Raw genomic sequence first — 57,671 nt, 5'->3', positions numbered from 1 at the left:
CCTATCGCCTCTTTGCCCGTGCCGATGCCGAGCATGCCGATGCCCTCCCCGGTCTTGCCGCACCGGCCCTGTTCATGACCGGGTCGCAGGACAGCAATTCGACCCCGGCCATGTCGGCGGCGATGGCGAGGCTTGCGCCGCACAGCCAATGCCTCGTGCTCAATGGAGAAAGGCACATGATGGCAATGGCTTCACCTGAAAAAGTGACCAAACACATCATGGAATTTCTCGACACGGCAGGAGACGCTGGCGTGAGGCCGGAGACGGATGCAGTCTTTGACAGCGGCGAATTCCGGCGCGCACTCGGCTCCTTCCTGACCGGTGTCACCATCGTCACAACGATCGGAGCGGAAGGCGAACCGCGCGGCTTCACCGCCAACTCCTTCACCTCGGTCTCACTCGAGCCGCCGCTGGTGCTTGTCTGCATCGCCAAGAGGGCGCTGGGGCACAGTGCTTTTTCGACGTCGAGAGGTTTCGCCATCAACATCCTGTCAGAGGACCAGAAGGCCCATTCCGGCATCTTCGCTTCCAAAGCAGCGGACAAGTTCGCGGCCGTGAGCTGGCAACCGGGCCGGACCGGCAATCCGCTGATCGACGGCTCCGTTGCGGTGTTCGATTGCGGCATGGAGCAGCTGGTCGATGCTGGCGATCACTCGATCCTCATCGGCCGCGTCCGCGACTTCAGCCACAACGGAGCCCAGCCCCTCGGTTATTGCAGAGGCACCTACGTCACGCCTGGCCTCAGCCAGGAGGCGCTGGCGGCGGCGCCCCCCGATACGGAGGTCGGCGCCATTCTCGAGAACGAGGGCCGTGTGCTGTTCGTCGAAACAGCCGACGGGATTTATGAATTGCCTGCGGGGCGCGGACTGGGCACGCCCAACGATGCGCGCAGCCTCAAAGGGCGCCTTGCCGCCAGGGCCATAGACGCCCAGCTCGGCTTCCTGTTCGCGGTGTGGGACGATGCCGCCGAACCCTGGCGCACGCATGTTTATTATCGCGGAACGGTCGAGGGATCCTATTCCGACGATCGCCAGATGCGGCTTGTCGACCTCGAGAAGATCGCGGATCTGAAGATCGCCGATCCCGCAGTGCGTTCGATGCTTGCCCGCTATGCGCGCGAACGTACGGAAGATGCATTCGGCGTCTATGTCGGCAACGAGGTCGAAGGCGAAGTCCGGCCGCTCGCCAAGCCCGCGCCTTCTCAAATTCCTCTTTCCGGCCGCGGGTGAAACCGATGAAGTTTTCGCTTTTCGTGCACATGGAGCGATCGGATCTGGCAAAGCCGCATTCCGAGCTTGTCGGCGAGCTGGAGGAGCTGGTTTTGCAGGCGGAAGAGGCAGGATTCGAGACTGCCTGGATCGGCGAGCATCACGGAATGGAATTCACCATCTCGCCGAACCCGTTCATCAACATCGCCTGGCTCGCCGCCAAAACCAGGCGCATCCGGCTCGGAACAGGAACCATCGTCGCGCCGTTCTGGCACCCGATCAAGCTTGCCGGCGAAGCAGCGATGGCCGACGTCGTCACCGGCGGCCGTCTCGACATCGGCATTGCGCGCGGCGCCTACGCTTACGAATACCAGCGACTTTTCCCGGGCCTCGAGGCCTGGGGTGCCGGCCAGCGTATGCGCGAGATGGTGCCGGCGATCCGCGGCCTTTGGGATGGTGATTTCGAACTCGCCGGCGAGTTCTGGTCGTTTCCGTCGACCACCTCGTCGCCCAAGCCGCTGCAAAAGCCTTATCCGCCGATCTGGGTGGCCGCACGCGATCCGAACTCGCACGACTTTGCGGTTTCCAGCAAATGCAACGTCCAGGTGACGCCGCTTGCCTCCGGCGATGGCGAAGTGGCCAGCCTGATGGAGCGTTTCAACGCGGCGTGTAATGCCCACCCCGACGTACCAAGGCCGGAGATCATGCTGCTGATGCATACTTTCGTCGCCGAGGATGCCGCGGAGGCTGACCGGCTCGCGCAGGATCTGTCGCAGTTCTACTGCCAGTTCGGCGCCTGGTTCCAGAACAAGAAGCCGGTGCACCAGGGCATAATGGAAGCGCTGACCGAAGACGAGATCGCGGCCATGCCGCAATATGCGCCTGACAAGATCAAGCAGAACCTGGTCATTGGCGAAGCCGACGAGGTGATCGCCAGGCTGAAGGCCTACGAAGCGCTCGGCTACGATCAGTATTCGATCTGGATCGACAGCGGCCTTTCCCATCGGCGCAAGAAGAAATCGCTGCAGCTCTTCATCGACAGGGTGATGCCGGCCTTTTCCGAGCCGAAAGCTGGATTGCGATGAGCACCACTCAATTCAGGAACTATATTGACGGCAGCTTCGTCGAAGTGGCGGCGACCTTCGACAGCATCGATCCCTCGACGGGCGCGCCATGGGCGAAGATGCCCGCTGCATCGTCTGATGACGTCGACCGCGCCGTCGAAGCTGCTCACCGGGCGCTTGGCTCCGGCACGTGGCCGGCAATGACGGCAACGGCACGCGGCAAGCTTCTGGTGCGGCTCGGCGATCTGGTGGTCGCCAATGCCGACCGGCTGGCGGAACTCGAGACGCGCGATACCGGCAAGATCATCCGCGAGACCCGCGCCCAGATCGCCTATGTCGGCGACTATTACCGCTATTATGGCGGGCTGGCCGACAAGCACGAGGGCTCGTTTGTCCCCATCGACAAGGCCGACATGGAAGTGACCATCCGGCCGGAGCCAATTGGCGTCGTAGCCGCCATTGTGCCGTGGAACTCGCAGCTCTTCCTGTCCGCCGTCAAGCTCGGGCCGGCGCTGGCGGCCGGCTGCACCATCGTTCTGAAAGCATCGGAAGACGGCCCTGCCCCGTTGCTGGCCTTCGCCGAACTCGTCCATGAGGCGGGATTTCCCGCCGGGACCGTGAACATCCTGACCGGCTTCGGCCACGATTGCGGTCACCGGCTGACCAGTCATCGGCTCGTCGCCCGCGTCGCCTTCACCGGCGGTCCCTCGACCGCTCGGCAGATCGTCAGGAATACGGCGGAAAACCTCGCTTTCACGACGCTCGAGCTCGGCGGCAAAAGCCCGGTCGTGGTGTTTGCCGATGCCGATCTGGACAGCGCCGCCAACGCGGTCGTTGCCGGCATCTTCGCTGCCACCGGCCAGAGCTGCGTCGCCGGCTCTCGGCTGCTGGTCCAGCGCTCCGTGAAGGACGAATTCCTCGCCCGGCTCAAGCGCAAAGCCGAGGCGATCAGGATTGGCGATCCGCAGGATCCCGCGATCGAAATGGGACCGCTCGCCACCTCGCGCCAGCGCGAATGGATAGAGAAGATCATTGCTGAAAGCCTGGCCGCGGGCGGGCAACTGGTCACCGGCGGCATTCGCCCCGCGGGCATGGCGGACGGCTTCTATTACGCGCCGACGATTATCGACGCGCCTGATCAGACCCTTGCCTGCGTGCGCGAAGAGCTCTTCGGCCCGGTGCTCTGTGTGCTAGCCTTCGACGGCGAAGCTGAAGCGCTTTCGCTCGCCAACGACACGAAATTCGGCCTGGCGTCCGGCGTGTTCACCACCAATCTGGCAAAAGCCCACCGCATGGCGCGCGGCATCCATGCCGGCGTGGTCTGGATCAACACCTATCGGGCGGTCTCGCCGCTGGTTCCGTTTGGCGGCTACGGCCAATCCGGGCTCGGCCGCGAGGGCGGCCTCGATGCGATCCGCGACTACACGCGTTCGAAATCGGTGTGGATACGCACCTCCGACGACCCGATTCCCGATCCTTTTGTCATGCGGTAGCCGCCGCTGGCCGGAGATGCGCGATCAAGGCGAAAACGACCGATCGCGAACAGACAACAACGAAAACAACAGAGGAGAACGACAATGAAACTGATCATCACCGGCTTCCTTGCCGGATTTATTGCAACGACAGTTCCGGCAACGACGGCCGCAAAGGCCGAGGACATGGTGTTCACCAGCTGGGGCGGGACGACCCAGGAAGCGCAGACCAAATCCTGGGCCGAGCCGTTCACCGCTGCATCCGGCATCAAGGTCATGCAGGACGGCCCGACCGACTACGGCAAGCTGAAGGCGATGATCGACAGCGGCAGTGTCAACTGGGACGTCGTCGACGTCGAGATGGATTTCGCCATCAAGGCGGCCAAGGACGGTCTGCTCGAGCCGATCGACTTCAAGACCGTGCCGAAGGCCGACCTCGATCCGCGCTTCACCACCGATCACGCCGTCGGCAGTTTCTACTATTCCTTCGTGCTCGCCTGGAACAAGGGCGCCGTTTCGGGTGAACCGGCCGGCTGGGCCGACATGTTCGACCTGACGAAGTTCCCGGGCAAGCGGACCTTCTACAAATGGTCGGCGCCCGGTGTCATCGAGATCGCGCTGCTGGCCGATGGTGTTCCGGCGGACAAGCTCTATCCGCTGGATCTCGATCGCGCCTTCAAGAAACTCGACACCATCAAGTCGGACATCGTCTGGTGGAGCGGCGGGGCGGAGTCGCAGCAATTGATCGCATCCGGCGAAGCAACGTTCGGCCAGCTGTGGAACGGCCGCGTCTTCGCACTGGACAAGGATGGCGCCGATGTCGGCGTCTCCTGGAACCAGAACCTGACCGCAGCCGACGTTCTGGTGGTACCGAAGGGTGCCAAGAACAAGGATACGGCGATGAAATTCCTCGCCGCGGCGAGCAGCCCCGCCGGCCAGGCCAAATTTGCCGAAGCCAGCGGTTATGCGCCGATCAATACCAAGGCCAAGGCAGAGATGCCGGCCGATGCCGTGAAATCGCTGCCGGACGCTCATGTCGGCGGGCAGATCAATCTCGACATGAACTACTGGGCCGCCAATCGCGACACCATCGCCGCGCGCTGGTATGCCTGGCAGGCGAAATAAGCCCGCCCTTGAACCGCAATGGACGAGACGGTTCGCGCCGTCTCGTCCCGTAGCCGGGTCGCTGTCATGTCGGTCGAAACACGCCGGAACTTTGGAACGGTGCGGGTGCCGGCAGGTCTCAATGGCCTGCTGCCGGCCCTGATTCTGATTATGCTGTTCTTCGTCATCCCCGTGCTGGCGCTGCTTTTGCGCAGTGTCACGGAGCCCGAGCCAGGCTTGCAGAACTATGCTGCCCTGCTTGGTGACGGCACCTATGCGCGGGTGTTCTTCAACACATTCCTGGTCGCGGCGTTGGTCACCGTCGCCACGGTCCTTGTCGCCTTTCCGGTCGCCTGGATGCTGGCGATCATGCCTTCGGGACTGGCCTCGATCATCTTCGGCATCATCATTCTGTCGATGTGGACGAACCTGCTCACCCGCACCTATGCCTGGATGGTGCTCCTGCAGCGTACCGGCGTGATCAACCGGACGCTGATGACCATCGGCGTCATCGACCACCCGCTGCCGCTCATCAACAATCTCACCGGCGTCACCATCGGCATGGTCTATATCATGCTGCCCTTCATGATCCTGCCGCTGGTCGGCACGTTACGGGCGATCGATCCGATGACGCTGCGTGCGGCGTCGCTGTGCGGCGCAAGCCCCTTCCAGGCGTTCCGCCGCATCCTCGTGCCGCTGTCGCTGCCCGGCGTCGCGGCCGGCGGCCTGATGGTCTTCGTCATGTCGCTCGGCTACTTCGTAACGCCGGCACTGCTCGGCGGCACGTCGAACATGATGCTTGCCGAAATGATCGCGCAAATGGTCCAGTCGCTGCTCAACTGGGGGCTCGGCAGCGCCGCTGCCTTCATCCTGCTTGTCGTCACCATGGTTCTCTACGCACTGCAGCTGCGCCTTGTCGGTGCCAGGCGCACGAGCGGAGGCATCTGAGATGCTGCTCGACTATGACCGCATGGGTTGGCTACGGGTTGCCCTGCTCGGCTTCACCGCGCTGGTCGCCGGCTTTCTTCTGTTGCCGGTGGTTTTCATCGTCCTGCTCTCCTTCGGCTCGTCGCGCTGGCTGGCTTTTCCGCCGCCCGGCTGGACGCTCAAATGGTACCAGGAGCTTTTTGCCGATCCGGCTTGGCTCAACGCCGCGCTGACCAGCGCCCGAATCGCCACCATGACGGCGATCCTGGCAGTAGCGATCGGCCTGCTCGCCTCCTTTGCCCTGGTTCGCGGACGGTTTGCCGGACGTGAGATCCTGCGCGGCCTGCTGCTGACGCCGATGGTGCTGCCCGTCGTTGTCTTCGCCATCGCCATCTACGCCTTCTTCCTTCGCCTTGGCCTCGGCGGCACCACCATCGGCTTCGTCATCGCCCACACCGTGCTGGCGCTGCCCTTCGCCATCATTCCGATCGCCACCGCGCTCGAAGGGTTCGACAAGTCGATCGAGGACGCGGCAATCGTCTGCGGGGCAAGCCCGCTCGAGGCCAGGCTCAGGATCACCTTGCCGTCGATCCGGATCGGCATCTTCTCCGCCGCGATCTTTTCCTTCCTCGCCTCGTGGGACGAAGTCGTGGTGGCGATCTTCATGGCCAGCCCCAGCTTGCAAACCTTGCCCGTCAAGATCTGGGGCAGTCTGCGGTCGGACCTCAGTCCGGTGATCGCCGCTGCCTCCAGCCTGCTGGTCGGGCTGACGCTTGCCCTGATGGTGATGACGGCGCTGCTGCACCGAAAGTTCCGGACATGACCCACCCTTTCCTCTCCATCCGCAATCTGCGCAAGGCGTTCGGGGCGATCGTCGCCGTGCACGACGTCACGCTGGACATTCCCAGGGGCGAGTTCCTGACCTTCCTCGGGCCCTCCGGTTCGGGAAAATCGACGACGCTCTACGCGATCGCCGGCTTTCAGGACCCGACTTCCGGCGATGTCTTGCTGGAAGGAAAATCACTGCTTGCAGTGCCTTCGCATAAGCGCAACATCGGCATGGTCTTCCAGCGCTACACGCTGTTTCCGCATCTGACGGTGGCCGAAAACGTCGCTTTTCCGCTGCGGGTTCGCCGCCGGCCGGACGCCGACGTGAAGAAAAAGGTCGCCGACATGCTGGCCCTGGTGCGGCTCGAAAGCTTTGCCGGACGCTTACCCGGTGCGCTGTCGGGCGGCCAGCAGCAGCGCGTCGCGCTGGCCCGGGCGCTGGCCTACGATCCTCCGATCCTTTTGATGGACGAGCCATTGTCGGCGCTCGACAAGAAGCTGCGCGAGGAAATCCAGGGCGAAATCCGCCGCATCCATCGCCAGACCGGCGTCACCATTCTCTACGTCACCCACGATCAGGAAGAGGCGCTGCATCTGTCGGACCGAATCGCCCTGTTCAAGGATGGCCGCATCGAGCAGACCGGCACCGGCGAGGATCTCTATCTCAGGCCGGCGACCGATTTCGTCGCCGGCTTCATCGGCAATTCGAATTTCCTCGCCGCCGAACATCTCGGCACCACCAACGGCACGACAACGATCCGCATGACAGACGGTTCGGTGATATCCGGAGTCAGGGCCAACGGCACGTTCGGCAAAGGCCAGAAGACCAGGCTGATGATCCGGCCCGAAGCCTTTAGCATGGAGCGGAGCCCGGCGAGCGCGGAACTGAATGTCGAGATCGTCGACATCGCATTTTACGGCGAGCGCCGGCGGATCGTCGCGCGCATCGCCGCTGGACAGGAGGTTGACATCAGGCCGACCTCCGCCATGCAATCGCAGGATGTGTGGCCCTGCAGCCGGCAGGTCTTTTTCGATCCCGCTGCTGCATTCCTGTTTCCGGCCTGACTAAGCCGCGGTGGATCGCCGCCCTTCAACGCTTCGCAGCGATGGAAGCGTGCTTGGGGACAAGCTGTGGTTAGGTCCATCATCAGCTTCGGTCAGCAACGCGCAACGTGATCGACGCTGCAGTCGGCTGATTGGATGGCGGGCGCAACTCCCGTATCCATTGACAGTCGTCATGCTCGGTTGGAAGATGAAGAAGGTCAGCGGCGATAGCCATACGGGAAGGCAATGGTCCAACCGCCAGATACCGGACACCATCCTGGCAGCGTCGTCGCGGTCATCGTCATTTGTTTGATCATCGTTGCTTTGTTCTTCATAGGCTTCAGATACTCAAGGCCAGGCCAGGGTACCCTCGTTATTCCCGGCGGTACGCTGCAGCAACCGTAAATCCGACCCCTTGGCGCTGACGCGAAGCCGTTCTCAGGCTGCCAAACGTGCCCGGCGGGACTGGGGGACGCCGCAGAATGGGCCGGCGATTCGCAGCCGGTCTTTTGCTTCCCGCCGCGGCATTCCTTTCCCACCTAAACAACGAGCCTGACCGGTGTGAGGTCGACGATACTAGGAGACGACGAGCGCTCAGTCACTAGGCACTAGACGGCCCTGATCAGCCGGAGCAGAGAAAGCGCTTCGAAAAAGGTCCCCTTGCGAAAGGCAAGATAGGTCGGCTCTTCGACACCATGGAACCGGCGCTTGAAGGCCGCCTGCCCCTGCAGATTGAAGCGGGTGCGATTGACCCAGGGAGAGTCATAGGCACGCTGGAAGGCGTGCCGCCAGAAATCGCTTTCGGCAAACCCGCTAGGTCCGATTTCGACAAGCGGCGACAGGCCTAGGGTGACGACGGAAACACCTTCATCGCGAAAGCGGTCGACCGCGAATTTGGTCAGGCCGATCTCGGCATGCGCCGAGCCATCGATATGCTTGCGCTTGAACGAGGTGGTGTAGCCGATGACCTTGCCGTCGCTGAACAGCGGATCGAAATCCAGCAAGGCCACGAGCTCCCCATCCGGACCGTGCAGGACGAAACGGCGCATATCGACGCCAAGGTGATCGGCAAAGGGCCTGTTGAGAAATCTCATCTCCCAGCGCTTGACGATGCGGTCGGCCCGCCAATTCTGGGAGAGCCTGGCAATCTCGTCGAGGAAGACAGTCCCGTTGTCCTCTGCGAAGGAAAAACCCTTCTTCAAGAGCCAGCGTTCGGAATAGCGCACTGTCTCATTGCGCTTTCCGGAAAAGTCGTGTCTGGGCAGGACAAGCCTGGTGTCGACGCCGAGGCGGTTGACCTGATAGCCAAGCCCGGCAAGCACGCGCGCCGTCTGGTCGCCGATCTGCACGAACCACGGGCTGCCGGCAACCTCGATGAAACGTCTGATATAGTCGCGCCGATCGGCCGGGGCAGCCACTGGATCACCGAGCGCGAAATGATGTCGCGTTTTGCTGCCGTAAGCGATGTAGCCCTGGGCATCGCCGAAGTAGTGAAGCCCCTTCTGCACGGCGGTCGAATAGGCAAGGGAAAAATCACCGTGGCGACGGACCAGCGCCAGGCGCTCGACATGGTTCAGCTGCAGCCGCGGTATTTTAGGCCCGCGGTTCTCCAGGAAACGATCGAGGCGTCTTCGCAGTGACGGCATGGTCGACTTTCGCGTGCCGGCTAGGCCGATGAAAGAGCTGACGGACCCCAAACCGATCATGTTGCCGCGAGCTGATCCTTATCTCAGCGCGGCATGTTTACCCGGCCGGAGCCGCCAGATTCGTAGGCGCAATCTGCCCCGGTCCCGCCCCCAGGCGGCAACACGCATTGTTGTCGACGCCCAGCGCCTGACGGCTGGTTGCTGCGCCCTTGGCGACACGAAAATCAATGCCACTTTCGGAAGCGCCCAGGTCACCTGCCAAACACGATGTTCTTAGCGAACGGCGCTCTGAGAAGATTCCGCTTGTTCGGAAGCCAGGAACTCGTCGCGTTCTGCTATCCACAAATCGGCGTAGTCGACATTCTGCCATTCGGCAAACCACGGGCCGCCGCTGGTATAGTGGACCGCCTTAGGTGTGCCGACCGCAGGCTTTTCGTTCCAGCCTTCGAGCCAATTCCACTCTACCGGCAATGAGCCCAAATCTTTGTCGGCAACCCACTGCATTCGGTGAAGATAGGCGCCACTTTCCTGATTCACGACCTCTGGCGTGAGCGATCTGACCGAAGGATGCGCGCAATTGAACAGCATCAGCGACGACCAGTTTTTCCGAGGATAGGACGTCTGGACCACACCATCCATCTTGGTTGTGGCCTTCGGCGTATAGTCATGCTGGACGCAATAGACCGCCTTGTCCGAGTCCGTATATTTCAGCAGGCCTGCGACGTCACCAAGCCACAGGAAATCGCAATCGCAAAACAGGGCCCAACCCGTGTAGTCGGCGAGAAAGGGCGTGAGGAAGCGCGTGTAGGTGAACTCCGTTGAGGCGAGCGGATCTTTTTCCCGCCAATATAGCCCGCGGGCACGCATCTCGTCCTGTTTGATCGGAATGACGGAGACAGGCGCCGACGCATGTTTGAGCAGGGAGTGTCGCGCGACGTCGTACGCGATCGGCTCACGGCTGTCCCATCCGATAAATACCCTAAACGCATCAGTCATATTCACTACCCTGGCTTTCGATTTTTACGGTCGTACACTAACTAGTTGGCGATGGCTCGGCAACAATTGCGGTCAACCAAGCCGGTTTCTCACAGATTTGTCCTGGCCTCAGCGTTGCTTTTTTGGGTGGACTGGGCCTCGCATTCCCAATGCGACACGGGCCCATTTCTGATAGGTGTAGCTGGCCGAATACGCGGCCACCATCGCACCAATGGAACCGTCCAGAAATCCCAGCCGGAAAATATAGCTGCGCACATAGGCCCAGACCGAGCGCAAAACCGCCTTGCCTATCGAGCTTTTTTTGCCCTCGGCAAGCAGTTGCGCGGCGGACGCTTCTGCGTACCGGCCGATCTTGTCGTGGGCATCTGCCAAGTCGGTAATGGAATCGTGCTCGATCGGCCGGGACAATCGGCTGACCTTCCCGTTCACCAATACCTTCTCGTGCACGGTGTCGTCGCTGAACCGCCCGGAGCGGCGACGGAAGAGCCTGAGCACCAGATCGGGCGACCAGCCGCTATGGCGGACAATGTGCCCGCAAAAGCGCGATCTTCTCGGTATTTCGAAGCCGTCATTGGCTTTTGGGTCGGCGATTGCGGCCCTTATTTCCGCGCCGAGCGGCGCCTCCACCCACTCATCGGCATCCAGCGAGAGGATCCAATCCCCCGTTGCCGCGGCCAGCGCACGGTTTTTTTGCGCACCAAAACCGGGCCAATCAACGGTCATCAGAACCTTTGCTCCCAGAGCACCGGCAATCTCCCTGGTTCTGTCGCTGCTGTTGTTGTCGAGAACGACGATCTCATCGGCAAAATGGACCGACCGAAGGCATTGCGCGATGGATGCCTCCTCGTTGCGGGTGATGATAATGACCGAGAGCGCCGGCACGGTCAGAATGCTCCGGCATCAAAGCTGCCACTGTCATTCGAATGCATCTGCAGCATCGGCTCCCGGCCCGTTAGCACACTGAGGGTACTAACCTAATTCAACAAAGTCGAAAATCATTTCAGATCAAGGCCTTCATACAGCGCCATCATTCGCTTGATCATGACATTGAAATCATAGTGTTCGGCCGCCGCTCTCACCCGGGCTGCGGTCTCAGGTCGTGACGACAACTGCAGCGCGTGCGCGAGCGCTGCAGCGAGGTCGCTTTCGCTGGCCGCATCGCAAACGAGCGTCGGCTCGAACCGCTCGACAAGCTCGCGCGCTCCACAGCCGGTGCTTACCACGGCGGGCAAGCCGCTGGCCATCGCTTCGATGACCACTGTGCCGAAAGGATCATAGATGGAAGGCAGCACGGCAATATCGGCCGCGCCGTACCACGGCAGCATGTCTTTCTGCGGCCCCAGCATCTTGAGCCGTGCGCCGAGACCGAGCCTGTCACCGGCCTGCCTGAAGGCGTTGGCGCGCGAATCATGGCCGATGACCCACAATTCAGGCTCGCCATCGAGCCTAGCGACCGCCTTCATCAGTGCAAGAAGTCCTTTTCGCGCAAAGCCCGAGCCGACAAACAGGACGACCGGCCTGTTTTCGTCGACGTCGAGCCGCGCGCGGATTGTCGCCCGATGCTGCTGGCGCAGCTGCGGGTTGAAGCGGTCGAGATCCACCCCGTTGGGAATATGGTGCACATTTTCCGCCGGATAATCGTAGTGACGGACAATGTCCTCTGCCACCATCTTCGAAATGGCAATGACAGCTTTGAGCCTCGGGCTGGCGTAGGTTGCACGTTCAAGGCGCAGCGTCTGGCGGTGAAAGGGGCTCAGCGCCATTGCCGCCCTGCCAAGCCGCGTCTCGAAACGCCGCCGCTCGGCAAGATAGGCGGCATGAACGCCCTCCCCGGCCCGGAAGACATCGCAGCACGGGAGGCGATCGTTGCTCTGCACCAGCGCCGGCGGCATCTCGGCGATCTTGCGGCAGGCAGCTTGAGCAAAGGACGTCGCCCGCAGCGAACGCGGAAACCGGCGGCCGGCACAATGGATGAACTCGATGCCTTCATAACGCGGCCAGTCGCCGGACAGCACGGCCACCCGCCGCTGACGCGCGGCGAATGCGGCCATGATGTTTTCCAACATGATCTCGCCGCCACCGAAAGGCGCATAACGCTGGCGCACGAACAGGAGCGGCCTGTCGAATTGAATTTCGGTGCCACGAATGCCGGCGTACATGGGGTCTGGGCTCCGGCCTTGTTGCCATCTGACGATGTCTATAGAGGCCAGCTCGCATCGGCAACACTTGGAAAGCTCACCCGCCGGAACTCAGAACAGGCCTGTGTCCATTGTCCGCAACTGCTTGCGATTTGCCTAACGGTGCTGCATGTAGAAATTAACTGCAAACAGCGGATCAGCGCCAGCTCCAGCCGGGCGGTGACCGCCATGAGGGGAATCGATGGCTTGAGCAAAGCAACCTGGCCCGCCATTGTCCGCCGGACGATTACCGACACCGCCATATATCGGCTGAGACACACCTTCGGAAGACGGGCAGAAGTGTCATCGCTGCGGCCGATAACGCCCCTTAAAGCGAATGACCTGCCTTTGATCCTCGTCATCCGCAACGAGGCGGACAGGCTACGCCCGTTCCTGAAGCACTATCGCGAACTCGGCGTCACCAGATTCGCCGTCCTCGATGACCGCTCGACAGACGGAACAGCTGAGCTTCTGGCCGAGCAGCCAGATGTCGATCTATTCAGCTCGCCGATCACCTATTCGCAGTCGGACCTGGGAAACCTTTGGCGTCAGCGGATTGTGCAGATCTATGGTCAGCCTCGCTGGTATCTGACCGTGGATGCGGACGAATATCTTGTCTATGACGGTATGGATCAGCATCCGCTCGGTGCGATGGCCGACTGGCTCAAGCGGCGCGGAATGACACGCCTGCTGGCGCCGATGATCGACATGTATCCGAGCGGAAACATCTGGGACGTACCCTTCGATCCCATCGTGCCGCCATGGCAAGTTGCGGACCATTTCGACGGCAGCGGCTATGAGGTGACGAGGAGCCCCCGGCATCTCAAGATCACAGGCGGCCCGAGAACCCGGCTTTTCGCCAGGCAGCACAAGTTGACCAAGTTTCCTCTGATATATGTTGATCGCCAGACGATTTTTACGTCGATTCACTCACCGCTGCCCTACTGGCGAAACTATATAAAGGGATTGGCTGGCCTGCTTCATTTCAAGTTCTTCGCCGATTTCAACGACAAGGCGCAGGTCGCGGTGGCGGAAGGTCAGTATTGGAACGGCGCTTCCAAATATCGCCAGTATCATGAGGTATCGAGCGGTAAAGCCGCTCTCAGCGCGATGAGCGAACAGTCAATGCTGTACGAAGGAGCTCACAGCCTGTTCAAAACGGGTTTGATCGACAAAATTGATTGGTAGACGGCATTTCAAGCAGATGCCGAACCGACATCATGCATAACCGAATGCTTTCATAAGCTGGGCACCTCGTCCTTGGACCAGGTCCTGTAGCTCGGCGTTTCCAAGTTCGGAGCGCCATCTTCCGCTCCCGTCATAGATCGGCTGATTGACCTGTTGGTTCCGGAGCACCGCATGCGGCGTCTCGCCGCTGGCGTCGGTCGGCTTGAACCACTGCTGCGGGTTCTTGTGATAGTCGAGGAGATCCGGGCTGAAGGTTACATCGAGAAAGCCGCATATCTGCTCGACGACTTTGGCCGGATTCTCGACCAGGTCCTCATAGCGATAGATCAGCACATCCGGCTTTCCCCGTTCCGCAAGAACCAGCGCATTGTCGTTGATCCAGCGGTCGAGAGCCTCCGTTGGGTCGCCAAGTCGTTTGATCAGGGACGCTACGACGTCGCGCCCATCTCGCACCGGCATGACGAAACGCGCGCCGGGCACGAGCCGGCGAATGCGGGCGACACGGCGGATATGCCGCGGTGTCTTTTCAAGCAGCACGTTCTTTCCAGCATCGAGCGCCGCCCGCTTCAGTTTCCAGAAGCGGAACATGGCCAGTGGCGTCCACTTGAAGAAAATGTTGGTTTCCTGGAGCGGCAGGTAGACGTTGGGATGCGACGCAAGGATCGTCGCAATCAACGTCGTCCCGCTATGGCCGCAGCCGCAAATGAATCCGGTCCGCATCACCATGTCGGCAATGCTCCCTAACCCAAGGCGACCCGGACGCGGTTATCGACGCGAGCGTAGCACAAGCCGTTCGTGCTAAAAACCTTGTCCAGCTTCTCCCAATATTCGAACTTAGCCAACTGCTCGTCACAATAGGCCACGTCGTCCTCGGAAAGATATTCGCCGTAACCGCCTATCTTGCCCTTGCGCACCTTGAAGCTTTCGGGATCATTCGCATCGCGCGGCTGTAATATCTTGCCGTATCGATCGGACAGATCACCGGTCGATTCACTCACTTTCATCTTGTCGAACGTTCGGTTGTTCGCCACCTCGACAAGCGTCCGATCGTCAGCCTGCTGGTTCAGGAATCCAAGGATGGCGCGAAGGACACCAGCCGTATCCCGATGCATATCTTCATATTGAAGATACCGGATTTCGCGCATCCGGGGCATGGCCGCGAACCAATGCAGATTAAATCTGATGATCTTTTCAATCCCATGATTGTCGCTTCTGATAAAATCGCTGAACGATCCCGCTGGAAGCATGTGGCGCTTCTGAACCTGAAAGTACCCTGAGACCACCGTATCTCTTGGATCGCGAACAAGCATTATTGTTCTTCTCTTCTTGTATCGAGATTTATTCTCCTTGAGGCCCGATATCGGTCGAAGTAACTTGTGGTCGGTTCCGTCGTGAATGTATTGAACTTCAACTCCGAGATCGTCCAGCATGACACGTAGCCACGTGCGCCCCGATTTTGGAAAGGATACGATAAGAGGAAGAGGCGGCGCTTTGGCCTGGAAAAATTTTAGAAAGGACATGTTTAGAAAGGACATGGAGAGACCTCCTTTAGATTATCAGAGCTGGCGCCCGAACCGCTGCCGGCCAGACCAACCCCATTACTGGGCGCCTAAGCCTACGGCTAATTCGAACACAAGGCAGAAATGCCAGCAAGAATTGCGATCCTCTGCGGGGCGAATTGGCCTTTACTATATCCCGGTTCGGAATGCCTTATGTTTTTTGGCCTGTTGCGACGACTGTTCGACACGGGCGCTCCATTCCGCGGTCCGTCGGCCGAACTCCTTAATGCGCATCGCGTCGAAGCGTATTCAGTGACGCGCTTTTGGACGACATGCATTAGCCACTCACTTTTGTGAGCCATGGCGCCAGAATGGACTCGGCCTCGCCCATCACCACGGACCAGGGGCGTTCCCGTTTCGAGACCAGCACGGCCGATGGATAGTAGGGCGTGCGGTCGCCCTCGACCGGCCAGGAGCGCTTGAAGCCGTCGCCCAGAATGAAAACCGAGGGGATGCCGAGCGCGCCGGCCAGATGCGCTCCGGTATTGCTGATGGTCACCACGGCGTCCATCGCGGCAACCTGCGCGGCGAAAAGATCCATGTCGACGAGCTGATCGACCGATCTGTCATGAAGAATGCGCTCCGGCTCACCGTCGGTCAGGATCTTCAGATCGGTCTCGATCTGGCCGTACTGCAGCGAGACGAACCGGAGGTCCGGTCGGCCGATCAGGTTTCGCCAGGCGGCAAGCGGCGGCAGGTCTTTGCCGGGATTGGAGCTGCCCCATGCGATACCGACCAACGGCCGTCCTTCCTTCCGGTAGCGGGCGCGAAGTTCAGCGACCCGGGCCGGATCCGGCTTAAGGGGCACGAAATGCTCGCGGATCGTCGCCTCGTCGGTTTCGAAAACGGCTGTCAGATGCTGGACGCCGGCGAAGGCCTGCGCCTCGGCATAGGTGGCCTTGCCGCCAGCGCCGACCGGCCGCACATCGGCGGTCGGAAAAGTGCGCTGAAAGAGCGGTACCAGGCGGCGCTCGACCAGCACGATCGAGCGGGCGGCGCGCGCCAGGGCACAGCCGACGGAACTCGCATGATGGATCGCGGTGGCCAGACCCTGCTTTTCGGTTTCCATCAGATCAATCAGCAGTGTCTGGCCAGAAATATCCTGGCCCAGCCACTCGCCATCGACGCGGCCGTTGACGATGTGGCGTCGGGCGATCCTGAGTTCGGCGGCTGCGCCATAAGCGCCCATCCGCATCAGCGCCTTGCTGAGCTCGTCGATCAGGTGGACCTCGCCCCTCGACTTCGCAATGGATCCAAGAGCCATGGCTTTCGGCAGGGCCGCCGGCCAATCGCGGGACTCGACGCTTCGCCGATAATCCGCCATCTGATCGGCAATGTCGCCGTCGCGCCAGCGAAGGAAGAGCTGTCGGCGGTGACGTCGGAACCAGACCTTGTATTTGTAGCCTGCAAGCGCGACAGCGCGGCGCAACCGGCCGAGAAGTAGGCTACCTTCCATCGCCAGCTCCGCTGATGATTTGCATGACCCGTCCGCCTGCTTCCTGCACTGCCGACGCCCAGGCTCGGCCGCCTTTTCGGGCCAGTCGAACGCTCGGATATGCGGCGACGGTCTCGCCGAAGGCAGGCCAGGACAGTCGAAACCCGTCGTCGAGTATGACAATCGTCGGCACGCCGAGCGCTCCGGCCAGGTTGGCGCCGGTATTGCTGATCGTCACCACCGCGTCGAGCGCCGCAATTTGGGCGGCAAAGCGGTCCATGTCCGTCAACTGATCGACGGAAGCGTCATGGATGATGCGCCCCGGCGCGTGGCGCTCGAACTCGGAGAGGGCCGGCCCGACATCGCCATATTGCAAGCTGACGAGGCGCCCCGGCAGACTGCTGAACAGCGTCCGCCAATCGTCCAGGGCCGGCAGATCCTTGCTCTTGTTGAGGCTTCCCCAAGCAAATCCGATCAGGGGACCTGGGCCGCCATCGAGATAGGTGCCGCGCAGCTCGGCAACCAGTCGCCGGTCCGGCTCCAGCGGAACGAAGGGCGCGCGTGCCGCCGGGTCGTCCGGCCAGAAATGCTTTGCGAGTGTCTCGAAACCGGCAACGACATCGGCGTCCACCGCCGCCATGTCCTCTTCCCCTTCAATCCTGACATCGAGCGCAGGATATGTTCTGCGATAAAGCGGTGCCAGTCGCGGCTCGACGAAGACGATGCATCGACCGGCAGCCGCAGCTGCTGGACCAAGCAAAGACGCGAACTGGAAAAAGATCGCCAGGTCGCCTTCGCGACGATCGACGAGAAGCGTGCGACCCGCAAGATCACTGCCGTCCCAATCGGGTCTGCCGCGCTGCTTGCTCGCCGCCATCAACTGCCAGATGCGATTTCCTCCGTCGAGACGCCTCAGTCCGCGCCCCGCTTTCTTGATCAGGCCGATATCGCCAAGCTGCTCACCAAGCGCGCCAAGCGCCAGTGCATGGTCGCGAGCAGTTTGCCAGTCACCACGCTGCACGCTTTCCTCCATCAGCCTCATATGCCTTTCGGCGCTTTCGTCGGCGTGGCGCGAGGGACGTCTAAGAAGTTCCTTTGCCCGCTCGAGAACCTTCTGCAGCCGCTTGCCGACGGCGCCTTGCGGGCGCAGATCGGCGGTTTTTGCCTTCTGAAGGATGGTTCGTCTGTTCTGCACGGCGATGTTCTATCGTCCTCGGGGAGCGTCGGAAAGCGTCGTCAGGATCGACGAGAGCCGCCGGCCGGCCTCGTCGAGCACCAGCGACCAAGGGCGTCCCTCCTTGCGAATGACAATGCCCTTCGGATACCAGGGTGTCCGGTCGCCGGTCACCGGCCATGCCGTCTGAAAATTATCGTCGATGAGGAAAACAGTCGGCACGCCAATGGCTCCGGCAAGATGGGCCGCCGTATTGCTGATCGTCACGACAGCATCGAGTGCGGCGACCTGTGCGGCGAAACGGTCCATGTCGACCATTTGGTCGACGCTGTCGTCAAAGATCAGACGCGCGTCGTTGCCGTTGCGAAGGCGCCGCAACGCCGGCTTGATCTGTCCGTACTGGAGCGAAACGAATGTCGCTTGTGTCTGGGCGATGAACCGTGCCCATTCAGGAAAATCAGGCACGTCCTTGGTGTGGGACTTGCTGCCCCAGGAGAGACCGACCAGCGGCAGATCCGTCATCGAGCGATAGCGCTTGCGGAATGCCTCGACGAGTTCAGGATCTGCCCGCAGCGGTACGAAGTCGGCAGCAAGCTTTTCGGCGTCGCGTCCGAACACCCAGGCGAGATCTTCGAAAGTCGCGTGTTTGTCGCCGACCACATCCCGCTGCGCCGGGACCACGGTCGCCTTCGGGAACGTTCGCTGCAGAATTGATACCAGGCGCGGCTCGACCCGAATTGTTGCGCTTTGGGCATAGGCAGCGGCAGCGCCGGCCAGTCGCGCGTGGCGGATAACCCGGCCAAGGCTGCGCGGGTCATCCTCCACAAGATCGATCAGCAGTGTATCCGATCCGAGATTCTCGCCGGTCCACTCGTTGGCGCTCTTCCCTTTCCGCAGCCGGCGAGCGGAAAGCCGAAGCTCAGCTGCCCGCGCAAAGTTGCCAAGGCGTTCGAACGCCTGGCCCGCCTTCTGCATCAGCTCCGGGTCGCGATTATGATCGGCCGTGACAGCCATCTCATTGGTACCTGCTTCAAGGCCTTTCCAGTCCCTGCGCACGATCAGGGCCTCAACCTTGGCCTGCAGCTCAAGAATGGAACGAGGCTGCTTGGGACCGGAAAACAACCTGCGCACCGCCTTTTTGTACCGGCGCACCTGAAGGCCCAGTCCACCAATCACATACCGGACATAGGAACCGTGATAAAAGCTGGTCATCGGCCGTCAGCGCAATACGCTCTGCCGCAGCTTTTTGCCGCTTTCGACCATCGGATCGGGCGTCTCCAGGTGGAATATCGAACGATAGATCTCGCTGTGCTTGGCAAGCTGGTCATGCGTTCCAGCATCGACAAGCTGTCCGGCGTCAAACACGAGAATACGATCGGCCGCCTTGATTGTAGACAGCCTGTGCGCAATGCAGATCACCGTGCGCTGAAATGTGTTGTCGAAGGCTGCCTCCATAACCGCCCGTTCGTTTTCACCGTCAAGCGCGGATGTCGCTTCGTCATAGACGATTACCGCAGCATTCTTGAGCAGGGCGCGCGCGATGGCAACGCGTTGTTTCTGGCCGCCGGACAGGTTGGTGCCGCTTGGCCCGACAAGCGTGTCGAGCCCGTTTTCGAGCGCCGAAGCAAAGCTGGTGACCCGGGCGAGGTTCGCAGCAGACTCGATTTCCTGATCCGTGGCATTCGGGCGGCCGTCGCGAATGTTGTCGCGGATCGAGCCTTCGAACAGGAAGACGTCCTGGGATACCAGTGCGATGTTATCGCGAACGTCGGCCAGGCTGATCTTCGAAATGTCCTTTCCGTCGATCAGGATCCTGCCCTTGTCCGGCTCCATCAGGCGCAGGATCAGATTGACGATGGTGGTCTTGCCGGCGCCGGAGCGGCCGACGATCGCCAGCTTCTCACGAGGTCGCACGTCGAAGGAAACACCCTCGAGCGCGGGGCTGTTGCCGTCATAGGAAAAGGCCACATCTTCAAAGCGGATACCACCATCGACGTCGGTCAGACGCTCGCCCGCAATCGCGAGTCGCCGTTGCTCGGGCGTGTCGATCAAATCATACATCTGCTCGACGGCGACCATTTGCTTCTGGATGTCGACATTGACCCGGGCCAACCGCTTGGCAGGCTCATAGGCAAGCAGGAACGCGGTAATGAAGGCCATGAATTCGCCGGGCGTCTTGCCGTTGCCGAGGGTCTGCCAGCTGGCGTACATAACGAAAAGCCCGATGATCACGCCGCCGCCGGTCTCCATCAATGGGCTCATCAATGCTGACGTCCGGTTGATCTGGATGCCACGTCTTTCCATCTTGCGGACGGCCTTTGCAAAGCTGGCAACGGCCTTGTCCTCGAGCTGGAAGGACTTGATGGTGCGGATGCCTTCGACGGCTTCCGTGCCGATCGACTGGACTTGTGCCGCCAATTCCGTCTCGCCCCTCGCCAGCGCCTTGAGCTTCCTTGTTATCGCGCCGACTGACAGGAACAGCATCGGCAGAACCGCCACGGATATCAGCGACATCACCGGGTCCTGCTTGACCATGACGCTGGCCAAGGCAATCAGGGTCAGCAGATCAGAGACGGCGCTGCTCGTGAGGGTGAGAATAACGGTCGCCCCGGCGCGCGCGTTGAACATGATTTTGGAGATGAATTTTGCCGGATGCTGGTTCGCGAAACGGCTGATGTCGAAATACACCATTCGGGAAAATTGCCGGTTTTGCAGGTCCGAAACGATAGCCCGGCGAATCTTTCCCGTCGTGATGGTCTGGCAGTAGGCAGCTATGCCCTTGACCAAGAAAATGCCGATGATGACGGCGCTGATACCCGATACAGCGGCGGCGTCTCGCTCGACATAGATGGTGTTGATCATGACTTTCATGATCCAGGCCGCCGCGCCGGTCGCCGCAGCAGCGGCGATCGAGCACAGCAAACCTGTCACATACAGCATCTTGTGCGGCGGCAGATTTTCGCCAATCAGACGCTTGATCAGCGGATATGCTGGGGCCGTTGACACTCGTTTCTTTGTAATCATCTCGTCGCCGCCCGTTGCGATCCCGTCCGGTCTTCGCGTTATCTTGAAGCGCGAGACGGTTTCGATCACCTGTCTGTGGCTTCGTTCCCGACCGCAGTCAATGCCGAACCGGATCCTTGCACGTCATCGGCCTATGACCGTCGGTTCCTCGCATCCGAGCATAGCGGACCCCAGCCGCGCGGCTCTTGCGCCATTCGTCGTCGGCCGCGCTATGCCTGGTCAGTGTTTCGCGAGGACCATGAGATGGCTTCCAAGAGGCGATGTGTGATTGCTTTTGATTGAAAAGCCCACATCCGAAAGCACCGCGATCATCTCCTTATCCTTGCCAGGAGGGACGCGGGCAACGATCGTTTGAGCACGCCCGGCGATATCGCACAGCACGCTTCGCGCCTTGTCCGCGCCGAGGCTCCACTGCATGTGGTGGTAGACTGCCAGCAGCATGACGATGTCGTATTGCGGTTGGAGAACATTTTGCAGCTTCCGGCTGCCAAGATCGAGACAATCGAACCGGCTTTGGACCGGACAACCCAGGAAGATCATCCTGGCCGTCTCGATATGCGGCTTGAGAATGTCGATCCCATGGATCGAACTCGGTCCTAGCTTGGATATCTCATAGGCGACAACACCCATGTTGCAGCCAACATCGAGAATGGATTTCCCGGCGTAGTCGACCTCTGCTGAGAATAGGCCGTCCAGTCGGTCGTCCCACGTTCCCTTGAATCTCTTTTGCTTATTTGACCACCACAAATCATTGTTCTCCAAAAACGGCGCCGGACTGGTTTCCTTGACGGAGGGGGACTGTGCGCCCGGCCTAACTCGGTCCAGTTGCTGGCGCGCAAACGACACTGTCCTGAGCGTCCTGTAAACGCAACCGCGGGAGAAAGGAACTCCTGATCACAGCATCCTGCGAAGACGTTTCGGTAAGTTGACGAACACCCGGCCCGACAAATCGACATATGGGTTGGAAATGGCAACGTCGCTTGGCGCCCCTACCCGTGCCTGCCCTCGAGTTCCTGAAACGCACGATAGCCCGGGCCGGCACCACGCAGGGACATAAGTAATGCCCCCGTCGGCAAGGCAAGCCATATTTGTTCTTGCTTTGTGCCGGCAGCTATGCTACTAATTTGCCTATGGTGCTGATTTGCACCAACGACCGTCTTGCCGCGACATGCGGTTTTTCAGCCAGGCTCGATCAAAGCTCGCCCGCATCGCGGGGCCTTCGGCGAATCACGGCCGAGTGCCAGCCTTTTCGGCAGCTTCCGAGAATGGAAATCGGAAAAGCAGGTTCCGGTTCTCGTCGCAGATTTCGAAGGAAAGACCTGTCAGGACCGGGCTGCCGCTGAGCAGACCCTCGGCCAGGATTTCCTTGGCCGAAGCCATGGCGTTGTCCTGGGCGGCAGACAGGCCATCCAGCTCCTGCCCCTCGAAATCTTCCGTCAAGCGGCCGTCATTGTTTCGGAAATGAAAAAAATATCTCGGCATGCCTGCTCCGGTTGGTTGGTTTATCTAGTCGCAAGCGGTCTCAGGAACAGCGTCGGATTTGTGCACGACAGCACCGTGCGATTTTGGCGTTGGGATTCATGGCGTTTAGGCCTTCATGCGTCAGGTCGATCGAACAGTACCCCCAGCCCGTGTTCGAACGCACATGCCGCAATCATGTCGTCCAGGGCTTTTCCGGAGGCCGGGCAATTCGGCATGACGGCCCTGATCGCGATCTCAGCCGCTGCGGTGGAAACCGCATCGTGGCGCCTCTTGCTGGTCTCCATGTACTGCTCGAGCAGAATTTTCAGGCGCCGCGCGGCAATCTCGTCAACGACCATCGTTCTCCCTCGATTCGGCACAATGTCCGTCTTCCGGGTCTGTCCTCCGGATGAAGGTCCGCTGCCATTGGGTAGCAGCGGACCACTCGGCTGGGTGAGCCAATGACCCGAGGCGGGGGTGTCTCGGACCGCCACCACAATAGCTTCGGCAGGCCACTCGTTCCACAGAACGCTGTCGTTGGTAATTTTCGTACACTGAGCATTGCCACAGACAGTCTGCGACCGTGGGATTTTTGCGCTATGCCCGTAGCCTGATAACCGGATCAGCTTCGGCTTCGATCGACATAGGTGTAGATGCCCGCGCCGATCGCGACCGCTCCTACAGTGATCAGAATCGATGGCACACCCATTAACGTGGCGATGATCCCCCAGACAATGGCGACGGCAATCGCGCCGGCCGTTCCCAGCACCAGTCTAAGCCGTTTCGACATTATCCATTCCCCCAAAAGTGCATCTTTGGCCTTTTCCGGTCGAAATACCGCAATGCGGCACCATTGTCTGCGCTTCGTCCAACTTTTTATGCCGCCCCTGAGCCCCAATCGCTGAGGCGTAAGCGATCCGTGTGCGGCCTTGTTGCAAACACCCACTCGACAATCAGGAAGCTTGGGCGCGGGCCCGAGAAGCGAGGCGTCAGAAAGCGAGGTATCTATGCAAAATTTTCGGAATTTACTCCGGTTCTCGATCATGGCCATGGCGGCCACGACAACCGCAATAGTCATCACCGGGCTTACCCCCGAGACAACCGAAGCGACTTTGATTTGCCATGGGTTGGTCTGCCAGAAGGCGAGCAATGAAGGCAGTGCCTTCGGCGCCAAATATCAGCGCAAATGCACCTGCGAAAATGTAAGCGAGGGCGCTAACAACCATCCCTCCCCGCACAATGTCAACAAGGGGCCCATCGGCGGCTCAAGCAGCAGCAGCGGATCGAGCGGCGCCAGCAGCTCAAGCGGCACCACCAGTTCGAGCGGCAGCAGCGGTTCGAGCGGCAGCAGCGGATCCAGTGGCGGCAACGACGGAACAAGCAGCGGCGGGTCTAACGGCAGCGGCGGAGTGTAGCGGCTGCTCAAGCGGCTCCGGTGGCGGCGCCACTCGAGTTGAACCGTGGCGGCGACCACGCGGCCGGCAACGACGATCGATCCTCACGACAACGGGAGTAGTAGTATGACGCTCCGACCGAAATCGGCGACCGCGCCCCTCACCGGCCTTGCAGGATTGCTTGGTCTTGCGCTCACCGTCGCGATGCTCGCCGACAGAAGCTGGCCTGTGCATTTGCAGGCCATGACTGTCATTGCAGCTACTACTGCAGCAATGATCGCGGTCGACACGGCTTATTTCCAGACGTTTCGAAGGCGTTCAACGGGATTGCAGGCGAAGCCGATGCGAGCGCTTGAAGTCGAGCGTGTCGTGCGCAAGCTCATCGGCTTCATCGTTACGCTCACGACCATTGCCGCAGTCTACTGGATAGTGCCGGAATACCGGCGTGAGTTTTACGCCCCCTACTGGGCAGCGCTCTACGACACCTTGCCGGCGCTGCTCGTCGGTCGCCGATCGGGCGCTCCGGCTGAATGCCACCCTTGCTCGGACCATCTGCGGCAGTCGGCGCTATCGCCTCAAGGCGTGATCGCGATGCCGATCCTCGCCGCTCATCGGCAACGGCCGATCGCCCTCGAGCAGGCGGGTGATCCGGGCGAAGCCGGCAAAAGCCTTTCTCGCTTCCTCGGCCGACATCCGGCCGGCCATGGCCGCAGCGCAGCAATTCACGGCGCACTGGTAAACCGGCCCGCGCCGCCCCGCCGGCCATTTTCGCAAGAATGCCATTGCTTCGGCAACGCTGTCGATCTCCTCCACAGGCTGTCCCTGTCCGCGCAAAACCCGCACGGGCGAAAAGAATTGCAAGCGGTCCATCATTTCCTCCCCGTCGACCGGATGCGTGCGATCGAACCCCACTAAACTCGCGAACCCGACTTTGGTTCCCGGCAAAAGAGGGCTTGGCCTGAAAAATGTTGGCTGCACGAGACGAGCAGCGGTGGACGCGCCCGGCAGCTCCAATTGGGTGACATCTTGCCCCAATTGGGTGACATCTTGCCATTGTACGGGAACGTTAGCGCGGCTGATGCATTTCGATGCCACGAGCAGTCTTTTTGAGGGAAATGCCAAAACATGAGAATAGCCCATGTGGCGCCGCTCCATGAATCCGTGCCACCCCGGTTCTATGGAGGGACGGAGCGCATCGTCTCCTATCTGACCGAAGGATTGGTCGAGCTTGGCCATGACGTGACCCTGTTCGCCAGCGGCGATACCAAGACGTCGGCGAAATTGGTGGCGTGTCGCGAGCGCGCGCTCCGTCTCGATCCGCGCCCGCACAAATCCGAAACCGCGGCGCATCTCTCGATGCTCGCCGAGGTGAGGAGCCGTGCGCAACAGTTCGACATCATCCATTTCCATCTCAGCCACTTCCTGCATTTTCCTTTCTTCGAACACATGCCCGACCGGACGGTGACGACACCGCATGGCAGGCTCGACTATGTCGACCTAGCCCCGGCCTACGAACATTTTCCGCGCTTTCCGATGATCTCCATTTCCCGCAGCCAGAGAACCGGGCTACCCAGGGCCAATTGGCTGGCGACCATCCATCACGGGCTGCCGATCAATATGTACGAGCCGACTTTCGAGACGAATGCGGACGAGCCGTATCTGGCCTTTCTCGGCCGGCTGTCGCGCGACAAGCGCCCGGAGCGTGCCATTGAGATCGCCTTGCGCTCCGGGCTGAAACTGAAGCTTGCAGCAAAGATCGGCGACGACGACCGCCCTTTTTTCCACGACACGGTCGAGCCGCTGATCGACGGCGACCGTGTCGACTATATCGGCGAGATCGAAGAGGACAGAAAAGCGGAATTCCTCGGCAAGGCGGCCGGCCTGCTGTTTCCGATCGATTGGCCGGAGCCGTTCGGTCTTGCCGCGATAGAGGCTATGGCCTGTGGCACGCCGGTAATCGCCTGGAAATGCGGTGCCCTGCCGGAGATCATCGACTACGGCGTGACCGGTTTCCTTGTCGATACGGTCGATGCCGCAGTCACCTCGATACCGGAATTGCTGCGCCTCGACAGGCGACAGGTGAGAGCCGTGTTCGAAAACCGTTTTTCTGCCACGAGAATGGCCCACGACTATGTGGCTGCCTATGCGCGCCTGATCGGTACTCCCGGTGAAGCGAGAGCGTCCTGATCGGCGTCATTGTGGACGTTGGAACGAAACGACAGAGCTTGTGACGTATGAATCAACTCGACGAGCGTAAGCTTGATCCCGCCGTAGCCCTTGCCTCCCTCGACGAGGTTGCGCCCCGGGAGCCGCACCGGCTGTTCGCCCTCAAGCAAGCCGACTGCTTCGCGGTGGCCGACGCCTATGGCGACATCCGCGGCGCCGGCGATGGCTTTTTCCGAGACGACACGCGTGTGCTTTCGGAATTCCGGCTGACGGTCGGTGGCCGGCAAATGTCGTTGCTCGGCGCCTCGCTCAGCCAGGACAATGTGCTTTTCACCTCGAACCTGACCAATCTGCCGATCCAGAGTGTCGGTGGTCGCGACATTCCGCAGGGCGCGATCCACATAGAACGCGTCAGGCTGCTTTGGCAGGACCGGCTGTTCGAGCGCATCACCCTTTCCAACTACAGCCAGGAATCGTCGGCCATTCGGGTTTCCTTGCATTTCGCAGCAGATTTCCGCGACATGTTCGAGGTGCGCGGTTCGACCCGGCTCAAGCGCGGAATAGCCCACGCCGCCGAGACCAGTCCGACATCCGTGGTGCTTCGATATGACGGGCTGGACCAGCTCGTGCGCCTGTCGGCGATCTCGTTCTCGCAGGCGCCGGACAATTTGACCGCCAGCCGCGCGGATTTCCTGGTTGCGGTGACGAAGCGCAGCAGCGAGGTCCTCTATATCGAGGTCGGCCCGGAAGTGGCGGAGACACCCGACCGCGACCGTTTTCGGGCTGCTGCCGCCCGCGCTCGCTTCGGCATGCGCGCCAAACGCCGCCACGGCGCGACGGTGCACAGCTCCGGCCGCGTCTTCAACGACTGGATCGAACGCGCGCGCGCGGACGTGGCGTTGCTGACCACCGAGCTTTCAACCGGACCTTACCCTTATGCCGGCATACCCTGGTTCTCGACGGCATTTGGCCGTGACGGGGTGATTTCCGCACTGCAGATGCTGTGGTTGAATCCTGGGCTGGCGCGCGGCGTACTCGCCTTTCTCGCCCAGCATCAGGCGACCGAAACGTCGCCGTTCAGCGATTCGCAGCCGGGCAAGATCATGCACGAGACCCGCAAGGGCGAGATGGCGGCACTGCGGGAGCTCCCGTTCGGCCGCTATTACGGCGGCGTCGATACCACGCCGCTCTACATTCATCTCGCTTGCGCCTATGCGGATCGTACCGGCGACATGGCGTTCGTCGACAGCCTGTGGCCATCGCTCTGTGCAGCGGCCGAATGGACGGAGGAGACAAGCCGCGCGACCGGCTTCGTTACCTACCAGCGCGGCGCCGAGACCGGCCTTGCCAACCAGGGCTGGAAGGACAGTTTCGATTCCGTCTTCCATGCCGATGGCCGCATGCCCAAGGGGCCGATCGCCCTGGTCGAGGTGCAAGGCTACGTCTTTGCCGCGTTCCGTGGGCTGGCGGCGCTCGCCCGCCGCCGCGGCGAGGACGACAAGGCCGATCATTGGGAGGAACGCGCCGAAACCATGCGCGCCGCGGTGGAACGCCATTTCTGGATGGACGATCTCAATTTCTATGCACTGGCGATCGATGGTGCAGGCGAGCTCTGCAAGGTACGGACGTCGAATGCCGGCCATCTTCTCTTTGTCGGGCTGCCCGAGCCGGAACGGGCGCAGATGGTCGCCGATCAGCTGCTCTCTGCGTCGTTCCACTCTGGTTGGGGAGTGAGGACGCTGGCCGACGATGCGATATTCTTCAATCCGATGTCCTACCACAATGGTTCGATCTGGCCGCACGACACCGCCATGTGCGGTGCCGGCCTGGCACGTTATGGCGTGCGCGACAGCGTGGTCAGGCTGATGAGCGGCACGTTCGAATCGGCTGTCCATTTCAACATGCGGCTGCCGGAACTGTTCTGCGGCTTTACCCGGTCGCCGGGCGAAGCGCCCATCGCCTATCCCGTCGCGTGCCTGCCGCAGGCCTGGTCGGCGGGATCGGCCTTCATGCTGATGCAGGCCTGCCTTGGGCTCGAAATCGACGGCTGGAACAGCGAAATCCGGGTCACCCGCCCAAGGCTGCCGATCGGCATCGACACGCTGACATTGCGGCATCTAGGTGTCGGCTCGACAGTGGTCGACCTCACATTCCAGCGTGTCGGCGACCGGGTCGTCGCCTTTCTCGCCGATCGGTATGAGGGGATGGTGCCGCTCATCGTGCGCACTTGATGCCGCCGCACTGCGGCGCGTCGAAAATGACGCGCGGCATTGCAATCGTCCGGAACCGATAGCCTCTTTGTGCGTTGCAAAAATGGGCGGCGCGGGAACGCTGCCGTTGTTATACGGCGGCGAACCAGAAAACAAATAAAAAAACGGCTATCGGCCGGCCGGAGGCGAGATCACATTCCATGTCAGATTATACTGTAAACCTGCTCTGGGTTTTGCTGATTGCAAGTTTTGGCTTTTCCGCTTTTGCCATTCTCCTGTCGATATCCCGCCAGCGTCGCGGCCGCGCAACGGCGGCCGCATACACGCCGAGCGAGGATGTCGCGTCGGAAGCGGCACGCAAGGTGCTGCGCGAGTTCGAAAAGAACGGCCAGTCGGCCGATGCGGCACTGGTCACATGGTCGCCCGACACTTTGCGCAAGATCCTGGCCGACGACCTGCCGGACGCACAGGTTATCGTGGTGTCCAACCGCGAACCCTACATCCACAACATCAAGGATGACGGGGTCCAACTTTTGGTGCCGGCCAGCGGCCTGGTTTCGGCACTCGAGCCCATCACCCGCGCCTGTGCCGGCACCTGGATCGCCTATGGCGGCGGCACGGCAGACCGCCTCACCGTCGACAAGGACGACCGGGTGCAGGTGCCGCCGGGCAATCCGTCCTACACGCTGCGCAGGGTCTGGCTGACGGAGGAGGAATATCAGGGCTATTATCTGGGCTTCGCTAATGAGGGCCTATGGCCGCTTTGCCATATCGCCTTCACCCGCCCCGTGTTTCGCGCCTCGGACTGGGACGCCTACGAGGCCGTCAACCGCAAATTCGCCGATACGGTGGTTGCCGAAGCCCGCAACGAACGGCCGATCGTGCTGGTGCAGGACTACCATTTCGCGCTGCTGCCGCGCATGATCCGCCAGCGCCTGCCGGACGCGATAGTCATCACCTTCTGGCATATCCCGTGGCCTAATTCGGAAGTATTCAGCATCTGTCCGTGGCGTGAGCGGATCCTGGAAGGACTGCTCGGCAGTTCGATCATCGGCTTTCATACCCAATTCCATGCCAACAACTTCACCGAAAGTGTCGACCGCTTTCTGGAGAGCCGGATCGAACGGGCAGACGCGGCAATCTCCTATGGTGGGCAGACCACATTGGTCCACGCCTATCCCATTTCCATAGAATGGCCGGCCCAATTGCTGGCAAAACTGCCGTCTGTGGAGGAGTGCCGCGCCAGCGTGCGCGACAGATTCGGCCTGTCTGCGGATACCAAACTATGCGTTGGCGTCGAGCGCCTCGACTACACGAAAGGCATTCTCGATCGCTTCCATGCCTTGGACGAATTGTTCACGAGATATCCCGAATGGATAGGCAAGGTGGTTTTCCTGCAGATCGCCGCGCCGAGCCGGGGGACATTGCCCGCCTACCAGCAACTCCACGACGAATGCCGCCGCTGTGCCGAGGAGCTCAACCGGCGCTATGGCAGCGAGACATACAGCCCTATCCTGATGGTCGCCGAACATCATCGGCAGGAGCAGGTCTACGAGGTCTATCGCGCCGCCGACATCTGTATGGTCACCAGTCTGCATGACGGCATGAACCTTGTCGCCAAGGAATTCGTCGCAGCACGCGACGACGAACAGGGCGTGCTTTTGCTCAGCACCTTTGCCGGTGCCTCGCGCGAATTGCTGGAAGCACTGATCGTCAACCCCTACGATGCGGCCATGATGAGCGAGGCGCTGTTGCAGGCGCTGACGATGACGCCGGAAGAGCAGCGCGAACGTTTGCGGCCGATGCGCGAGATGGTCCGCGACAACAATGTCTACCGCTGGGCCGGCAGTATGCTGCTGGACGCCGCGCGCCTGCGCAAACGCGGCGATCTCGACAGGGTGACCGGAACCGGCGAGCGCCCGCCATCGAACACCAACAACGTCATCTCGATGTTCGAGCGGGCTCGGAAGGCAGCGTCGTGAAAAGCTTTGAACAACCGCCGGCGTTGAACCTGTCGGAAGGGCAATGGNGGGCTCGGAAGGCAGCGTCGTGAAAAGCTTTGAACAACCGCCGGCGTTGAACCTGTCGGAAGGGCAATGGGCGCTCTTCCTCGACATCGACGGAACCCTGCTGGAACACGCTGCCCATCCCGACGCGGTGTTCGTCGGCGAGGAATTGCGCAATCTGCTGGAACGCATCGAGCGGCGGCTGGATGGTGCGGTCGCCTTCATCACCGGCCGATCGATTCCCGCCGTGGACAAGCTGTTCCATCCGCTGAAGCTGCGGATCGCCGGACTGTATGGGCTGGAGCACCGGCTGACGCCGAGCGGTCCGATCGATGCCGCCGACGCGCCGGCCGACATCGCCGCCCTTGCGGACGAGATCGAGGCCGAACTGGGCAGCGGCAAGGTCTATGTCGAGCGCAAGGGGCCGGTCCTTGCCGTTCATACAAGAGCAGCACCGCAACTGCTTGCACCCGCAATCCAGCTCGTCGAACAGGCGTTGGCCCGGCTTCCGAAGGGTTATCGGGTGCTTCCGGGAAACGCCGGCGTCGAGCTCATGCCTTTGGAAGCCGTCAAAGGTGCTGCCATCCGGCGTTTCATGGACATTCCGCCCTTTGTCGGCCGGCGGCCGATATTCCTCGGAGACGATACATCGGACGAACACGGTTTCGAGGCGATCAATGAAATTGGCGGCATCTCCATCCGCGTGAAGCCGAACGGACCGACGGCCGCAACCTATGTCCTCGACGACGTGACCGGCGCAATAGCCTGGCTCGAGGCCAGTTTCGAGACGTCGGCGGTGGCCTGATCGCGCCGTGGCTCGGTTCAGCTGATCTTCCCGTCCACCATGTGAATGCGGCGATCCATGCGTGCGGCCATGTCGAGGTCATGCGTGACTGCCACGACCGTCTTGCCGCGTTCGCGCACCAGATTCTGCAGGATTGTGAACACCTGCTCCGAGCTCTTGCTGTCGAGGCTCCCCGTCGGCTCGTCTGCCAGGATAAGCGGCGGGTCGTTGGCGAGCGAGCGTGCCACCGCGACGCGCTGACGCTGGCCTCCCGAAAGCTGGTCCGGCCGCTTGTCGAGATGTTCGCCGAGCCCCAGCGATGACAGCAACTCGCCAGCCCGTTCGCGCATCACGGGTCGGGCCAGCCGACCAAGCTTGCGCATTGGAATTTCTACATTTTCGCGCGCCGTGAATTCCGGCAGAAGGAAATGAAACTGGAAGACGAAGCCCAGCGTCGAAAGCCGTGTCTGCGCCCGCTCCCTTTCATTCATAGGCTCGCTATCGCGTCCGCCTATCCTCAAGGTCCCGCCTGTCGGCCGGTCGAGCAACCCAAGCAGATAGAGCAGCGAGGACTTACCGGAGCCGGAGGGTCCGGTGACGGCGACGAATTCGTTGTCGTTGATCGTGAGCGTGACGTCCTTGACCAGCGTAACGGGGACCGTCTCTGGCAAGATGCGGGTCAGTCTCTCGGTCTCGATGAGTGCGCTCATGTCGCGCCTCTTACTATGTCGACCGGATTCAGGCGCGCTGCACGGCGCGCCGGCAGGTAGCCAGCCACCGCCGCCGAGCCCAGTGCGAAGGCCGAGGCGATGATATAGTGGGTCAGGCTCCAGGCTATCGGCAGCCGGGTCATCTCCTGGCCGGTCGCGGCGATCTCAAAACGGATGAGCGAAAGCGCATAGATCATGGAGAAGCCGAGCAGCCAGCCGAGAGCGGAACCGGCAGCGCCGATCACCAGGCCTTCGAGCAGAAAGAGCCGGCGCATGTCGGACTCTGGGAAGCCGAGCGATTTCATGATGGCGATGTCGCGCGCCTTCTCATGCGTGATGGTGGAGATGATGTTGTAGATGCCGAAGCCAGCAACCAGCATGATTGCGCCGACCACCGTGTACATGATGACGTTGCGCACAACGAGCGCTTCGAGAATCGATTCATTGGCTTCTTGCCACGCCACGGCCTTGTAGCCCAGCTCAGCCTCGGCGCGGCGCGCCACCGCCGGAGCGCGATTTGGATCGTCGAGCTTGATGCGGATCTCGTTGATGGCGTTTGGCCGCGCTGAGAGAATCTGCGCGTTCTTCAAAAGCACATAAGCTTCGCCTTCGTCGCGCGCGGTGGTGCCGGTGTGGAAAAGGCCGGCGATCTTGAAATTGCGCGTCAGCCCTTCCGAGGAGACCGCCGTTATCGTATCGCCGAACCCGGCACCGAGCCGGCTCGCCATCGTGTTGCCGATCAGCACGTTGTTGCCGCCCGCGGCAAGTGCCGAAAAGCTGCCTTCGACGAACTTGCCGACGATCGGCGAGACACCGGATTCGCGCTCTGGTTCGACCCCGATGATCGCCGCGCCGATTTCGCGGCTGGAATAACGGATCACGCCCTGCGTCTTTAGGCTTGCCGCGAAGCGGCCGGGAACCCAGCTCTCGAGCCAGGAGGTCGCGGCGGTCGGATTGATGATGCCGCGGCGATCGTCGCGCGGCCTGAGCCCGGAGATGGCGACGGTCTCGAAGTAGTCCTCGGCTGGCTGGCGGCGGGCTGTGCGCTGCTCGTCGGTGATGTCGACATGCGGCATCGTGTCGACGAGCTGCCTGACGAAATCGTCCTGCCCGCCCTGCATCAGCGCCGCCATCGCAATTGAGAAGCCGACACCCACCGCGACGCCGACTATGGCGACCAGCGTCTGGCGGCCGCGGCCGGCGATATGCGTTACGGCAATGTCGACGATCAGCGCCATCGTTGCCTATCTCTCCTGCGCGGCGGCGATGCTCACGCGCCCCCCGTCGCCGAGGTCGGCGGGATAGGGCGAGACGATGCTGATCTTCTCGTCGATGCCTGACTGTACTTCGACGCCATTGGTGCCGCGAATGCCCGTTCGGATTTCACGCCGCCAGGCCTTGTCGCCTTCGACTACGAACACCTTGTTCCCATCCACCGCAACCGACGGGATCAACAGCGCATTTTTCGAAACGCGGATGACAATGTTCACGTCGGTCGACATGCCTATACGAAGCGGCGTATTGTCCGGCAGGCGGAAGCGGACGCGATAGGTCTTCGTCACCGGATCGCCCTTGGGCGTGATGCTGTCGACCACCGCTTCCAGATTCTGCCGAGGGAACGCATCGGATCTAAGCAGCGCGCGCTGGCCGATCTCGACCCTTGGAATGTCCTCCTCGTTGACCTCGGCGACCACCAGCAGCGGCTTCGGCTCGCCGACCCAGAACAACACGGCGCCTAGTTCGGCGATCTCACCCACCTCGCCGTCCTGCCTGAGCACGATACCGGCGCTCGGCGCTCGTAAGACGTAGGTGTCGAGCCGCGCTTTCTGTCCGGCAACCAGCGCTTCGATCTGGCCAAGCTCGCTCTGCGCGCGATCGAGCGCCTGCTGGCTTGCCGCACGCCTTTCGGCAAGCACGGTCAGCCTCCGGAGCTCTTCCTGGGCAAGTGATTGACGCGCTTCGATCTCGCCAAGCACAGCCCGGGCCTCGCTGTCGTCAAGCCTGGCGAGTACGTCGCCCTGCCTAACTCGCGACCCCTCGCAATTGCATTGCTCGACGATCCGCTCGCGAACCACGGGAGCCACCTTGGCCCAGGTTCGCGGCTCGACGGAGCCGCTCGCATAGACAATTTCCGCCGCGTCGCCGCGTTGTGGCGTCACGACCGAAACCTTGGCCGGCTGCAACACATACCAAGCGCCGAAAGCAGCGGTCGCCGCGACAAGAACGATGCCGACAGTCCAACGTATCCGTCGCAAGAAGCTCTCCTTCCACCATCGAATGCGAACGTCGGAGCGGTGGCAGACATAGCATTAGACCGACCGTCGGTCTATAAAAGTTGCCTAAAGAAACGGTTCGTGCTCCTCTTGCCCCCTGTACTTTGTGAGGTCGATTTTGCCCCGAGTGATAAAGCCGCCGGAGATACGATCCGCCGAGCTCCTCGACTGTGCCCAGCGGCTTTTCTTTGAGCATGGCTACGACAGCACGACGGTGAACGACATCATCCGCGAGGCCGGCTTGTCGAAGGGTGCGTTCTATCACTATTTCGCGTCGAAGGAGGCCCTGCTGGAGGCGCTCGCCAGACGTCTCGCACGTGACAGCCTTGCCGAGCTGCAATCCCTCCTTGACGACCCGTCACTCGATGGGATTGGCCGGCTCAATGCACTCTTTGCCGGCTCGCGACGGCTGAACATCGAGCTTGCCCCGCAATTGCGAAAAACGTTCTTCGTCGTGTTCCGGCCCGAGAACCTTGCCCTCTTCCATCGGGTCGACCAGGCGGCCAGGGAACTGGCCGAGCCGATAATCACAAATCTGCTCAGGAAGGGAAGCGAGGAAGGCATTCTCGACGTGCCCGACCCGCAAGCTTTTGCCGAGATGTTCCTGCAACTCCGACTGACATTTCGGGACGTGATGCACCGCGCCCTGCTACCGGCCGAACAGGGTAATATCGACGAAGCAGCGCGGCTGCTCGAGGGCCGATTGCGGCTCTACGGCATCGCAATCGACCGGCTTCTGAAGTTGCCCGATGGAACGATAGAAGCCGTGCAGCCCGGTTTTGCCCGGGCTTTTCTCGAAGCCGGGCCGTAAGCCGCTGACAGCGATGGAGGAGAGTTGATGAGTAGGAAATCGCGCGCTTCGACCGATGCCGTTCTCAAGGAACTGCGCGCCTTCGGCCTCACCTATCCAGGCGCCGAGACAAAGAGTCCGTGGCCTGGTCACGACGATCTCGCGGTGAAAGGCAAGACCTTTGCTTATTTGAGCCTGGAGGGCGAACCGTTCAGCATCTCCCTCAAACTCCCCTACAGCGGCGACGAGGCGAGAAAGCTCCACTATGCGTCGCCGACGGAGTACGGCCTTGGCAAGAGCGGATGGGTGACATTCGAACCAGCATCGGACGAACTGCCACCGATCGGACAACTGAAGTCATGGCTCGATGAGAGTTATCGCGCACAAGCGCCCAAAAAGCTTGCCGCCCTGATCACGTACAAGGTGGACTCGGGAGCTTAGGTCGAGCGATCGGTGTCACCCCACGAATCGTCGGCGCTAGAAGCTCAACGACGCCACGCCGATAAGCGCGTTTCTCATTGAATGACTTTAAGCCCAAAGCCGGCAAATCGTCTGCTTGCCGGTTCCCCTGCGTCAGGCTTAACCTGCGTGCCATGCGTGGAGGCGCGTGCGGTTGCAAGGGGAGGACATAGCAATGACAATACAAGGCGCATCACCGGACCTGTACAATGAGGATCTCGCTCCGGCGAAGGTTCGAAACTGGGGACCGTTCTCGATCTTCAACGTCTGGACGTCGGACGTCCACAGCCTGTGGGGCTACTATCTCGCTGCCAGCCTGTTCCTGTTCTGCGGCGGCTTCGTCAACTTCATCATCGCCATCGGTATCGGTTCGCTGATCATCTATGCGCTGATGAACATGGTCGGCTATGCCGGCGTGAAGACCGGGGTGCCCTACCCGGTCCTGGCGCGTGCCTCCTTCGGCATCTGGGGCGCCAACATACCGGCGCTGGTGCGCGCCATCGTCGCCTGCTTCTGGTACGGCGCGCAGACGGCGGCCGCCTCCGGGGCGATCGTAGCCCTGCTGATCCGCTCGCAATGGTTCGCCGACTTCAACCAGAGCACCCATTTCCTCGGCCACTCCGGGCTCGAGGTGATCTGTTTCGCCATCATCTGGGCGCTGCAGCTCCTGATCATCCAGAAAGGCATGGAAACGGTGCGCCGCTTCCAGGATTGGGCCGGACCGGCGGTGTGGGTGATGATGCTGATCCTGGCGATCTATCTTTGCATCAAGGCAGGCACCTTCGCGTTCACCAGCGACATCCCGATGGATGTGCTGCTGGAAAAGACAAAGGACGCGGGCGTGCCGGGCACGCCGGGCTCCTGGACCTCGCTGTTTGCGGTGGCCGCGATCTGGGTGACCTATTTCTCCGCGCTCTATCTCAACTTCTGCGATTTTGCGCGCTACGCCCCGGACAAGGCATCGCTGCGCAAGGGCAATATCTGGGGCCTGCCGATCAATCTTATCCTGTTCTCGCTGGTCGCCGGCGTCACCACGATCGCCGCCTTCGACGTCTATGGCGAGGTGCTGCTGCATCCCGACCAGATTTCGGCGAAATTCGACAGCTGGTTCCTGGCGGCGCTCGCAGCCCTGACCTTTGCGGTGGCGACGCTCGGCATCAATGTGGTGGCGAACTTTGTGTCGCCGGCCTTCGACTTCTCCAATGTCTTTCCACGCCAGATCGACTTCAAGAAGGGCGGCTACATCGCGGCGCTGATCGCGCTGGTGCTCTATCCATTCGCGCCCTGGGAAGGCAGTGCCGCCTCCTTCGTCAACATCATTGGCGCGACGATGGGGCCGATCTTCGGCGTGATGATGGTCGACTATTACCTGATCCGGAAGGGCGAGGTCGACGTCGAGGCGCTCTACAGGGAGAATGGCGAATTCCGCTTTCAGGGCGGCTGGCATGTCAATGCCTTCATCGCCGCCGGTATCGGCGCGGTCTTCTCCTCGATCCTGCCCAACTTCACCAGCCTGCTGCCGTCCTGGTGGGGCGTCTATGGCTGGTTCTTCGGCGTGGCAATTGCCGGCGTTATCTACTACGTGCTGCGCACGATGGCACTCGGTGCCGGAGCCAGGATAGCCAAAGCTTGAGCGATTCGGGGCGGCGCAAGCCGCCCCGTTCATTCTGCGACCATCTCGGCCAGGCGGCGCACTGTATTCCAGTTGCGCGAGGTGCCGATGCCCAGGCGTTTGTGACTGACCGCCGCAAGCAGCCGCGAACTCGGCGTCTCGCGGGAAAAGACGATCCAGATGTCGCCGCCGACAATCCGCAGCTTCTCGTCCTTGCCGGCATATGCCTCAAGCGCCGCGGCGGTCTCGGCGGGAACGGGCGCTCGCATCACGCGCACCGCCACCTGGTCCGCGGCCTCGGCCGATTCAGCTGGGAACGGATTGCCGGCCGCCAGCCTTAGCCAGCCGTCGGCGCGGCGCACGATGATGTCGACGTGGCGGCCGAAAGTCTTTGCGAACGCCGCCTCCAGCCGCTGCTCCAACGCCGCAAGTTCTGTTTCTTGCGCCTCGAAGACCAGATTGCCGGTCGCTACCAGCGTGCGCGGGTTATTCAGACCCAGGCCTTCGGCCATCGCCTTCAGATCGGACATGACGACCCGCTGCCCCTCGCCCAGGACAATGCTGTAGAGCAGCGCGACGTAAGTTTGCATGGGCGGCTAGTCTAGACCAGCCGCGACTGCTCTACCGCCGCCTCGATGAAGCTGGCAAACAGCGGGTGCGGATCGAGCGGCCGGCTTTTCAACTCGGGATGGTACTGCACGCCGATGAACCAGGGGTGGTCGGGATATTCGACCGTTTCCGGTAGCACGCCGTCCGGCGACATGCCGGCAAACACCAGGCCGCAATCCTCGAGCCGCTCCTTGTAGTCGACATTGACCTCGTAGCGGTGGCGATGGCGTTCGGAAATCTGGGTATCGCCATAGATCTCGGCGATCTTCGATCCCTTGGCGAGGTCGGCCTGGTAGGCACCGAGCCGCATGGTACCACCAAGGTCGCCGGTTTCCCTGCGCTTTTCCAGCATGTTGCCCTTCAGCCATTCGGTCATCAAGCCGACGACCGGCTCCTCGGTTGGACCGAACTCGGTCGATGATGCGCGCTCGACGCCGGCCAGCGAACGCGCCGCCTCGATGCAGGCCATCTGCATGCCGAAGCAGATGCCGAAATACGGCACCTTGCGCTCGCGCGCGAACTTCGCCGCCAGGATCTTGCCCTCCGAGCCGCGCTCGCCAAAACCGCCGGGGACGAGAATGCCATGGACCTTCTCCAGCCACGGCGCCGGGTCTTCCTTCTCGAATATCTCGCTTTCGATCCAGTCGAGCTTGACCTTGACCCGGTTGGCGAGGCCGCCATGCGATAGCGCCTCGATTAGCGATTTGTAGGCGTCCTTGAGGCCGGTATATTTGCCGACGACGGCAATGGTCACTTCGCCTTCCGGATTGTGGATGCGGTTGGACACCGCTTGCCACCGTTCCATGCGCGGCTTCGGCGCCGGATCGATGCCGAAGGCCGCCAGCACTTCCGAATCCAGCCCTTCATTGTGATAGGCCATCGGCACGTCGTAGATATGCGGGACGTCGAGCGCCTGGATGACGGCGCTTTCGCGGACATTGCAGAACAGCGACAGCTTTCTGCGCTCTTCCTTGGGGATCGGCCGATCGGCGCGGACCAGCAGTATGTCGGGTGCAATGCCGATGCCGCGCAACTCCTTGACCGAATGCTGCGTCGGCTTGGTCTTCAGTTCGCCTGCCGTCGGAATGTAAGGCATCAAGGTCAGGTGGACGTAGACGGCGTTGTTGCGCGGCAGGTCGTTGCCGAGCTGGCGGATCGCCTCCAGGAACGGCATCGCTTCGATGTCGCCGACGGTGCCGCCGATCTCGCACAGCACGAAATCGTAGTCGTCATTGCCGTTGAGGACGAAATTCTTGATCTCGTCGGTGACGTGCGGAATGACCTGCACGGTAGCGCCGAGATAGTCGCCGCGCCGCTCGCGCTCGATGATGTTCTTATAGATCCGGCCGGTGGTGATGTTGTCTTGCTGGTTGGCCGAGCGGCCGGTGAAGCGCTCATAATGGCCAAGATCGAGATCGGTCTCGGCCCCGTCATCGGTCACGAAGACTTCGCCGTGCTGATAGGGCGACATCGTGCCGGGATCGACATTGAGATAGGGATCGAGCTTTTTGATGCGTGCGCGATAGCCCCGCGCCTGCAAGAGAGCCCCAAGGGCCGCTGCAGCAATACCTTTTCCAAGTGAGGAAACCACGCCGCCTGTGATGAATACATATCGCGCCATGGGAGTCATCGCTTAACGCGGCCGAATTGATTCCGCCAGAGAAAAAAACCGCCGCGAAGGCTTTTTCCCAAGAAGGCGCTCTGGTCGTTGGCGTATCAAAACAAAAGGGCCGGCGAGGCCGGCCCTTTTGGCACGATCTGTCAAAGCGTCAGATGATGACGACTTTGGTGCCTACTTTCACCCGGCGGTAAAGGTCCATGACGTGCTCGTTGATCATACGGAAGCAGCCATTGGAGGCGCTGGTTCCGATTGACTGCGGCGCGATGGTGCCGTGAATGCGCAGGTGGGTATCCTTCTTGCCGTCGTAAAGATAGATGGCGCGCGCACCGAGCGGATTGTCGCCGCCGCCGGGCATGCCGTCCTTGTACTGGCCATAGTGCTTGGGTTCGCGCTTTTGCATATCCAGCGTCGGAATCCAGCGCGGCCATTCCTGCTTGTCGCCGACGGCAACCGTACCCTTGAACTGCAGGCCTTCCCGGCCGACCGCGATGGCATAACGGCGGGCGGTTGACGATGATTCGACGAGGTAGAGACGACGGGCGCTGGTATCGATGACGATGGTGCCGGGGTTGTAGCCGGTGAATTCGACCTCCTGCGGCACGAATTCCGCCTTGACCTTGAACTGCCGCTTGGCCTGCTTCCTTTCGAGCGCGGCGTCGAGCGCGCGTGTTTCCGGAAGCAGCGACATCGACGAAGTGGATGTGCCGCCGAACAGTCCCGCGAACAGCCCGACGCTCTGCGGCTTCTGCCCGACCGGTTCGCTGCGCAACTCGCCATTGTTGCCGGTCAGCGCAACGTTCATGGCCTCGGCCGGGATCGGCTCGGCCGACTGGATCGGCGCAATGGGCGTAATCGGTTCGATGATGTTGACGGTCTTCTTCTTGGCCGGCGTGGCGTCAGCCACCTTGGCCGTTGCGAGCGGCTGGCTCTTCTTGGCAAGGAACGCCTGCCGTTCCGCATCGGCTTTGGCTTTCGCCGCCTCGCGCATCGCTAGCTTCCTGGCTTCGAGTGCCTTGGCGCGAGCGGCTTCCTTGTCGGCTGCGATCTTGGCTTCGATCTTGCGGATCTGCGCAAGGTCGTCCGGCGTCGGATCTTTCTTCTTCTTGAGAAGCTTCAATTGCGCTGCATCGCTTTTGGCAGCGACCTTGACGACGTCGGTTGTTGTTGCGGCTTTGTGGGCCGAGTTTGCCGTCGGCATGGCCGCGTAAGCGGGCGCACCTAGGCTGAGCACGGCACAAAGGCCGGCAAAAATGAAGCTGCGAAGCTGCATGGGGAAGATCCGATCGTTCAATGCTTGTTGCCCACGGCGTCGCCCGGCGCCCCCCAAGGACGCCGAGAATGCCGCGTGCAACCTATAATCGATTAGCCGGAAGCGCCTCAAGCGTGAGGCGCAGTCGAATCTTCGTGATCGTGCGGCATTTGCCGCGACTGTGTTCAAACGACAACAGATCGCGGCATAAGTTGCCCTATTACTGGTTGGGGACCTGCGGCGTGGCCGGCGCGGTGGCGCCGTTTGTCGCTGGCGGCGTCGCCGGAGCGGTTGCCGGCGGCGTCGTTGCCGCGCCATTGCCGGACGGCGGGATCGGCGCCGTGGTGCCCGAAGGCGGCGTCGGCGTCGTGGTTCCAGGCAATTGGTTGAGTACGCCCTTGCCTGCTCCGTCCGAGGTCGCCGGCACGCGATCGAGAATGTCGATCGGCTTCTCGCCATAGCGCGCAACGATCGACAGTGTCAGCGAAGTGACGAAGAAAGCGGCAGCCAGGATCGCCGTCGCCCGCGTCAGCGCATTGGCGGCGCCACGCGCGGTCATGAAGCCCGATCCGCCGCCGATGCCGAGGCCGCCGCCTTCGGAGCGCTGCAGCAGCACCACGCCGACAAGCGCGAGCACGACCATGAGGTGGACGACGATCAGTACGGTTTCCATAATTTACCCTGGCAAGGCCTTGTGCGGCCGCTGATTTGGAGGCGGCTCAATACAATGCTTTGACGGCATTTCCAAGCCCGTGGCCGGAATATGGGAAGCAATGCGTCCTTTGCAACGATTTCGGCGCCGGCCGTCCGCTCAAATGCAGCAAGCAGCCCTTGTATCAAGCGATGTTTCGATAGGCTTCCGCGATGCCGAGGAAGTCCGCCGCCTTTAGGCTGGCGCCGCCGACCAGCGCGCCATCGACATTCCTGACGCCGAGCAACTCGACGGCGTTGGACGGCTTGACCGAGCCGCCGTAGAGAATGCGCATCTTGGCCGCCGTATTGCCGAGCTTCCGTGCCAGTTCTTCGCGGATATGCGCATGTGCCTCGGCGACGTCGGCGGCGGTCGGGGTCAAGCCGGTCCCAATCGCCCATATTGGCTCATAGGCAATGACGGTGTTGGAAGCCGTGGCGTTTGGCGGGACCGAGCCAGCGACCTGGCGCGACAGCACGTCGAGCGTGGCTCCTGCTTCTCGTTCGGCTCTTGTCTCACCAATGCAGATGATGGCCACCAGCCCGGCGCGCCATGCGGCGGAGGCCTTGGCCTGGACCAAGGCATCGTCCTCCTTGCGATCGGCGCGGCATTCGGAATGGCCGACGATGACATGGCTGGCACCTGCATCCTTCAGCATCTCGGCCGAAATGCAGCCGGTATAGGCGCCGCTTTCCTCGGTGTGGCAATCCTCTCCGCCGGCCCGCACCGGCGTGCGCGACAGAATCTCGGCGGCGTGCGCAAGCAAGGTCGCCGGCACGCAGACCACCGCTTCGGTCTCGGCGTCGAGCCCACTCATGAAGCCGTTGCCGATCATCCTGAGCTCGTTGAGCGAGGCGCTAGTGCCGTTCATTTTCCAGTTGCCAGCGACGAGCGGGCGGATTCCAGGCGTCATGGGATTTGTTTCTCCGGGCAATTTCCAGCTGGCCCTCACTATCAAAATCAGGCCACAAAGCAATCGACAGTGGGCAGGAAGGGCGCTATTGCGCTTGTTTCAGACTCGGCGCATGCGAAATGCGCAAAAATCGGAAGTACTCATGCTTGGTATGTTGAGAAGCGCGGCGGGGACCTGGGTCGCTAAACTGCTGCTGTCATTGTTGGTGTTGAGCTTCGCCGTCTGGGGCATCTCGGGCCGCCTGATGGGCGGTCTTGCCGGCCATGATGCCGTGATCACGGCCGGAGGCACCAAGGTCTCGATCAACGAATACCGCCTCGCCTACGATCGCCAGCTCAGCGTCATGTCGCAGCAATTCGGCAAGCGCATCAGCCGTGAGCAAGCGACGGCGCTCGGCATCGACAACCAGGTGCTGGCGCAACTCGTGTCGGGCGCTGTCCTCGACGAGCAGGCCCGCAAGCTCGGACTCGGCCTGTCAAAGGACCGGCTCGCCGAACTGACGCGTGAAGACCCGGCGTTCAAAGGGCCTGCCGGAAGCTTCGACAGGAGAACCTTCGAGTACCTGCTTCGGCAGATCGGCATGCGGCCGGAAGACTATTTGAAGAACCGCGCCCAGGTCGCGGTCCGCCAGCAGATCGTCGAGGCGGTTTCGGACGGCCTCAAGGCCCCGGATACATTCTTCAAGGCGGTCGCGCTCTATCGCGGCGAAGATCGCACCATCGACTACCTGACCTTGCCGAAATCGCTTGTCGAGCCGATAGAAGCGCCGTCCGACAGCGCGCTTTCGGCCTATTTCGAGGAAAACAAGAAAACCTACGCCGCGCCCGAATACCGCAAGTTCTTCTATGTCAGGCTCGAACCGGAAGACATCATGGATTTGAGCGCGGTGACCGACCAACAGGTCAGCGACGACTACAATAAGAACAAGGCGCGCTACACCACGCCGGAGATGCGCACCATCGAGCAGCTTGTGTTCAAGACACCTGATGCCGCAAAGGCGGCGCTCGATTCGCTCAGGACCGGCGCGACCTTCGACAAGATCGTCGCTGCCGAAGGCAAGACGCCGGCCGACACGCTGCTCGGCACGCTGGCCAAGGACAAGATCGCCGACAAGGCGGTCGCCGATGCTGCCTTCAAACTCAACGTCAATGAGGTCAGCCCGGTCGTACAGGGCGCCTTTGGTCCCGTTCTGCTGCGCGTCACCGAGATCAAGCCCGAAGTGGTGAAGCCGCTGGCCGAAGTGTCCGAGCAGATCCGCAAGGACCTGGCACTGGGCGAGGCAAGCCGCATCTTGCTGGACGTGCACGACAATTACGAGGATACGCGCGCCTCGGGCAGTTCGCTCGCCGAGGCAGCCGCCAAATTGAAGCTGAAGGTCGTCACCATCGATGCCATCGACCGCACCGGCCAACGGCCGGATGGAAGCATCGTCAAAGACCTGCCGGAATCGCCGGCACTCATCAAGGCGGTGTTCGAATCCGAACCCGGAACCGACAATGAAGGCCTCACCACCGCCGATAACGGCTTCGTCTTCTACGACGTGAGCGCGATCACGCCTGCCCGCGACCGCACATTGGACGAAGTCCGCCAGAAGGTCGTGGCCGACTGGACCGCGGCGGAGACCACCAAACGGCTCACCGCAAAAGCACAGGAGCTCGAGAAGCGTCTCAAGGCTGGCGCCACGCTCGAGGTGATCGCCGGTGAGCTCAAGCTCGAAAAGCAGACCAAGCGCGGCGTCAAGCGCGATGCGGACGACGTCGATTTCGGCAAGGACGGCGCCGCCGCGATGTTCGGCGTCGGCGAAGGCGGCACCGGGCTGATCCCCTCACCTACGGGCGACGGACAGATCCTGTTCAAGGTTGCCGAGGTGTTCGAGCCTGCCGGGGCCGATGCCAGCTCAGTACCCGAGGACGCACAGAAGTCCTTCACCTCCGGCATGTCCGACGACCTGCTCGACCAGTTGGTGGCGCAGTTGCAGACGCAATATGACGTCCGCATCGATCAGACGGCCGTAACCCAAGCCCTGGCCAGATGAGCGCGCTGAAGATCCACATCGCCAAGGTCGCCGCCGGCAGCGCTCTTTCTTTCGAGGAGGCGCGCGAGGCCTTCGACATTATCATGTCGGGCGATGCTACCCCCGGCCAGATCGGCGGCTTCTTGATGGCATTGCGCGTGCGCGGTGAGACCGTCAGCGAGATCGCCGGCGCCGTCGCCACCATGCGCGCCAAGATGCTACGTGTCGAAGCCCCCGAGGGCGCCATCGACATTGTCGGCACCGGCGGCGACAATTCGCACAGCGTCAACATTTCGACCGCATCCGCTTTCGTCATCGCCGGCAGCGGCGTGCCCGTCGCCAAGCACGGCAATCGCGGACTGTCCTCGCTGACCGGCGCCGCCGATGTGCTGATCGCATTGGGCGTCAAGATCGACATCCCTCCGGAGACGATCGGCCGCTGCATCCACGAGGCCGGCGTCGGCTTCATGTTCGCGCCGGCGCATCACCCGGCGATGAAGCATGTCGGCCCGACCCGGGTCGAGCTCGGAACCCGCACCATCTTCAACCTGCTGGGCCCGCTTTCCAATCCGGCGAGTGTCAGACGGCAGATGGTCGGCGTGTTCCTGCCCGAATGGATCATGCCCGTGGCAGAAACGTTGAAGGAACTTGGTGCCGACCATGCCTGGATCGTCCATGGCGACGGCTATGACGAGATCACCACCACCGGCGAGACACTTGTCGCCGAACTGGCCGGCGGCGAGATCCGCAGCTTTACGCTGACCCCGGAAGCAGTCGGGCTGACGCGTCACACCAAGGACGAGTTGCGCGGCGGCGACGCCGCCCACAACGCCCAGGCACTGCGCGACATGCTGGGCGGCGCCGCCGGCGCCTTTCGCGATACGGTGCTGATGAATGCCGGCGCCGGGCTGGTGGTGGCCGGCAAAGCGACGACGCTTGCCGACGGCATGGTAACGGCGGCGCAGGCCATCGACAGCGGCCGCGCGCTGAAAGTGCTCGATAGGCTGATCGAGATTTCGAACGGTTAAAACCATGTCCGACATCCTGCGCAAGATCGAGGCTTACAAGCGCGACGAGATCACGGCGGCCAAGGCGCGCGTGCCGCTCGCCGAGATCAAGGCACGGGCGACTGATGCCGACGCGCCGCGCGGCTTTCTTTCCGCCCTTGAAGCAAAGCGCAAATCCGGCAGGTTCGCGCTGATTGCCGAAATCAAGAAGGCTAGCCCATCCAAAGGCCTGATCCGCGCCGATTTCGATCCGCCGACGCTGGCCAGTGCCTATGCGAAGGGCGGTGCCGTCTGCCTTTCGGTGCTGACCGACGCACCCTCCTTCCAAGGCGCGCCCGAATTCCTCACCACTGCGCGCGCTGCCGTCGAGCTGCCTGCATTGCGCAAGGATTTCCTGTTCGACCCCTATCAGGTCTACGAGGCCAGGGCATGGGGCGCCGATGCCATCCTGATCATCATGGCCAGCGTCGACGACGCGTTGGCAAGAGAACTCGAAGCGACAGCGTTCGGGCTCGGCATGGACGCGCTGGTCGAAGTGCATGACGAGGCTGAAATGGAACGCGCGCTGCAGCTGTCGTCGCGGCTGATCGGAATCAACAACCGCAATCTCCGGACCTTCGAAACCAGCCTACAGACCTCGGAGCGGCTGGTAGCGATGGTGCCGGCCGACCGCCATCTGGTCAGCGAGAGCGGTATCTTTTCGCACGACGATTGCCGCCGGCTGGAGCAGAGCGGCATTGCGACTTTCCTGGTCGGCGAGAGCCTGATGCGCCAGCAGGACGTGGCCGCGGCAACGCGCCTGCTGTTGACGGGCAAGGCGCCGGCAGAGGCCGTTTGAGGATGGCGGCCGCCCTCACCCATCTTGGCGCGCAGGGCGAAGCCAACATGGTCGATGTCGGCGACAAGGCTGAGACGGTGCGCACGGCAGTCGCAGAAGGTTTTGTCGCGATGCGGCCCGAGACGCTGGACATGATCCTCGCCGGCGACGCCAAGAAGGGCGACGTGCTGGGCACCGCGCGCATTGCCGGCATCATGGCGGCCAAGAAGACGCATGAACTGATCCCGCTTTGCCATCCGCTGCTGCTGACCAGGATATCTGTCGATATCGAGGCGGACGCCGCGCTGCCCGGCCTGAAGGTGACAGCATTGACCCGCGTCACCGGCAAGACCGGCGTTGAGATGGAGGCTCTGAGTGCCGTCTCGGTCGCTTGCCTGACCATCTACGACATGGCCAAGGCGGTCGACCGCGCCATGGTCATCTCCGGCATCAGGCTGGTTGAAAAGACCGGCGGCAAATCCGGCGACTATAAGGTCACCGGAGATCGGACCACCGGGGCCGGCCGATAATGGCGCTGGTCCCCGTTGCCGAGGCGCTCGAGCGCCTGCTGGATGGCGCAGCAGCGCTGCCGGGTGAACGCGTCGCACTGCTGGATGCCGCAGACCGCGTGTTGGCGGAGCCGGTCGTGGCGCTCCGCACCCAGCCGCCGTTCAATGCCTCCGCCATGGACGGCTATGCCGTGCGGGCCGCCGATATCGCGTCCATACCAGCAAAGCTTTCGGTGGTCGGCATGGCGCCAGCCGGACGCGGCTTTGCCGGGGTGGTGCAGCAAGGGCAAGCCGTACGCATCTTTACCGGCGCGCCGCTTCCCGAAGGCGCCGACACCATCGTCATCCAGGAGAACGTCCGCGACCACGGCGGCGGCAGCGTCGAAGTGACGGAGCCGACGGTGCAGGGGCGCAACATCCGCCGCCTCGGGCTCGATTTCGCCAAGGACGACGTCCTGCTGGGCGAGGGCCGCCTGCTCGATCCGGCGGCCTTGTCGCTGGCGGCATCGGCCAACCACCCCAAGGTCGGCGTGGTCAAGCGGCCGCTGGTCGCCATCATCGCCACCGGCGACGAATTGCTGCCGCCGGGCAGTGAGCTTGGCCCCGACCAGATCATCTCGTCAAACGCCTATGGCGTCGCCGCCGCCGCACAGTCGGTCGGCGCGCGCGCGCTCGATCTCGGCATTGCGCCGGACCGCAAGGAGGCGATCGCTGCGCTGGTGACAAAGGCGGTGAAGGCGGGCGCGAACGTCATCGTCACGCTGGGTGGTGCCTCGGTCGGAGACCACGACCTCGTTCATGACGTGCTGACCGGGGAAGGCATGGCTCTCGATTTCTGGAAGATCGCCATGCGGCCCGGCAAGCCGCTGATGTTCGGGCGGCTGGGCGACATCCGCTGCATCGGCCTGCCCGGCAATCCGGTGGCAAGCCTGGTCTGCACCCAGCTCTTCCTGAAGCCGTTGCTGGCGCAGCTCGGCGGCCGCGCCTTTCAGCAGGATATGCGTCGGGCGCGGCTCGGTACCGCCATGCCGGCCAATGATCTCAGGCAGGATTATGTGCGGGCTGTTGTCAGCACCAACGCCGGCGCGCTCGTGGCGACGCCGTTCGGCATCCAGGACTCCTCGATGCTGAAAATGCTGGCCGATGCCGACGGGCTGATCGTTCGCGCGCCGTTCGCTCCTGCCGCGGCGGCGGGCTCCCCCTGCGACGTGCTGATGCTACGCTGAACCTGCCTCACTCCGAAATCAAGGTCCGGGTCAGCGGATGGTCTGGATCGGCCAAACCGTCGATGATGTTGAAATGATGCCGGTCAGGTTCCACCACCGAGCTGGTCGCGGTACCCAGGCCGATCCAGATGTTGGCCAGCAACGCGCTCTGACGCAGGAATTCGGCGCGCTCGCCGCCGCCGGCCCAGCAGGTCAGGCGGGCCTTGTCCATCGGGCGCAGCAGCACCGGGCTTTCGGCCTGCGCCTCGGCCTCATCGATCGCGATCGTCTCGTTCATGCCGGTGCGCATGATCGGGCGCAAATCATGCACCCCCGAGATCGACACCACGTGACGAACGCGCCGGACCACTTCGGGCGCCAGCGGCGTCGTCGCCGTAACCATCCGGCTAACAAGATGGCCGCCGGCCGAGTGTCCGGTCAGCATCAGCGGCCCTGGGACCATCGCCGCCGCCTTGCCGATCGCCGCGCCGACTTCCTTGACGATGCCGCCAATGCGTATCTGCGGACAGAGCGTGTAGGACGGCATCGCCACCGCATAGCCGCGATCAACAGGGCCAGTGGCAAGATGCGACCAGAAATTTTTGTCGAATGCCATCCAGTAGCCGCCATGAACGAACACCACGAGTCCCTTGGGCTTGATGGCCGGCAGGAAAAGATCGAGCCGGTTGCGTGGGTTGTCGCCATAGGCCATGTCGAGCCGCGCCCTGCCCTCGGTCGAAAGCACGTCGCGGAAAACCCGCGCGGGCTCGATCCAGGCCGCCGGCCAGCGATCGCTGCCGGCTACGTTGGCGCCGTTGGCATAGGCGTTGTCCCAATCGGCAATGTGACGTTCGAACACCCTGCGCCCTCCCTGGCATATGGCCTTGCAACGTAGCCGTGAGCATCGCGCGGCGCGTCGTCGCCAGCCTCACGATTCCAGCTCTCGCATCAATCTCAAGTGACAGCCGCCTTGATGGCGAAGCGCGCTTCCTTCCACGCACCGGTGCGCAGGATGTCCTCAAGCACTTCGACGGCCTGCCAGACATCGGCATAGCCGACATAGAGCGGCGTAAAGCCGAAGCGCATGGTCGATGGCGCGCGAAAATCGCCGATCACGCCACGTTCGATCAGCGCGCGCATGATCTGGTAGCCATGCTCATGCATGAATGAAATCTGGCTGCCGCGTTTTTCCCCATCGCGCGTGCTCTCGAGCGTGAGCCCGTAAGTGCCGCACTTTGCCTCGACAAGCTCAATGAACAGATCCGCCAGCGCGATGCTCTTCTTGCGCACCGCCGTCATGTCGACATCGTTCCAGATGTCGAGCGCGCCCTTCAGCGTGCGCATCGACAGGACCGGCTGGGTGCCGCACAGAAACCGGCGGATGCCGGTGCCGGCCGCATAGCCTGGCTCGAAGGCGAAGGGCCGTGCATGGCCCCACCAGCCGGTGAGCGGCTGCTGGATGTCGGAAAGATGCCGCTCAGCCGCATAGATGAAGGCAGGCGCGCCCGGGCCGCCATTCAGATATTTGTAGGTGCAGCCAACGGCAAAATCGGCGTTTGCCTTGTCGAGCTCGACTGACATCGCGCCGGCGGTGTGGCAGAGATCCCAGACGATCATCGCCCCGGCTTCCTGAGCCCTGCGCGTCAGCGCCGGCATGTCGCGCAGTTCGCCCGACTTGTAGTTGACGTGGTTGACCAGCACCACGGCGGTGCGTTCGTCGATCAGCTCTTCGATGGTCGGCGCGTCGATCCCCGAGAGGCGCAGCAGCGTATCTTTTCGCGTCGAAACCACACCCTCAGCCATGTAGAGGTCCGTCGGAAAACTATCGCCCTCGGCGACGATGACCTGCCGCTCCGGTCGCATGGCCATGGCGGCGTGCAGCAGCTTGTAGATGTTGACCGATGTCGTGTCGCAGACCACCGTCTGGCCGGCCGCGGCACCGATCAGGCGCCCGAGCTGGTCGCCAAGTTCAAGCGGCATGTTGAACCAGCCGGCCGTGTTCCATGCGCGGATGAGATCATGCGACCATTCTTCGGTCGCGGCCTTGTGCAGTTCATCGAAAGCGGCACGTGAAGCAGCTCCTAGCGAATTGCCGTCGAGATAGATCACTCCTTGCGGCAACACGAAGCGGTCGCGCATCGCGCGCAGCGGATCTGCGGCATCCATCGCCTTTATGGCGGCGAGATCGGGAATTCCTGTCATGATGTGCCTGCTCCCCCCAAAAATTCAACGCAACGCCGGACACGCATCGACTGTTCTTCCATCACCTGGTTGCGCGCAGCAAGGCTCCACCGGCGAGAAGCAGCCTGACCAGGCGACTGGAAACCAGGAGTTAACCCGAGGTTGGCGTTTTGAGTTCGTTTCGTTCACGGTGCATTGACCGAACCGCGCAGTCGATACGGGTTCAATTCCGTGCCCTTTGCCGACCGACGGCCGATGTCAGTGCTGCCTTCTGGGAAGCCAGAAGGCGCAAACGAAAGCAGAATCAAGGGGATGACGCTCGCGACGGTGAAAATGCGGCATTCCGGTAGGGGCGTGGTTTGTTTCCCAAGCCTTAACGCATTCATTAAACTTTAAACAGTTGCGGAACACAACTGGAACAGATAGTGTTTGTTCTGGGTTTGTTTTTCTGATTCTGTTGGGGGTCGCTATGCTGACACGCAAACAACACGAACTGCTTATGTTCATCCACGAAAGGTTGAAGGAAAGCGGTATTCCGCCCTCATTCGACGAGATGAAGGAGGCGCTCGACCTGGCTTCCAAATCGGGAATCCATCGGCTGATTACGGCGCTGGAGGAGCGCGGCTTCATTCGCCGTTTGCCCAACCGGGCCCGTGCGCTGGAGGTGCTGCGCCTGCCTGACTCGATCGCCCCCGGCCTCAATGCGGCACGCAAGTTCTCGCCGAGTGTCATCCAGGGTAGTCTTGGGCAAGGCGCCCCTCGGCAGGGCAAGCCGACATCGTCGCGCGTCCCTGCAGCCGGCAATGACGACGATGTCGTCGCCGCCGTTTCGATCCCGGTGATGGGCCGCATCGCCGCCGGTGTGCCGATCGACGCCATCCAGCACCAGACGCATTCGATTTCGGTGCCGCCGGATATGATCATGGGCGGCGAGCATTATGCGCTCGAGGTCAAAGGCGATTCGATGATCGAGGCCGGCATTTTCGACGGCGACACGGTGATCATCCGCAATGCCGATACGGCGAGCCCCGGTGAGATCGTGGTGGCACTGGTCGACGAGGAGGAAGCGACGCTGAAGCGGTTCCGCCGCAAGGGCGCCTCGATCGCCCTGGAAGCCGCCAATCCGGCCTACGAGACGCGCATCTTCGGACCAGACAGGGTCAAGGTGCAGGGCAAGCTCGTCGGACTGATCCGCCGCTACTGAGCTCCGCCCTTGGCGCCGGCTTTGGGGTTGTCGGCCCTGCGGTATGGCGGCAGGCCCCGTGCCGCGCGTGAAAATTTCCGCTGCACGTGCCAGGGCCGGTATGATTTTTCGACCGCGAAACGGATTTCGGCGCGCGTTGCCGCTTGTGGATCGAAGTAGACGGCGGCACTTCCCGCGCGCGCCAGTTGCCGTTTGGTGACGACGAGGACCAGCCGGTCGTGGTAGCAGGGGTTATGGGCGGTGGCGTCGTCGATGACGATCAAGCTGGCAAAGGCGCAGGCTGGCCGCGCAGTATCGCGGTCCTTGGCTTGCGCGATGATCGCGCCGGATGGATGCCTGGCAAGGCAGAGGCCGTCCGTGCAAATGAACGGCATGCCCGGCGGTAGGTCGGCCGGATCGGCAATGTCGAATTGCGGGTCGTTCTTTCCAGGTGTTTCCGGCGCGACGATAGCCTCTGATGTGAGCGCGCGTTTCCAGTTGTCGATGGTGAACTCATTCGGGCGCGCCCGGTTGACCGCGAGTTCACCGCTGCCGATCGGCAGCGCGACCAGCCGTGCGTCCTCCGAGACCAATACGTCGGGTATGCGTGTCTGCGTTGTCGTCAGCAAGCCGGCGAGCGCAAAAGGAAGTGCCGCCAGCCGCAACCAGGTCGTCGCCATGCTGGCAATGACGAGGGCGATCGTCACCAGAAGGACGGATCTCAGCGAAATCAGCCCGACCGCATCGATCGGCGAGCGCTCCGAGATCCACCCGGACAGGGCGATCATCGCCGTCAGCCCCTTGCCCATGACATAGAGGAAAGGGCCATCCGCACCGAACGGCATCGCCAGCGCGCTGAGAACGGCGAAGGGCATGACGACCAGTGAGACGATGGGCATGATGGCCAGATTGGCGAACAGGCTGAGCGGCGCCACGCGCTGGAAATGCCATATGGCGAAAAGCGCCGTGGCGCTCCCTGCAATGATCGAGGTCATCGCCAGACCGCACATGCCCAGCAGGACCTTTCGAGTGGCAAAGCGTAGCGGCGACAGCCGCGGCAGCGGCGTGGTGGCCCTGCCGGCGCGGTAATCGGACCAGCCTGCATAGGCGCCGACAAGGGCCGCCGTCGCGGCGAAGGACATCTGGAAACTCGGACCGACCACCTCGTGCGGCGACACCAGGATGACCGCGATGGCCGAGATCGCCAGGTTGCGCATGGTGAGCGCGGCCCGGTCGAACAGCACGGCGATAAGCATCACCGCCAGCATGATGAAGCTGCGTTCGGCCGCCACGACAATGCCGGAAAAGACGAGGTAGGCCGCAATCGAAAAAAGCGCGGCGGCCGCGGCATATTTCTTGACCGGCCGTCGCGATGAGAAATCGGGAAACAGCGCAAAGGCACCCCGCAGCAGCGCCATGATGGTGCCGGCGACCAACGCCATATGCAGCCCCGAGATGGAGATGATGTGGTAGATGCCGGTGCGCCGCATCGCTTCGTTGATCTCCTCGGGAATGCCGGCGCGCACGCCGACGATCAGCGCAGCAGCAATCTCGCCCTCGGCACCGCCGATGCGGCTGCGGATATGGTCGGCGATAGATTCGCGCGCGTCTTCGATCGCGGAAGAAAGCTGCGCGCCAAGCGGCATGCTGCCCGACGACACGACTTTCGGATTGCCGAGAAAAAAGCCGCTGCCGCCGATACCGGCGAAATAGCTGTCGAAGGAGAAATCATAGCTGTCGGGCCGCACCGGGCCGGTCGGCGGCAGCAGCCGCACATAGCCGGTGATCTCGGAACCGGCGGTCAGCTCAGCCGGTATCTTCATCGCCGAAACGCGGACCCGTTCCGGCATGTAGCGCAGTGTCGGCCTGGCGGTTGAGGTCACATCGATTGTCAGCCTGATGCGGCCGCTCGCCATGGGCTCGTACGATACGACGCGACCCGTCAGCCGCGTCGAGATTTCGGAACCGAGCATATGCGTTCCGACACGCCATGTCTCGAACTTGGCGGCAAGTACGCCAAGCGCGCAGAGCAGCGCCACCATGAAGCACAGGCGCGTCCTGGGCCATGACCGCGAGACGACGGCACAAAGGGCCGCGAGGAGCGCGATTGCGATCGGCTGTGGAAAGGCCGGCTCCACCGACAGCCCGAAATATACGACCACCCCGCATGCGAGGAACACCGGCACCAGCAGGAAGGCGATGCCGCGGTCGAGTTCCAGGCCGGCTGCCGAGGTTACGCTGTTGCGGATACGGGACGGTGACGGGAGGCGGAAACGCCTGGGCAGGCGTACGATGGGCTCGCCCGCGGGCACGAGAACCGTTGCTGGGTCGCTGGCCGGCAGCGACGGAGCATCGAAGCGCGGAGCGGGTAGCAATGCCGGTGCCGGCAGGACAGGCGGGGGTGCGGCAAACAGCAAGCGTTCGCTGACGCCGCTGCCAACGTCCTCGCCCTCGCCCGCACCACGGCCTCGCACAGCCATCGGGTCTGCCCCTTGCGCCCTCGACCTCCTATGCTACATGAACGCGCGACGCGCGAAAGTCCGCAAACCCACTTCCTTCGCCCGCCTGAGAGTTCCATGCCCGATAAGGTCGTCACCCGTTTTGCCCCCTCGCCCACCGGCTATCTGCACATTGGCGGCGCGCGCACGGCGCTGTTCAACTGGCTGTATGCCAAGCACACAGGCGGCACGATGCTGCTGCGCATCGAGGACACCGACCGCGAGCGCTCCACCGATGCGGCAAGCGCGGCCATTCTCGACGGGCTTTCCTGGCTTGGCCTGACATGGGACGGCGAGCCGGTGTCGCAATTCGAGCGTGCGCCGCGCCATCGCGAGGTGGCCGAGGAGCTCGTTCGTATGGGCAAGGCCTATTATTGTTATGCGACGCCTGCCGAACTAGAGGCAATGCGCGAGAGCGCACGCGCCAAGGGGCTGCCTCCCCGCTATGATGGACGCTGGCGCGACCGCGACCCGTCGGAGGCGCCGCCCGGCGCCAAGGGGGCGATCCGCATCAAGGCGCCGACAGACGGCGAGACGGTGGTGCATGACCGCGTCCAGGGCGACGTGCGCTTTCCCAACAAGGATCTCGACGATTTCATTATTCTGCGCTCGGACGGCAATCCCACCTACATGCATGCCGTCGTCGTCGACGATCACGACATGGGCATCACCCACATCATCCGCGGCGACGATCATTTGACCAACGCCGCACGCCAGACCGTAATCTATCAGGCCATGGGCTGGGAGGTGCCATCGATGTCGCATATCCCGCTGATCCACGGTGCCGACGGCGCCAAGCTGTCGAAGCGGCACGGTGCGCTTGGCGTCGAAGCCTATCGCGCCATGGGCTACCTGCCGGATGCGCTGCTCAACTATCTGGCGAGGCTTGGCTGGAGCCACGGCGACGATGAGATCATGTCGATCGCCGACATGATTGCATGGTTCGACATTGGCGACGTCAACAAGGGCGCCGCCCGTTTCGACTTCGCCAAGCTCGAGGCGCTTAACGGCGTGCATATGCGCCGGATGAACGACGCGGCGCTGCTCGACATCTTCATCGCCACTCTGCCGTATCTTGAAGGCGGCCCGGCAATCGCCGCGCGCCTCGACGACAGACGCAGGGCGCAACTGCTTGCCGCTTTGCCGGGCCTGAAGGAGCGCGCCAAGACGCTGGTCGAACTTGTTGAAGGGGCTGCATTCCTTTTCGTCGAGCGGCCGCTGCCGGTCGACGAAAAGGCGGCGGCGCTGCTCAGCGGTGAGGCGCGCACGATCCTGCGGGGCGCTCATGCGGCACTAGCCACGGTTTCGGAGTGGTCTGCCGCCTCAGCCGAAGCCGCGATCCGCGACTATGCGCAGGCCGCCGGCCATAAACTCGGCGCCGTGGCCCAACCTTTGCGCGCCGCGCTCACCGGCAAAAGTACCTCGCCAGGTGTCTTTGATGTGCTTGCCGTGCTTGGCCGCGAGGAAAGCCTGGCGCGGATCGCTGATCAAATCGATTAGCAAACTGGCCCAAGAAGATTGGCATTGAAAGGTGTGTTTCGCAGTGCAACATTGGGTCTTGGCCTAATCTGCCGCGCAGATTCAATTGCGGGCGCAAATGTGCGTATTCCGATGCTTTTGACGTGTTGGGTTCAGATATTTTGCCTTTGCCGGCCTGAGGAAACAAAAAGGAGTTTGCTATGACCGAACCTGCGACAAAAATGGAATTTGGCGGCAAAACCCAGGCATCGACGGCCAAGCTGGAACTCGGCGGCAAAACCCATGAATTCAAGATACGAAGTGGTTCGGTAGGACCTGACGTCATCGACATCGGTTCGCTCTACAACACCGCCGGCGTCTTTACCTACGATCCCGGTTTTACGTCGACGGCGAGCTGCGAATCGGAAATCACCTTCATCGATGGCGATGCCGGCATTCTTTTGCACCGCGGCTACCCGATCGACCAATTGGCCGAGCACGGCGACTTCCTCGAAGTCTGCTATCTCTTGCTCTATGGTGAACTACCGACCAAGGCGCAGAAGGACGATTTCGACTACCGGGTGACGCGCCACACCATGGTGCATGAGCAGATGTCGCGCTTTTTCACCGGCTTCCGCCGTGATGCGCATCCGATGGCGGTGATGTGCGGCGTGGTCGGCGCGCTGTCGGCCTTCTATCACGATTCCACCGATATCTCGGACCCCTATCAACGCATGGTCGCGTCAATGCGGCTGATCGCCAAGATGCCGACGATCGCGGCGATGGCCTATAAATACCACATCGGCCAGCCATTCATTTACCCGAAGAACGAGCTGAATTTCGCAGCCAATTTCCTGCATATGTGCTTCGCCGTGCCTTGCGAGGAATACAAGATCAATCCGGTGCTGGCCCGCGCGATGGAGCGCATCTTCATCCTGCACGCCGATCACGAACAGAACGCCTCGACTTCGACCGTCCGCCTGGCCGGCTCGTCGGGCGCCAATCCTTTTGCCTGTATCGCTGCCGGCATCGCCTGCCTGTGGGGTCCCGCACATGGCGGCGCCAACGAGGCAGCCCTGAACATGCTGGGCGAGATCGGTCATGTCGATCACATCCCGGAATTCATTGCGCGCGCCAAGGATAAGAACGATCCGTTCCGATTGATGGGATTTGGCCACCGCGTTTACAAGAATTACGATCCGCGCGCCAAGATCATGCAGAAGACCGCGCACGAGGTCCTGGGCGAGCTCGGCATCAAGGACGATCCACTGCTCGACATCGCCATGGAGCTGGAAAGGATCGCACTGACCGATTCCTATTTCATCGAGAAGAAGCTCTATCCGAACGTCGATTTCTATTCCGGCATCACGCTGAAGGCGCTGGGCTTTCCCACCACCATGTTCACCGTGCTGTTCGCGGTCGCCCGCACCGTCGGCTGGATCGCGCAGTGGAAGGAGATGATCGAGGACCCGCACCAGAAGATCGGTCGCCCGCGCCAGCTCTATACCGGCGCGCCGGAACGGGACTACGTGCCAATCGCGAAGCGGTGAAGGTGGTGAATGGTGAATGGTGAATGGTGAATGGTGAATGGTGAATGGGAGTAGCGAAGCGTCGCTCCCTGTCCATAGAAACCACTATTCACAATTCACTATTCACAATTCACTCACTTCCTCACCATCCCCATCACCACACCCGCGGCTATCTCGCCTGACGGCTCGTCGGTTGCCATACGCCTGGCGATTTCGGCAAAACCGTCCTTCTGCCAGGTGCGGTAGGCGGTATCGGAGAACAGCGCTTCCAACTGCCGCGCCAGATAATGCGGCCGCACATATTGATTGTAGTGTTCCGGCACAACCGGCCGGTCGGCAATGAGATTGGGCAAGGCTGCGCTCCATACTTTGATCAGCGGCTGCGCCATGCGCATGACCGGATCGAGCCGGTAGCAGGAGATCATCGGCACACTCGCCAGTGCCAGTTCCAGCGATACTGTCCCCGATGCGATCAGCGCCGCATCGGCCTTGCCGAAGGCCTGCCATTTGCGTTCGGCATCGAGTATGATCTCCGGCTTCTCGTCCCAGCTCGCGACCGAGGTCCTGACCAGGTCGGCGACGTGCGGCACCGTCGGCAACAGCAGGCGCAAGCGGTGCCCGCGCGCCCGCAGGATCGACACCGTCTCGCCGAACGGCCCGACCATGCGTCGCACCTCACCACGACGCGAACCAGGCAGTACAAGCAACGTTTTGACGTGATCTGCGGACAGGTCACGCGGCTGCGCCTGCGCCCTGGCGGCACTGATTATGCCCGGATCGTGTGCAAGGCGATGCCCGACATAGGTGCCGGGCGGCCCGCCCAGGCGAGCGAGTTCCTTCACCTCGAACGGCAGGACGCAAAGAATGTGATCGACATATGGCTTCATCGCCGCCGCCCTGCCCGGCCGCCACGCCCACACGCTCGGGCAGACATAGTGGACGATCGGGATAGTCGGATCGGCGGCACGCACCTTCTTGGCGACGCGCAGCGAGAAATCCGGACTGTCGATGGTGATAAGGCAATCGGGCTTTTCACCGGCAATCGCGTTTGCCGTCTGGCCGATCCGCCGCATCAGGCGCGGCAGGTCGCGCAGGATGGCGCTAAGCCCCATCAGTGCGATCTCGCTGCCGTCGAACAATGGCGCCAGGCCGAGCGCCTGCAAATGGCGGCCGCCGATGCCGACAAGCCGAACTTCGCGCCCGGTCATGCGCTTGAGCGCCTGCACAAGGTCGGCGCCAAGTAGGTCGCCGGACTCCTCGCCGGCGACGACGGCTATCTTCAACGGCCGCTCATTCGCCATGCGCCGGCTCCGCAGGCAGGCCAATCACGAACAGGCCGAGCGCATTGGCACGTCCGATGGTGGCGGGACCTTCGAGCACCAGCGAGCGACCGGCTTCGACGGCAATGCCGGCCAGTCCGGCGGCATGCGCCGCCTCGACGGTCAGCGGGCCGATGGAGGGCAGATCGGCACGCAG

General features: G+C 62.1%; 52 protein-coding genes (2 of these 52 cut by a window edge). 23 read left to right on the top strand and 29 right to left on the bottom strand.

Annotation, left to right across the window (positions count from 1 at the left end; genetic code table 11):
• The 7 genes from X773_RS45485 to X773_RS45455 form a co-directional block, all read left to right on the top strand.
• Positions 1–1,229, top strand: the 3' portion of a protein-coding gene (locus tag X773_RS45485; RefSeq protein ID WP_023674995.1) for an alpha/beta fold hydrolase. 571 nt of this gene lie to the left of the window's left edge; only the last 1,229 of its 1,800 coding nucleotides appear in the window; its start codon lies off the left edge, out of view; it ends in the stop codon at positions 1,227–1,229.
• Positions 1,230–1,234: 5 nt separating this feature from the next.
• On the top strand, positions 1,235–2,293 hold the full coding sequence (locus tag X773_RS45480; protein ID WP_023674994.1) for an LLM class flavin-dependent oxidoreductase: 1,059 nt from the start codon (positions 1,235–1,237) through the stop codon (positions 2,291–2,293).
• Positions 2,290–3,765, top strand: coding sequence for an aldehyde dehydrogenase (locus tag X773_RS45475; protein ID WP_023674993.1), 1,476 nt, complete (start codon positions 2,290–2,292; stop codon positions 3,763–3,765). The genes X773_RS45480 and X773_RS45475 overlap by 4 nt, the downstream gene beginning before the upstream one ends.
• Positions 3,766–3,849: 84 nt before the next feature.
• Entirely contained in the window at positions 3,850–4,869 is a 1,020-nt protein-coding gene (locus X773_RS45470) for an ABC transporter substrate-binding protein (RefSeq protein WP_023674992.1), read from the top strand.
• Between the two features lie 66 nt (positions 4,870–4,935).
• A complete protein-coding gene (locus X773_RS45465) occupies positions 4,936–5,796 on the top strand; it encodes an ABC transporter permease (RefSeq protein WP_023674991.1) in 861 nt (286 codons plus the stop codon).
• A gap of 1 nt (position 5,797) precedes the next feature.
• On the top strand, positions 5,798–6,598 hold the full coding sequence (locus X773_RS45460) for an ABC transporter permease (RefSeq protein ID WP_023674990.1): 801 nt from the start codon (positions 5,798–5,800) through the stop codon (positions 6,596–6,598).
• On the top strand, positions 6,595–7,668 hold the full coding sequence (locus X773_RS45455; RefSeq protein ID WP_023674989.1) for an ABC transporter ATP-binding protein: 1,074 nt from the start codon (positions 6,595–6,597) through the stop codon (positions 7,666–7,668). The genes X773_RS45460 and X773_RS45455 overlap by 4 nt, the downstream gene beginning before the upstream one ends.
• Before the next feature lie 587 nt (positions 7,669–8,255).
• On the opposite strand, the gene X773_RS45450 is transcribed toward X773_RS45455, so the two are convergent.
• From X773_RS45450 to X773_RS45435, 4 genes are all read right to left on the bottom strand, one after another.
• Entirely contained in the window at positions 8,256–9,293 is a 1,038-nt protein-coding gene (locus X773_RS45450; RefSeq protein ID WP_023674988.1) for a phosphatidylglycerol lysyltransferase domain-containing protein, read from the bottom strand.
• Between the two features lie 273 nt (positions 9,294–9,566).
• Positions 9,567–10,289, bottom strand: coding sequence for an LPS glycosyltransferase (locus X773_RS45445; protein WP_023674987.1), 723 nt, complete (start codon positions 10,287–10,289; stop codon positions 9,567–9,569).
• 108 nt (positions 10,290–10,397) lie between these two features.
• Positions 10,398–11,171 (bottom strand): glycosyltransferase family 2 protein, encoded by a 774-nt coding sequence (locus tag X773_RS45440; RefSeq protein ID WP_023674986.1) that lies wholly within the window; start codon positions 11,169–11,171, stop codon positions 10,398–10,400.
• A 113-nt stretch (positions 11,172–11,284) separates the two neighbouring features.
• Positions 11,285–12,340: a glycosyltransferase family 4 protein gene (locus X773_RS45435; RefSeq protein WP_210164203.1), complete on the bottom strand. Its 1,056-nt coding sequence runs from the start codon at positions 12,338–12,340 to the stop codon at positions 11,285–11,287.
• Between X773_RS45435 and X773_RS45430 the strand changes: the two genes are divergently transcribed.
• Positions 12,257–13,654 (top strand): glycosyltransferase family 2 protein, encoded by a 1,398-nt coding sequence (locus tag X773_RS45430; protein WP_156937290.1) that lies wholly within the window; start codon positions 12,257–12,259, stop codon positions 13,652–13,654. The genes X773_RS45435 and X773_RS45430 overlap by 84 nt on opposite strands.
• 30 nt (positions 13,655–13,684) lie before the next feature.
• On the opposite strand, the gene X773_RS45425 is transcribed toward X773_RS45430, so the two are convergent.
• From X773_RS45425 to X773_RS74245, 12 genes are all read right to left on the bottom strand, one after another.
• Positions 13,685–14,380 (bottom strand): sulfotransferase, encoded by a 696-nt coding sequence (locus X773_RS45425; protein ID WP_023674983.1) that lies wholly within the window; start codon positions 14,378–14,380, stop codon positions 13,685–13,687.
• A 14-nt stretch (positions 14,381–14,394) separates the two neighbouring features.
• Positions 14,395–15,189 (bottom strand): sulfotransferase domain-containing protein, encoded by a 795-nt coding sequence (locus tag X773_RS74255; RefSeq protein WP_084640957.1) that lies wholly within the window; start codon positions 15,187–15,189, stop codon positions 14,395–14,397.
• A 301-nt stretch (positions 15,190–15,490) separates the two neighbouring features.
• Positions 15,491–16,669 (bottom strand): hypothetical protein, encoded by a 1,179-nt coding sequence (locus X773_RS45415; RefSeq protein WP_023674981.1) that lies wholly within the window; start codon positions 16,667–16,669, stop codon positions 15,491–15,493.
• Positions 16,659–17,843, bottom strand: a complete 1,185-nt coding sequence (locus X773_RS45410; protein ID WP_023674980.1) for a hypothetical protein — start codon at positions 17,841–17,843, stop codon at positions 16,659–16,661. Before X773_RS45410 ends, X773_RS45415 begins: the two co-directional genes overlap by 11 nt.
• Positions 17,844–17,852: 9 nt before the next feature.
• Positions 17,853–19,034, bottom strand: coding sequence for a hypothetical protein (locus X773_RS45405; RefSeq protein ID WP_023674979.1), 1,182 nt, complete (start codon positions 19,032–19,034; stop codon positions 17,853–17,855).
• Between the two features lie 6 nt (positions 19,035–19,040).
• Positions 19,041–20,828 (bottom strand): ABC transporter ATP-binding protein, encoded by a 1,788-nt coding sequence (locus X773_RS45400; protein ID WP_198023529.1) that lies wholly within the window; start codon positions 20,826–20,828, stop codon positions 19,041–19,043.
• Positions 20,829–21,065: 237 nt separating this feature from the next.
• Positions 21,066–21,692 (bottom strand): class I SAM-dependent methyltransferase, encoded by a 627-nt coding sequence (locus X773_RS0137285; RefSeq protein ID WP_031211300.1) that lies wholly within the window; start codon positions 21,690–21,692, stop codon positions 21,066–21,068.
• A gap of 381 nt (positions 21,693–22,073) precedes the next feature.
• A complete protein-coding gene (locus tag X773_RS45395) occupies positions 22,074–22,328 on the bottom strand; it encodes a hypothetical protein (protein ID WP_023674976.1) in 255 nt (84 codons plus the stop codon).
• A gap of 113 nt (positions 22,329–22,441) precedes the next feature.
• Positions 22,442–22,666, bottom strand: a complete 225-nt coding sequence (locus X773_RS45390; protein WP_023674975.1) for a hypothetical protein — start codon at positions 22,664–22,666, stop codon at positions 22,442–22,444.
• 263 nt (positions 22,667–22,929) lie between these two features.
• A complete protein-coding gene (locus X773_RS45385; RefSeq protein ID WP_023674974.1) occupies positions 22,930–23,457 on the bottom strand; it encodes a hypothetical protein in 528 nt (175 codons plus the stop codon).
• A 27-nt stretch (positions 23,458–23,484) separates the two neighbouring features.
• Positions 23,485–23,733 carry a hypothetical protein gene (locus tag X773_RS76225; RefSeq protein ID WP_156937288.1) on the bottom strand — a complete coding sequence of 83 codons (249 nt, stop codon included), beginning with the start codon at positions 23,731–23,733 and terminating at the stop codon, positions 23,485–23,487.
• Positions 23,734–24,268: 535 nt separating this feature from the next.
• Complete coding sequence (locus tag X773_RS74245; protein ID WP_084640966.1) at positions 24,269–24,571, bottom strand: DUF982 domain-containing protein; 303 nt, start codon at positions 24,569–24,571, stop codon at positions 24,269–24,271.
• A gap of 255 nt (positions 24,572–24,826) precedes the next feature.
• Between X773_RS74245 and X773_RS45370 the strand changes: the two genes are divergently transcribed.
• From X773_RS45370 to otsB, 4 genes are all read left to right on the top strand, one after another.
• Complete coding sequence (locus X773_RS45370) at positions 24,827–25,888, top strand: glycosyltransferase family 4 protein (protein ID WP_023674971.1); 1,062 nt, start codon at positions 24,827–24,829, stop codon at positions 25,886–25,888.
• 47 nt (positions 25,889–25,935) lie between these two features.
• Positions 25,936–28,098 carry an amylo-alpha-1,6-glucosidase gene (locus X773_RS45365; RefSeq protein ID WP_023674970.1) on the top strand — a complete coding sequence of 721 codons (2,163 nt, stop codon included), beginning with the start codon at positions 25,936–25,938 and terminating at the stop codon, positions 28,096–28,098.
• Positions 28,099–28,277: 179 nt separating this feature from the next.
• Positions 28,278–30,059, top strand: coding sequence for a trehalose-6-phosphate synthase (locus X773_RS45360; RefSeq protein WP_023674969.1), 1,782 nt, complete (start codon positions 28,278–28,280; stop codon positions 30,057–30,059).
• Between the two features lie 67 nt (positions 30,060–30,126).
• A complete protein-coding gene (otsB, locus tag X773_RS45355) occupies positions 30,127–30,888 on the top strand; it encodes a trehalose-phosphatase (protein WP_031211298.1) in 762 nt (253 codons plus the stop codon).
• Between the two features lie 17 nt (positions 30,889–30,905).
• Here the strand turns inward: otsB and X773_RS45350 are convergent, their stop codons facing one another.
• From X773_RS45350 to X773_RS45340, 3 genes are read right to left on the bottom strand one after another with little or no spacing between them, the layout of a single operon-like run.
• Positions 30,906–31,577: an ABC transporter ATP-binding protein gene (locus X773_RS45350; protein ID WP_023674967.1), complete on the bottom strand. Its 672-nt coding sequence runs from the start codon at positions 31,575–31,577 to the stop codon at positions 30,906–30,908.
• Entirely contained in the window at positions 31,574–32,815 is a 1,242-nt protein-coding gene (locus X773_RS45345) for an ABC transporter permease (RefSeq protein WP_023674966.1), read from the bottom strand. Before X773_RS45345 ends, X773_RS45350 begins: the two co-directional genes overlap by 4 nt.
• Positions 32,816–32,821: 6 nt before the next feature.
• Complete coding sequence (locus X773_RS45340; protein ID WP_245274630.1) at positions 32,822–33,805, bottom strand: efflux RND transporter periplasmic adaptor subunit; 984 nt, start codon at positions 33,803–33,805, stop codon at positions 32,822–32,824.
• A gap of 163 nt (positions 33,806–33,968) precedes the next feature.
• On the opposite strand from X773_RS45340, the gene X773_RS45335 reads away from it, so the two are divergent.
• The 3 genes from X773_RS45335 (at position 33,969) to X773_RS45325 (ending at position 36,732) form a co-directional block, all read left to right on the top strand.
• Complete coding sequence (locus X773_RS45335; RefSeq protein WP_023674964.1) at positions 33,969–34,661, top strand: TetR/AcrR family transcriptional regulator; 693 nt, start codon at positions 33,969–33,971, stop codon at positions 34,659–34,661.
• A gap of 27 nt (positions 34,662–34,688) precedes the next feature.
• Positions 34,689–35,081, top strand: coding sequence for an MmcQ/YjbR family DNA-binding protein (locus X773_RS45330; protein ID WP_023674963.1), 393 nt, complete (start codon positions 34,689–34,691; stop codon positions 35,079–35,081).
• A gap of 193 nt (positions 35,082–35,274) precedes the next feature.
• Positions 35,275–36,732: an NCS1 family nucleobase:cation symporter-1 gene (locus X773_RS45325; RefSeq protein ID WP_023674962.1), complete on the top strand. Its 1,458-nt coding sequence runs from the start codon at positions 35,275–35,277 to the stop codon at positions 36,730–36,732.
• Between the two features lie 29 nt (positions 36,733–36,761).
• On the opposite strand, the gene X773_RS45320 is transcribed toward X773_RS45325, so the two are convergent.
• The 5 genes from X773_RS45320 to tpiA all read right to left on the bottom strand — a co-directional run bounded on the left by X773_RS45320 (position 36,762) and on the right by tpiA (position 41,794).
• Positions 36,762–37,301, bottom strand: coding sequence for a DUF1697 domain-containing protein (locus X773_RS45320; RefSeq protein WP_023674961.1), 540 nt, complete (start codon positions 37,299–37,301; stop codon positions 36,762–36,764).
• A gap of 11 nt (positions 37,302–37,312) precedes the next feature.
• Complete coding sequence (locus X773_RS45315; protein ID WP_023674960.1) at positions 37,313–38,941, bottom strand: CTP synthase; 1,629 nt, start codon at positions 38,939–38,941, stop codon at positions 37,313–37,315.
• Between the two features lie 148 nt (positions 38,942–39,089).
• Positions 39,090–40,211, bottom strand: coding sequence for a L,D-transpeptidase (locus X773_RS45310; RefSeq protein ID WP_023674959.1), 1,122 nt, complete (start codon positions 40,209–40,211; stop codon positions 39,090–39,092).
• A gap of 199 nt (positions 40,212–40,410) precedes the next feature.
• Positions 40,411–40,863 (bottom strand): preprotein translocase subunit SecG, encoded by a 453-nt coding sequence (secG, locus tag X773_RS45305; protein WP_023674958.1) that lies wholly within the window; start codon positions 40,861–40,863, stop codon positions 40,411–40,413.
• A 163-nt stretch (positions 40,864–41,026) separates the two neighbouring features.
• Positions 41,027–41,794, bottom strand: a complete 768-nt coding sequence (tpiA, locus tag X773_RS45300; RefSeq protein ID WP_023674957.1) for a triose-phosphate isomerase — start codon at positions 41,792–41,794, stop codon at positions 41,027–41,029.
• Positions 41,795–41,936: 142 nt separating this feature from the next.
• On the opposite strand from tpiA, the gene X773_RS45295 reads away from it, so the two are divergent.
• Genes X773_RS45295 through glp form a run of 5 tightly spaced genes read left to right on the top strand, consistent with a single transcriptional unit; the run spans position 41,937 to position 47,367 of the window.
• On the top strand, positions 41,937–43,829 hold the full coding sequence (locus X773_RS45295; RefSeq protein WP_023674956.1) for a SurA N-terminal domain-containing protein: 1,893 nt from the start codon (positions 41,937–41,939) through the stop codon (positions 43,827–43,829).
• Complete coding sequence (gene trpD / locus X773_RS45290; RefSeq protein ID WP_023674955.1) at positions 43,826–44,836, top strand: anthranilate phosphoribosyltransferase; 1,011 nt, start codon at positions 43,826–43,828, stop codon at positions 44,834–44,836. The genes X773_RS45295 and trpD overlap by 4 nt, the downstream gene beginning before the upstream one ends.
• 4 nt (positions 44,837–44,840) lie before the next feature.
• The gene (gene trpC / locus X773_RS45285; protein WP_023674954.1) at positions 44,841–45,653 is read left to right on the top strand and encodes an indole-3-glycerol phosphate synthase TrpC; all 813 of its coding nucleotides are present in this window, start codon (positions 44,841–44,843) and stop codon (positions 45,651–45,653) included.
• Between the two features lie 2 nt (positions 45,654–45,655).
• A complete protein-coding gene (gene moaC, locus X773_RS45280) occupies positions 45,656–46,162 on the top strand; it encodes a cyclic pyranopterin monophosphate synthase MoaC (protein WP_023674953.1) in 507 nt (168 codons plus the stop codon).
• Positions 46,162–47,367 carry a gephyrin-like molybdotransferase Glp gene (glp, locus tag X773_RS45275; protein WP_023674952.1) on the top strand — a complete coding sequence of 402 codons (1,206 nt, stop codon included), beginning with the start codon at positions 46,162–46,164 and terminating at the stop codon, positions 47,365–47,367. Before moaC ends, glp begins: the two co-directional genes overlap by 1 nt.
• A gap of 7 nt (positions 47,368–47,374) precedes the next feature.
• Here glp and X773_RS45270 read toward each other — a convergent pair whose 3' ends face one another.
• On the bottom strand, positions 47,375–48,205 hold the full coding sequence (locus tag X773_RS45270) for an alpha/beta hydrolase (RefSeq protein ID WP_023674951.1): 831 nt from the start codon (positions 48,203–48,205) through the stop codon (positions 47,375–47,377).
• A 95-nt stretch (positions 48,206–48,300) separates the two neighbouring features.
• Positions 48,301–49,548 carry a kynureninase gene (kynU, locus tag X773_RS45265; protein WP_023674950.1) on the bottom strand — a complete coding sequence of 416 codons (1,248 nt, stop codon included), beginning with the start codon at positions 49,546–49,548 and terminating at the stop codon, positions 48,301–48,303.
• A gap of 448 nt (positions 49,549–49,996) precedes the next feature.
• On the opposite strand from kynU, the gene lexA reads away from it, so the two are divergent.
• The gene (lexA, locus tag X773_RS45260; RefSeq protein WP_023674949.1) at positions 49,997–50,731 is read left to right on the top strand and encodes a transcriptional repressor LexA; all 735 of its coding nucleotides are present in this window, start codon (positions 49,997–49,999) and stop codon (positions 50,729–50,731) included.
• Here the strand turns inward: lexA and X773_RS45255 are convergent.
• Positions 50,725–53,190: a ComEC/Rec2 family competence protein gene (locus X773_RS45255; RefSeq protein ID WP_023674948.1), complete on the bottom strand. Its 2,466-nt coding sequence runs from the start codon at positions 53,188–53,190 to the stop codon at positions 50,725–50,727. The genes lexA and X773_RS45255 overlap by 7 nt on opposite strands.
• Positions 53,191–53,286: 96 nt before the next feature.
• Between X773_RS45255 and gltX the strand changes: the two genes are divergently transcribed.
• Positions 53,287–54,708, top strand: a complete 1,422-nt coding sequence (gene gltX / locus X773_RS45250) for a glutamate--tRNA ligase (RefSeq protein WP_023674947.1) — start codon at positions 53,287–53,289, stop codon at positions 54,706–54,708.
• 179 nt (positions 54,709–54,887) lie between these two features.
• The gene (gene gltA / locus X773_RS45245) at positions 54,888–56,216 is read left to right on the top strand and encodes a citrate synthase (RefSeq protein ID WP_023674946.1); all 1,329 of its coding nucleotides are present in this window, start codon (positions 54,888–54,890) and stop codon (positions 56,214–56,216) included.
• A 113-nt stretch (positions 56,217–56,329) separates the two neighbouring features.
• Here gltA and lpxB read toward each other — a convergent pair whose 3' ends face one another.
• Together lpxB and lpxI are read right to left on the bottom strand one after the other, a co-directional pair.
• Positions 56,330–57,496: a lipid-A-disaccharide synthase gene (lpxB, locus tag X773_RS45240; RefSeq protein ID WP_023674945.1), complete on the bottom strand. Its 1,167-nt coding sequence runs from the start codon at positions 57,494–57,496 to the stop codon at positions 56,330–56,332.
• Positions 57,486–57,671: the 3' end of a UDP-2,3-diacylglucosamine diphosphatase LpxI gene (gene lpxI / locus X773_RS45235; protein ID WP_023674944.1), read on the bottom strand. It continues 714 nt past the right edge of the window; only the last 186 of its 900 coding nucleotides appear in the window; the start codon falls outside the window, past its right edge; the stop codon is at positions 57,486–57,488. The genes lpxB and lpxI overlap by 11 nt, the downstream gene beginning before the upstream one ends.

The sequence above is a fragment of the Mesorhizobium sp. LSJC280B00 genome (genome assembly GCF_000502835.1).
In the GTDB taxonomy this organism is placed as follows: Bacteria; Pseudomonadota; Alphaproteobacteria; order Rhizobiales; family Rhizobiaceae; genus Mesorhizobium.
This window is presented reverse-complemented; position numbering and strand designations above follow the sequence as displayed.

What these genes read in the sequence shown, in the direction of transcription:
- gltA (WP_023674946.1), top strand. Translation starts at nt 54,888, where the DNA reads ATGACCGAACCTGCGACAAAAATGGAATTTGGCGGCAAAACCCAGGCA.
- X773_RS45320 (WP_023674961.1), bottom strand. Translation starts at nt 37,301, where the DNA reads ATGCAAACTTACGTCGCGCTGCTCTACAGCATTGTCCTGGGCGAGGGG.
- X773_RS45455 (WP_023674989.1), top strand. Translation starts at nt 6,595, where the DNA reads ATGACCCACCCTTTCCTCTCCATCCGCAATCTGCGCAAGGCGTTCGGG.
- X773_RS45460 (WP_023674990.1), top strand. Translation starts at nt 5,798, where the DNA reads ATGCTGCTCGACTATGACCGCATGGGTTGGCTACGGGTTGCCCTGCTC.
- secG (WP_023674958.1), bottom strand. Translation starts at nt 40,863, where the DNA reads ATGGAAACCGTACTGATCGTCGTCCACCTCATGGTCGTGCTCGCGCTT.
- X773_RS45465 (WP_023674991.1), top strand. Translation starts at nt 4,936, where the DNA reads ATGTCGGTCGAAACACGCCGGAACTTTGGAACGGTGCGGGTGCCGGCA.
- X773_RS74245 (WP_084640966.1), bottom strand. Translation starts at nt 24,571, where the DNA reads ATGGACCGCTTGCAATTCTTTTCGCCCGTGCGGGTTTTGCGCGGACAG.
- X773_RS45435 (WP_210164203.1), bottom strand. Translation starts at nt 12,340, where the DNA reads ATGGCCGCATTCGCCGCGCGTCAGCGGCGGGTGGCCGTGCTGTCCGGC.
- X773_RS45330 (WP_023674963.1), top strand. Translation starts at nt 34,689, where the DNA reads ATGAGTAGGAAATCGCGCGCTTCGACCGATGCCGTTCTCAAGGAACTG.
- X773_RS45315 (WP_023674960.1), bottom strand. Translation starts at nt 38,941, where the DNA reads ATGGCGCGATATGTATTCATCACAGGCGGCGTGGTTTCCTCACTTGGA.
- lpxB (WP_023674945.1), bottom strand. Translation starts at nt 57,496, where the DNA reads ATGGCGAATGAGCGGCCGTTGAAGATAGCCGTCGTCGCCGGCGAGGAG.
- X773_RS45390 (WP_023674975.1), bottom strand. Translation starts at nt 22,666, where the DNA reads ATGGTCGTTGACGAGATTGCCGCGCGGCGCCTGAAAATTCTGCTCGAG.
- X773_RS45470 (WP_023674992.1), top strand. Translation starts at nt 3,850, where the DNA reads ATGAAACTGATCATCACCGGCTTCCTTGCCGGATTTATTGCAACGACA.
- trpD (WP_023674955.1), top strand. Translation starts at nt 43,826, where the DNA reads ATGAGCGCGCTGAAGATCCACATCGCCAAGGTCGCCGCCGGCAGCGCT.
- glp (WP_023674952.1), top strand. Translation starts at nt 46,162, where the DNA reads ATGGCGCTGGTCCCCGTTGCCGAGGCGCTCGAGCGCCTGCTGGATGGC.
- trpC (WP_023674954.1), top strand. Translation starts at nt 44,841, where the DNA reads ATGTCCGACATCCTGCGCAAGATCGAGGCTTACAAGCGCGACGAGATC.
- X773_RS45475 (WP_023674993.1), top strand. Translation starts at nt 2,290, where the DNA reads ATGAGCACCACTCAATTCAGGAACTATATTGACGGCAGCTTCGTCGAA.
- kynU (WP_023674950.1), bottom strand. Translation starts at nt 49,548, where the DNA reads ATGACAGGAATTCCCGATCTCGCCGCCATAAAGGCGATGGATGCCGCA.
- X773_RS74255 (WP_084640957.1), bottom strand. Translation starts at nt 15,189, where the DNA reads ATGTCCTTTCTAAACATGTCCTTTCTAAAATTTTTCCAGGCCAAAGCG.
- X773_RS45425 (WP_023674983.1), bottom strand. Translation starts at nt 14,380, where the DNA reads ATGGTGATGCGGACCGGATTCATTTGCGGCTGCGGCCATAGCGGGACG.
- moaC (WP_023674953.1), top strand. Translation starts at nt 45,656, where the DNA reads ATGGCGGCCGCCCTCACCCATCTTGGCGCGCAGGGCGAAGCCAACATG.
- gltX (WP_023674947.1), top strand. Translation starts at nt 53,287, where the DNA reads ATGCCCGATAAGGTCGTCACCCGTTTTGCCCCCTCGCCCACCGGCTAT.
- X773_RS45345 (WP_023674966.1), bottom strand. Translation starts at nt 32,815, where the DNA reads ATGGCGCTGATCGTCGACATTGCCGTAACGCATATCGCCGGCCGCGGC.
- X773_RS45445 (WP_023674987.1), bottom strand. Translation starts at nt 10,289, where the DNA reads ATGACTGATGCGTTTAGGGTATTTATCGGATGGGACAGCCGTGAGCCG.
- X773_RS45480 (WP_023674994.1), top strand. Translation starts at nt 1,235, where the DNA reads ATGAAGTTTTCGCTTTTCGTGCACATGGAGCGATCGGATCTGGCAAAG.
- tpiA (WP_023674957.1), bottom strand. Translation starts at nt 41,794, where the DNA reads ATGACGCCTGGAATCCGCCCGCTCGTCGCTGGCAACTGGAAAATGAAC.
- X773_RS45405 (WP_023674979.1), bottom strand. Translation starts at nt 19,034, where the DNA reads ATGACCAGCTTTTATCACGGTTCCTATGTCCGGTATGTGATTGGTGGA.
- X773_RS45395 (WP_023674976.1), bottom strand. Translation starts at nt 22,328, where the DNA reads ATGCCGAGATATTTTTTTCATTTCCGAAACAATGACGGCCGCTTGACG.
- X773_RS45430 (WP_156937290.1), top strand. Translation starts at nt 12,257, where the DNA reads ATGGATGAACTCGATGCCTTCATAACGCGGCCAGTCGCCGGACAGCAC.
- X773_RS45365 (WP_023674970.1), top strand. Translation starts at nt 25,936, where the DNA reads ATGAATCAACTCGACGAGCGTAAGCTTGATCCCGCCGTAGCCCTTGCC.
- X773_RS45450 (WP_023674988.1), bottom strand. Translation starts at nt 9,293, where the DNA reads ATGCCGTCACTGCGAAGACGCCTCGATCGTTTCCTGGAGAACCGCGGG.
- lexA (WP_023674949.1), top strand. Translation starts at nt 49,997, where the DNA reads ATGCTGACACGCAAACAACACGAACTGCTTATGTTCATCCACGAAAGG.
- X773_RS45325 (WP_023674962.1), top strand. Translation starts at nt 35,275, where the DNA reads ATGACAATACAAGGCGCATCACCGGACCTGTACAATGAGGATCTCGCT.
- X773_RS45350 (WP_023674967.1), bottom strand. Translation starts at nt 31,577, where the DNA reads ATGAGCGCACTCATCGAGACCGAGAGACTGACCCGCATCTTGCCAGAG.
- X773_RS45415 (WP_023674981.1), bottom strand. Translation starts at nt 16,669, where the DNA reads ATGGAAGGTAGCCTACTTCTCGGCCGGTTGCGCCGCGCTGTCGCGCTT.
- X773_RS45370 (WP_023674971.1), top strand. Translation starts at nt 24,827, where the DNA reads ATGAGAATAGCCCATGTGGCGCCGCTCCATGAATCCGTGCCACCCCGG.
- X773_RS45255 (WP_023674948.1), bottom strand. Translation starts at nt 53,190, where the DNA reads ATGGCTGTGCGAGGCCGTGGTGCGGGCGAGGGCGAGGACGTTGGCAGC.
- X773_RS45310 (WP_023674959.1), bottom strand. Translation starts at nt 40,211, where the DNA reads ATGCAGCTTCGCAGCTTCATTTTTGCCGGCCTTTGTGCCGTGCTCAGC.
- X773_RS45295 (WP_023674956.1), top strand. Translation starts at nt 41,937, where the DNA reads ATGCTTGGTATGTTGAGAAGCGCGGCGGGGACCTGGGTCGCTAAACTG.
- X773_RS45360 (WP_023674969.1), top strand. Translation starts at nt 28,278, where the DNA reads ATGTCAGATTATACTGTAAACCTGCTCTGGGTTTTGCTGATTGCAAGT.